Annotated in this window: 43 protein-coding genes; 20 read left to right on the top strand and 23 right to left on the bottom strand. The window is 71.9% G+C overall.

Features of this window, described 5'->3' with window-relative positions:
• Positions 1-181: 181 nt before the first annotated feature.
• The 3 genes from ACIBTU_RS38825 to ACIBTU_RS38815 all read right to left on the bottom strand — a co-directional run bounded on the left by ACIBTU_RS38825 (position 182) and on the right by ACIBTU_RS38815 (position 4,119).
• Positions 182-2,056 carry a glycosyl hydrolase family 18 protein gene (locus tag ACIBTU_RS38825; RefSeq protein WP_399131496.1) on the bottom strand — a complete coding sequence of 625 codons (1,875 nt, stop codon included), beginning with the start codon at positions 2,054-2,056 and terminating at the stop codon, positions 182-184.
• 204 nt (positions 2,057-2,260) lie between these two features.
• Positions 2,261-2,905, bottom strand: a complete 645-nt coding sequence (locus ACIBTU_RS38820) for a response regulator (protein ID WP_399131499.1) — start codon at positions 2,903-2,905, stop codon at positions 2,261-2,263.
• 23 nt (positions 2,906-2,928) lie between these two features.
• On the bottom strand, positions 2,929-4,119 hold the full coding sequence (locus ACIBTU_RS38815) for a sensor histidine kinase (RefSeq protein WP_399131495.1): 1,191 nt from the start codon (positions 4,117-4,119) through the stop codon (positions 2,929-2,931).
• 170 nt (positions 4,120-4,289) lie between these two features.
• Between ACIBTU_RS38815 and ACIBTU_RS38810 the strand changes: the two genes are divergently transcribed.
• A complete protein-coding gene (locus ACIBTU_RS38810) occupies positions 4,290-4,847 on the top strand; it encodes a hypothetical protein (protein WP_399131493.1) in 558 nt (185 codons plus the stop codon).
• Here the strand turns inward: ACIBTU_RS38810 and ACIBTU_RS38805 are convergent.
• From ACIBTU_RS38805 to ACIBTU_RS38795, 3 genes are read right to left on the bottom strand one after another with little or no spacing between them, the layout of a single operon-like run.
• Positions 4,844-5,416 (bottom strand): cob(I)yrinic acid a,c-diamide adenosyltransferase, encoded by a 573-nt coding sequence (locus tag ACIBTU_RS38805; RefSeq protein ID WP_399131492.1) that lies wholly within the window; start codon positions 5,414-5,416, stop codon positions 4,844-4,846. The genes ACIBTU_RS38810 and ACIBTU_RS38805 overlap by 4 nt on opposite strands.
• Positions 5,417-5,429: 13 nt before the next feature.
• Positions 5,430-6,185, bottom strand: a complete 756-nt coding sequence (locus tag ACIBTU_RS38800; RefSeq protein WP_399131498.1) for an ABC transporter permease — start codon at positions 6,183-6,185, stop codon at positions 5,430-5,432.
• Between the two features lie 5 nt (positions 6,186-6,190).
• Positions 6,191-6,973, bottom strand: a complete 783-nt coding sequence (locus tag ACIBTU_RS38795; RefSeq protein WP_399131491.1) for an ABC transporter ATP-binding protein — start codon at positions 6,971-6,973, stop codon at positions 6,191-6,193.
• An 82-nt stretch (positions 6,974-7,055) separates the two neighbouring features.
• On the opposite strand from ACIBTU_RS38795, the gene ACIBTU_RS38790 reads away from it, so the two are divergent.
• From ACIBTU_RS38790 to ACIBTU_RS38775, 4 genes are all read left to right on the top strand, one after another.
• Complete coding sequence (locus ACIBTU_RS38790) at positions 7,056-7,694, top strand: TetR/AcrR family transcriptional regulator (RefSeq protein ID WP_399131490.1); 639 nt, start codon at positions 7,056-7,058, stop codon at positions 7,692-7,694.
• A gap of 191 nt (positions 7,695-7,885) precedes the next feature.
• Complete coding sequence (locus ACIBTU_RS38785; RefSeq protein ID WP_399131489.1) at positions 7,886-8,737, top strand: 3-hydroxyacyl-CoA dehydrogenase family protein; 852 nt, start codon at positions 7,886-7,888, stop codon at positions 8,735-8,737.
• A gap of 165 nt (positions 8,738-8,902) precedes the next feature.
• Positions 8,903-9,226: an STAS domain-containing protein gene (locus ACIBTU_RS38780; RefSeq protein WP_188336839.1), complete on the top strand. Its 324-nt coding sequence runs from the start codon at positions 8,903-8,905 to the stop codon at positions 9,224-9,226.
• A gap of 264 nt (positions 9,227-9,490) precedes the next feature.
• Complete coding sequence (locus ACIBTU_RS38775) at positions 9,491-11,980, top strand: ATP-binding protein (RefSeq protein WP_399131488.1); 2,490 nt, start codon at positions 9,491-9,493, stop codon at positions 11,978-11,980.
• 127 nt (positions 11,981-12,107) lie between these two features.
• On the opposite strand, the gene nucS is transcribed toward ACIBTU_RS38775, so the two are convergent.
• Positions 12,108-12,779, bottom strand: a complete 672-nt coding sequence (gene nucS, locus ACIBTU_RS38770) for an endonuclease NucS (protein WP_399131487.1) — start codon at positions 12,777-12,779, stop codon at positions 12,108-12,110.
• Positions 12,780-13,067: 288 nt separating this feature from the next.
• Between nucS and ACIBTU_RS38765 the strand changes: the two genes are divergently transcribed.
• Positions 13,068-13,460, top strand: coding sequence for an SCO5389 family protein (locus ACIBTU_RS38765; protein WP_399131486.1), 393 nt, complete (start codon positions 13,068-13,070; stop codon positions 13,458-13,460).
• A gap of 128 nt (positions 13,461-13,588) precedes the next feature.
• On the opposite strand, the gene ACIBTU_RS38760 is transcribed toward ACIBTU_RS38765, so the two are convergent.
• Positions 13,589-14,623: an LLM class flavin-dependent oxidoreductase gene (locus ACIBTU_RS38760; RefSeq protein ID WP_399131485.1), complete on the bottom strand. Its 1,035-nt coding sequence runs from the start codon at positions 14,621-14,623 to the stop codon at positions 13,589-13,591.
• Between the two features lie 237 nt (positions 14,624-14,860).
• On the opposite strand from ACIBTU_RS38760, the gene ACIBTU_RS38755 reads away from it, so the two are divergent.
• Positions 14,861-15,187 (top strand): ATP/GTP-binding protein, encoded by a 327-nt coding sequence (locus ACIBTU_RS38755; RefSeq protein ID WP_399131484.1) that lies wholly within the window; start codon positions 14,861-14,863, stop codon positions 15,185-15,187.
• 17 nt (positions 15,188-15,204) lie between these two features.
• Here the strand turns inward: ACIBTU_RS38755 and ACIBTU_RS38750 are convergent, their stop codons facing one another.
• From ACIBTU_RS38750 to ACIBTU_RS38740, 3 genes are all read right to left on the bottom strand, one after another.
• Positions 15,205-16,074: an ABC transporter permease gene (locus ACIBTU_RS38750; protein WP_399131483.1), complete on the bottom strand. Its 870-nt coding sequence runs from the start codon at positions 16,072-16,074 to the stop codon at positions 15,205-15,207.
• The gene (locus ACIBTU_RS38745; protein WP_399131482.1) at positions 16,071-17,240 is read right to left on the bottom strand and encodes an ABC transporter ATP-binding protein; all 1,170 of its coding nucleotides are present in this window, start codon (positions 17,238-17,240) and stop codon (positions 16,071-16,073) included. The genes ACIBTU_RS38750 and ACIBTU_RS38745 overlap by 4 nt, the downstream gene beginning before the upstream one ends.
• Positions 17,241-17,366: 126 nt before the next feature.
• Positions 17,367-18,269 carry a hypothetical protein gene (locus tag ACIBTU_RS38740; RefSeq protein ID WP_399131480.1) on the bottom strand — a complete coding sequence of 301 codons (903 nt, stop codon included), beginning with the start codon at positions 18,267-18,269 and terminating at the stop codon, positions 17,367-17,369.
• A gap of 274 nt (positions 18,270-18,543) precedes the next feature.
• On the opposite strand from ACIBTU_RS38740, the gene ACIBTU_RS38735 reads away from it, so the two are divergent.
• The gene (locus tag ACIBTU_RS38735; protein ID WP_399131479.1) at positions 18,544-19,440 is read left to right on the top strand and encodes a hypothetical protein; all 897 of its coding nucleotides are present in this window, start codon (positions 18,544-18,546) and stop codon (positions 19,438-19,440) included.
• Here ACIBTU_RS38735 and ACIBTU_RS38730 read toward each other — a convergent pair.
• The 5 genes from ACIBTU_RS38730 to mce form a co-directional block, all read right to left on the bottom strand.
• A complete protein-coding gene (locus ACIBTU_RS38730) occupies positions 19,421-20,185 on the bottom strand; it encodes an ABC transporter permease subunit (RefSeq protein ID WP_399131477.1) in 765 nt (254 codons plus the stop codon). The genes ACIBTU_RS38735 and ACIBTU_RS38730 overlap by 20 nt on opposite strands.
• Before the next feature lies 1 nt (position 20,186).
• On the bottom strand, positions 20,187-21,230 hold the full coding sequence (locus tag ACIBTU_RS38725; RefSeq protein ID WP_399131476.1) for an ABC transporter ATP-binding protein: 1,044 nt from the start codon (positions 21,228-21,230) through the stop codon (positions 20,187-20,189).
• Between the two features lie 73 nt (positions 21,231-21,303).
• A complete protein-coding gene (locus ACIBTU_RS38720; protein WP_399131475.1) occupies positions 21,304-22,239 on the bottom strand; it encodes a cellulose-binding protein in 936 nt (311 codons plus the stop codon).
• Positions 22,240-22,424: 185 nt separating this feature from the next.
• Positions 22,425-26,408, bottom strand: coding sequence for a polarized growth protein Scy (scy, locus tag ACIBTU_RS38715; protein ID WP_399131474.1), 3,984 nt, complete (start codon positions 26,406-26,408; stop codon positions 22,425-22,427).
• Positions 26,409-26,640: 232 nt separating this feature from the next.
• On the bottom strand, positions 26,641-27,081 hold the full coding sequence (gene mce / locus ACIBTU_RS38710) for a methylmalonyl-CoA epimerase (protein ID WP_188336826.1): 441 nt from the start codon (positions 27,079-27,081) through the stop codon (positions 26,641-26,643).
• Positions 27,082-27,218: 137 nt separating this feature from the next.
• On the opposite strand from mce, the gene ACIBTU_RS38705 reads away from it, so the two are divergent.
• Together ACIBTU_RS38705 and meaB are read left to right on the top strand one after the other, a co-directional pair.
• Complete coding sequence (locus ACIBTU_RS38705; RefSeq protein ID WP_399131473.1) at positions 27,219-28,421, top strand: acetyl-CoA C-acetyltransferase; 1,203 nt, start codon at positions 27,219-27,221, stop codon at positions 28,419-28,421.
• A gap of 88 nt (positions 28,422-28,509) precedes the next feature.
• A complete protein-coding gene (meaB, locus tag ACIBTU_RS38700; RefSeq protein WP_399131472.1) occupies positions 28,510-29,466 on the top strand; it encodes a methylmalonyl Co-A mutase-associated GTPase MeaB in 957 nt (318 codons plus the stop codon).
• Positions 29,467-29,487: 21 nt separating this feature from the next.
• Here the strand turns inward: meaB and ACIBTU_RS38695 are convergent, their stop codons facing one another.
• Positions 29,488-30,066, bottom strand: a complete 579-nt coding sequence (locus ACIBTU_RS38695) for a PepSY domain-containing protein (protein ID WP_399131471.1) — start codon at positions 30,064-30,066, stop codon at positions 29,488-29,490.
• A gap of 129 nt (positions 30,067-30,195) precedes the next feature.
• On the opposite strand from ACIBTU_RS38695, the gene ACIBTU_RS38690 reads away from it, so the two are divergent.
• Together ACIBTU_RS38690 and ACIBTU_RS38685 are read left to right on the top strand one after the other, a co-directional pair.
• Entirely contained in the window at positions 30,196-30,927 is a 732-nt protein-coding gene (locus ACIBTU_RS38690; RefSeq protein WP_399131469.1) for a response regulator transcription factor, read from the top strand.
• Positions 30,924-32,390 (top strand): ATP-binding protein, encoded by a 1,467-nt coding sequence (locus tag ACIBTU_RS38685; protein ID WP_399131468.1) that lies wholly within the window; start codon positions 30,924-30,926, stop codon positions 32,388-32,390. Before ACIBTU_RS38690 ends, ACIBTU_RS38685 begins: the two co-directional genes overlap by 4 nt.
• Before the next feature lie 69 nt (positions 32,391-32,459).
• Here the strand turns inward: ACIBTU_RS38685 and ACIBTU_RS38680 are convergent, their stop codons facing one another.
• From ACIBTU_RS38680 to ACIBTU_RS38665, 4 genes are all read right to left on the bottom strand, one after another.
• Positions 32,460-32,936: a MarR family winged helix-turn-helix transcriptional regulator gene (locus ACIBTU_RS38680; RefSeq protein WP_399131467.1), complete on the bottom strand. Its 477-nt coding sequence runs from the start codon at positions 32,934-32,936 to the stop codon at positions 32,460-32,462.
• A 129-nt stretch (positions 32,937-33,065) separates the two neighbouring features.
• Entirely contained in the window at positions 33,066-33,872 is an 807-nt protein-coding gene (locus ACIBTU_RS38675; protein ID WP_399131466.1) for an AIM24 family protein, read from the bottom strand.
• Positions 33,869-34,519 (bottom strand): AIM24 family protein, encoded by a 651-nt coding sequence (locus tag ACIBTU_RS38670; RefSeq protein ID WP_399131465.1) that lies wholly within the window; start codon positions 34,517-34,519, stop codon positions 33,869-33,871. The genes ACIBTU_RS38675 and ACIBTU_RS38670 overlap by 4 nt, the downstream gene beginning before the upstream one ends.
• A 1-nt stretch (position 34,520) precedes the next feature.
• The gene (locus tag ACIBTU_RS38665) at positions 34,521-35,159 is read right to left on the bottom strand and encodes an AIM24 family protein (protein ID WP_399131464.1); all 639 of its coding nucleotides are present in this window, start codon (positions 35,157-35,159) and stop codon (positions 34,521-34,523) included.
• A 131-nt stretch (positions 35,160-35,290) separates the two neighbouring features.
• On the opposite strand from ACIBTU_RS38665, the gene ACIBTU_RS38660 reads away from it, so the two are divergent.
• The 4 genes from ACIBTU_RS38660 to ACIBTU_RS38645 all read left to right on the top strand — a co-directional run bounded on the left by ACIBTU_RS38660 (position 35,291) and on the right by ACIBTU_RS38645 (position 39,831).
• Positions 35,291-35,635 (top strand): DUF3817 domain-containing protein, encoded by a 345-nt coding sequence (locus ACIBTU_RS38660; protein WP_399131463.1) that lies wholly within the window; start codon positions 35,291-35,293, stop codon positions 35,633-35,635.
• On the top strand, positions 35,632-35,937 hold the full coding sequence (locus ACIBTU_RS38655) for an MTH1187 family thiamine-binding protein (RefSeq protein WP_399131462.1): 306 nt from the start codon (positions 35,632-35,634) through the stop codon (positions 35,935-35,937). The genes ACIBTU_RS38660 and ACIBTU_RS38655 overlap by 4 nt, the downstream gene beginning before the upstream one ends.
• A gap of 162 nt (positions 35,938-36,099) precedes the next feature.
• Positions 36,100-37,863: a glycosyltransferase family 2 protein gene (locus tag ACIBTU_RS38650; RefSeq protein ID WP_399131461.1), complete on the top strand. Its 1,764-nt coding sequence runs from the start codon at positions 36,100-36,102 to the stop codon at positions 37,861-37,863.
• Positions 37,864-37,866: 3 nt separating this feature from the next.
• The gene (locus tag ACIBTU_RS38645; RefSeq protein WP_399131460.1) at positions 37,867-39,831 is read left to right on the top strand and encodes a galactose oxidase-like domain-containing protein; all 1,965 of its coding nucleotides are present in this window, start codon (positions 37,867-37,869) and stop codon (positions 39,829-39,831) included.
• A gap of 33 nt (positions 39,832-39,864) precedes the next feature.
• On the opposite strand, the gene ACIBTU_RS38640 is transcribed toward ACIBTU_RS38645, so the two are convergent.
• Both ACIBTU_RS38640 and ACIBTU_RS38635 read right to left on the bottom strand, forming a co-directional pair.
• A complete protein-coding gene (locus ACIBTU_RS38640; protein ID WP_399131459.1) occupies positions 39,865-40,899 on the bottom strand; it encodes a glycoside hydrolase family 6 protein in 1,035 nt (344 codons plus the stop codon).
• A 205-nt stretch (positions 40,900-41,104) separates the two neighbouring features.
• Positions 41,105-42,100 carry a DUF5937 family protein gene (locus ACIBTU_RS38635; protein ID WP_399131458.1) on the bottom strand — a complete coding sequence of 332 codons (996 nt, stop codon included), beginning with the start codon at positions 42,098-42,100 and terminating at the stop codon, positions 41,105-41,107.
• 82 nt (positions 42,101-42,182) lie between these two features.
• Between ACIBTU_RS38635 and ACIBTU_RS38630 the strand changes: the two genes are divergently transcribed.
• From ACIBTU_RS38630 to ACIBTU_RS38615, 4 genes are all read left to right on the top strand, one after another.
• Positions 42,183-43,565 carry an MFS transporter gene (locus ACIBTU_RS38630; protein ID WP_399131457.1) on the top strand — a complete coding sequence of 461 codons (1,383 nt, stop codon included), beginning with the start codon at positions 42,183-42,185 and terminating at the stop codon, positions 43,563-43,565.
• A gap of 21 nt (positions 43,566-43,586) precedes the next feature.
• Entirely contained in the window at positions 43,587-44,096 is a 510-nt protein-coding gene (locus ACIBTU_RS38625; RefSeq protein WP_399131456.1) for a MarR family winged helix-turn-helix transcriptional regulator, read from the top strand.
• A 56-nt stretch (positions 44,097-44,152) separates the two neighbouring features.
• On the top strand, positions 44,153-44,491 hold the full coding sequence (locus ACIBTU_RS38620; protein WP_399131454.1) for a DUF3817 domain-containing protein: 339 nt from the start codon (positions 44,153-44,155) through the stop codon (positions 44,489-44,491).
• A gap of 90 nt (positions 44,492-44,581) precedes the next feature.
• Positions 44,582-46,282: a methylmalonyl-CoA mutase gene (locus ACIBTU_RS38615; RefSeq protein WP_399131497.1), complete on the top strand. Its 1,701-nt coding sequence runs from the start codon at positions 44,582-44,584 to the stop codon at positions 46,280-46,282.
• The last annotated feature ends 113 nt before the right edge of the window (positions 46,283-46,395 follow it).

The raw sequence follows: 46,395 nt of genomic DNA, 5'->3' as shown, positions 1-46,395 counted from the left end.
CCCCCCCCCCCCCCCCCCCCCCCCCCCCCCCCCCCCCCCCCCCCCCCCCCCCCCCCCCCCCCCCCCCCCCCCCCCCCCCCCCCCCCACCGGCCGGTGGTCCCGCATCGGCATGAAGAAGCCGAGCTGGTGGGGGGCGTTCCCACCGGCTCGGCTTCGGCTTTTTTGCGCGGTGCCCGAGGGCTAGTTCAGGCCGGAGGCGACCGCCGAGACCAGTTCACCGTTGGACGTGTCTCCCGAGAACTCCCAGAAGAACGCTCCGCGCAGGCCCTGCGACTTGGCCCAGCTCATCTTCGAGCCGATCGTCGCGGGCGTGTCGTAGGACCACCAGTCGGAACCGCAGAAGGCGTACGCCGTCCCGGCCACCGTGCCGTTCGAGGGGCACTTGGTCTTGAGGACCTTGTAGTCCTCGATGCCCTGCTCGTACGTGCCGGCCGCGGGACCCGTCGCCGTGCCGCCCGGCTCCTTCTGCGTGACGCCGGTCCAGCCGCGCCCGTAGAAGCCGATGCCGAGCAGGAGCTTGGACGCCGGGACGCCCTGGGCCTTGAGCTTGGCGATGGCGTCCGCGGAGGTGAAGCCCTGCTGCGGGATGCCGGAGTACGAGGTGAGCGGGGAGTGCGGGGCGGTCGGGCCCTTGGCCTCCCAGGCGCCGAAGAAGTCGTAGGTCATGACGTTGTACCAGTCGAGGGACTGGCCGGCGCCCGCGTAGTCGGCCTTGTCGATCTTGCCGCCGGAGGAGCCGTCGGCGGTGATCGCGGCGGTGACGAGGTTGCTCGCGCCGAACTTGGAGCGCAGCGCCGAGGTCAGCTTCTTCAGCGCGTCCGGGCCCGAGGTGTCACAGGTCAGACCGCAGGCGTTCGGGTACTCCCAGTCGATGTCGATGCCGTCGAAGACATCGGCCCAGCGCGGGTCCTCGACCAGGTTGTAGCAGGACTCGGCGAACGCGGCCGGGTTCTTCGCGGCCTCGCCGAAGCCGCCGGACCAGGTCCAGCCGCCGAAGGACCAGAGGATCTTCAGGTTCGGGTGCTTGGCCTTGAGCTGGCGCAGCTGGTTGAAGGCGCCGCGCAGCGGCTGGTCCCAGGTGTCGGCCGCGCCGGAGACGGAGTTGGCGGCGGTGTACGCCATGTCCGTGTCGGCGTAGGCGTCGCCCATGGTGCACTTGCCGCCCTGGACGTTGCCGAAGGCGTAGTTGATGTGCGTGACCTTGGCGGCCGAGCCGGAGGTCTCCAGGTTCTTCGGGTAGTACTGGCGGCCGTAGACACCCCAGTCGGTGAAGTAGCCCATCTTGACGGCGTCACCGGTGCCGGGGCCCGGGTCGGTGCCGCCTCCGCCGGTGGTGTGCACCTTGACGGCGCCGGAGACCGGGCCGGTCTGGTCGGCGGTGTCGCGGGCCTGGACCGTGTACGAGTAGTCGGTGCCGGCGGTGAGGCCGGAGTCCGTGTACGTGGTCCCGGTGACGGTCGCGACCTTGGCGCCGCCGCGCAGGACGTCGTAGTTCTTGACGCCCTTGTCGTCGGTGGCGGCGGACCAGGAGAGCTTCACCGAGGTGTCGGTGACGCCGGAGGCGGTCGGGGTGCCGGGGGCGGTGGGGGCCGTGTCGCCGGGGACGTCGCCGCCGTCGCAGGAGCCGCCGTTGAGCTTGCAGCCGGTGGGGGCGCCGGAGCCGCTGCCGTTGAACCCGAAGGAGACCGAGGCGCCGGGGGCGAGCGTCCCGTTCCAGGAGAGGTTCTTCGCGGTCCAGTGGTCGGCGGAGTTGGTGACGGTGGCGTCCCAGGCCGAGGTGACCTTGGTGCCGGAGGGGTAGTCCCATTCGACGGTCCAGGAACTCACCGTCGTGGAGCCGGAGTTCCGAATCGTCCACTTGCCTTCGAAGCCGCTGCCCCAGTCCTGGGTCTTGGCGAAGGTGGCGGTGACGGCGGAGGCCTCGGCGGCGGCGTGGGAGGGGGTGGCGAGGCCGACGAGGGCCGCGGCGGGGAGGACGAGGGTGGCCAGCGCGGCGGTGGTTCTGTGCCGCAGTCGCTGCCGGGGGACGTGTCTGGGTACGTCGGTCGAGCGCATCGCATGCTCCTCGGGTGTTCCGGGGTTCGTGATGGGGGTGGAACCCTGCGACGCCCATGAGCACCGGGGGTGGGGGAACGCGCCCTGCCGTGCTCACCGCAGTGCCGCGAGAATAGAAAGGTCTGGACCAGCGGTCAAGGTCTAAACCAATTACGGATTCCGGCCAACCTGCCCGGATGGGCCGTCCGTTGACCCCGAACCGGCCTACAGCCCCAACTCCTGCGCCAGCACCGCCGCCTGGACCCGGCTGCGCAGGCCGAGTTTGCCGAGGAGTCGGCTGACGTGGGTCTTCACCGTCGCCTCCGCCATGTCGAGCCGCGCCGCGAGCTCCGCGTTCGACAGGCCCTCGCCCAGACAGGACAGGACCTCCCGCTCGCGCCGGGTGAGGTCGGCCAACTCCGGGGGAGCGGCGGGCCGTTCGGCCGCTGTTCCGGCCGCCGCGAACTCGGCGATCAGCCGGCGCGTCACCGCCGGCGCGATCAGTCCCTCCCCGCGGGCCACCGTCCGCACCGCCTCGATCAGGTCCTTCGCCTCGGTGTTCTTCAGCAGGAACCCGGCCGCGCCCGCGCGCAGCGCCCCGAACACGTAGGCGTCGAGGTCGAAGGTGGTCAGCACCAGTACGTCCGCGAGGCCCTCGGCGACGACCGCGCGGGTGGCCGAAACCCCGTCCAGGCGCGGCATCTGCACGTCCATCAGGACCAGATCCGGCCGCAGTTCCCGCGCCAGCGCCACCGCCCGCTCCCCGTCCTCGGCCTCGCCGACGACCTCGATGTCGGGTGCGCTGTTCAGGATGAGGACGAGTCCGGCCCGTACGGCGGACTGGTCCTCGGCGACGAGTACGCGGGTCACGCGGGTCACGCGGGTCACGCGGGTCACGCGGGGTCTCCTTCGAGGGGTGCGGGGCGGGTCAGGGGCAGCTCCGCGCGGACCCGCCAGATCTTTCCGGCGGGGGAGTCCTCGGGGCCCGCCGCGAAGCTGCCGTCGAGCAGCGCGGCACGCTCGCGCATGCCGACGAGTCCCGCCCCGGAACCGGGTGCGCGCGGCCCGTCCCGGTCTCCGAACGGGCTGGTGACCCGTACCTCGACGCGCTCGCCGGTGCGGTCGACCTCGACCGTGACGGGGCCGGGGGAGGCGTGCTTGAGGGCGTTGGTGAGGGACTCCTGGACGATGCGGTACGCGGCGAGTTCGACCGGGGCCGGCAGGCCGTCCACGGAGCCGGTCACCGTGGACTCGGCGTCCAGGCCGTTGGCGCGGGCCTGTTCGACGAGCGCGGCCAGGCCGTCCAGGGTGGGCGCGGCGACCGGCTCGCTGTCGCCGCCCGCGTCCCGCAGGATGCCGATGAGGCGGCGCATCTCGGCCAGTCCGTCCACGCTGTTCTCCCGGATCGTCTCCAGGGCGCCGCGCGTGGTCGCCGCGTCGTCGATGGACAGCGCGGCCGTCGAGTGGATCGCGATGGCCGACAGATGGTTCGCCACCATGTCGTGCAGCTCGCGGGCCATCCGGGCGCGTTCGGCCGTGACCGCCTGCGTCCGGTCCAGCTCGGCGAGCAGCGCGGTCTGCTCCGCGCGCAGCCGCTCGTCGGCGGCCCGGTCCCGGTGGCCGCGCACCAGCAGACCGGTGGCCGCGGGCCCGAACGCGACCAGCCCGGTCGCGACCCCGACCAGGACCGCCTCCGGCTGCCGCCACCAGGCCAGAAAGCCCAGTGTCGCCCCGACCGTCAGCAGACCCGTCACCACCGGGAGACGGCGCGCCATGGCCGGAGGCCCGTACAGGGCGCCCGCGTACATCAGGTCCGTGAACATCAGCACCGTCGCCAGGCTGCCCCGCGTGAACTGGTCGGCGATCAGCGCGACCGTCCCCAGGAGCACGGCGGTCCGCGGCCGCGTCCGGCGCAGCAGCTCCAGAGCCGACACCGCGATGAGCGGCACCAGCAGCCACGCGCCGTCGAGCACCCGCCCGGGGTTCATGGCGAGCCCGAGCCCCCACAGCACGAGCCCGCCGAGCAGCCCGCCGACCGCGATCCGTACGTCGTCGCGGTGCGGGCGGGGGAGCGCGAGAGACATGTCCCCATCCAACACGCACCGGGCGGCCCGGGCATGGTGCCGCGGGACGAAGCCGGGCGCGCCCCGGCTACATCGAAGGATGCAGTCGCGATTCGTCACCGGCGACGACGAAAGCGCCGCACCCGGCACGGAACCTGGAAGGGAGCCTGCACCGGAAAGGGGCATCCACCGTGGTCGCCGTACTGATCGTCATCTGCGAGGTCGCCTTCTGGGTGCTGCTCGCCGCCGGTCTCGCCCTGCGCTACTGGGCCAAGATGCCGCGCGCGAGCGTCGCCGTCCTGCTGTGCGAACCGCTGCTCGAAGTGGCGCTCTTCGTCGTCACCGTGATCGACCTGAAGAACGGCGCCCAGCCCGACTGGAAGCACGGCCTGGCCGCCGCGTACATCGGCTACTCGATCGCGCTCGGCCACCACACGATCCAGTGGGTGGACGTCCGCGTCGCCCACCGCTTCGCCGGCGGCCCGCCGCCGAGCACCCCGAAGTACGGGAGGGCGCGGGCCGTCCACGAGTGGAAGATCGCCGGGCTGTGGACGCTGGCCTCGCTCATCGCGATGGGCCTGCTCCAGGGCGCCGTCTGGTACGTCGGCGGCGACGGCGACGTGAGCTCGCTGCGGGCCTGGCAGCAGAAGATGCTCGTCGTCATCGCCCTCAACGTGATCATCGCGGGCAGTTACACCCTGTTCCCGAAGAGGGCTCCGGAGCGTTCCACGTCGGTGACCAAGGGCTAGCGCTCGCCGCCCGGCACCCACAGCACGTCCCCGACCTCCTGGTTCGCCGTGCGGGCGAGGATGAACAGGAGGTCGGAGAGGCGGTTGAGGTAGGTGGCGGTCAGCGGGTTCATCGTCTCGCCGTGCACCTCCATCGCCGCCCAGGTGGACCGCTCGGCCCGGCGCACGACGGTGCAGGCCTGGTGGAGCAGGGCCGCGCCCGCGGTGCCGCCGGGCAGGATGAACGAGCGGAGCTTCTCCAGCCGCTCGTTGAAGCGGTCGCAGTCCGCCTCCAGCTTGTCCACGTAGAACTGCTCGACCCGCAGCGGCGGGTACTCCGGGTTCTCCACGACCGGCGTCGACAGGTCGGCGCCCACGTCGAACAGGTCGTTCTGCACGCGCGTCAGCACCGTGACGACCTCCTCGTCGAGCCCGCCGAGGGCGATCGCGGTGCCGATCACGGCATTGGCCTCGTTGGCGTCCGCGTACGCCGAGATCCGCAGATCGGTCTTCGCGGTGCGGCTCATGTCGCCGAGGGCGGTCGTGCCCTGGTCGCCGGTCCGGGTGTAGATGCGCGTCAGATTGACCATGCCGCCAGGGTAGTTATGCTCCGGCCCGCCGGAAGACACGTGTGCCCACCGTCACGGCGAGTCCGGCGCATCCGAGCGCGACCAGCGTCCCGTACAGCATGTGCGCCGTCGCGTACGAGCCCACGTACGCGTCCCGCATCGCGTCCACGAGATAGCGCAGCGGCATCACGTGCGACAGGACGTCCAGCCAGCCCGGCGCGAGCGCCATCGGCAGCATCAGCCCGGACAGCAGCATCGACGGCATGCTCACCGCGTTGACGACCGGCCCGAACTCCTGCGGCGTACGGACCCGCAGCGCGAGCGCGTACGACAGCGAGGCCAGCGACACCACCACGAGCGCCACGAAGCCGAAGCCGATCAGGATGCCGGCGAGCGGGGCGCGCAGGCCGAGCGCCAGCGCGGTCAGGACGAGCAGCACGCCCTGGAAGACGAACAGGGCCGTGTCCCGCAGCACCCGGCCGAGCAGCAGCGCGAGCCGGCTGACCGGGGTGACGCGCAGCCGCTCCACGACGCCGTGGTTGTTCTCCAGGATGATCGCGAATCCGCAGAACGAGGCGCCGAACAGGCCGAGCTGGAGCAGCAGCCCGGGGACCAGGACCTGCCAGGAGCTGCCGCTGGAGCCGAGCGGCAGGCCGGTGAGCAGGGGGCCGAAGAACAGCAGGTAGAGCAGCGGCATGAGGATGCCGAAGAGCATCTGGAAGCGGGAGGAGAGGGTCTGCCGGGCGTACCGGCCGAAGATCAGCGCCGTGTCGGAGATCAGGGTCCGCATCGTGCTCACACCGCCACCGGGGTCGGGTCGACGGGCGCGGGTCCGCGTCCCGTGATGGCCAGGAACGTGTCCTGGAGCGAGGCGCCGGCCGAGCCGCCGTACGCGCGCTTGAGCTCGTCCGGCGTGCCCTCCGCCGCCACGACACCCCGGTCCACGACCACGATCCGGTCCGCGAGGACGTCCGCCTCGTCGAGGTAGTGGGTGGTCAGGAACACCGTCGTGCCGTGCGTGTCGCGCAGCCGGCGCACCAGGTCCCACAGGTCGGCGCGGCTGCCCGGGTCGAGGCCGGTCGTCGGCTCGTCGAGGAAGAGGACCGCGGGGCGGTGCGTGAGCCCCATCGCGAGGTCGAGGCGCCTGCGCTGCCCGCCGGAGAGCGCGCCGGTCCGGCGGTCCATCAGAGCGTCGAGTCCGAGGTCGGCGGCCAGCTCCTCCGCCCGGGCCGCCGCCTGAGCCTTCGTCAGCCGGTACAGGCGGCCCTGGGTGACCAGCTCCTCGCGCACCGAGATCGTCGGGTCGACGCCGCCGGACTGGGCCACGTATCCCACCGCGCGGCGCACGCCCGCCGGGTCGGTCACGAGGTCGCGGCCCGCGACGGTGGCGGCGCCCCCGGTCGGCGCGAGCAGCGTGGTGAGCATGCGCAGGGTGGTCGTCTTGCCCGCCCCGTTCGGCCCGAGGAAGCCGAGGATCTCGCCGGCCGGGACCCGTAGGTCGATGCCCCGGACCGCTTCCACGGGGCCCTGTCTGGTCATGAAGGTCCGGGCGAGCCCGGACGTGCTGATGACTGCCATGGCCGCAAGAAAAACAGAGTCACTTAAATTTTGCAATGTCCCCAAAATTTCAGGGACGCCAGGAACGGGCTAGGCTCGGGACATGGCAGAAGGGCTCAGGGAGCGGAAGAAGCGCCAGACCAGGCAGTACATCTCGGACGTCGCGACCGGGCTGTTCCTGGAGCGCGGCTTCGACGCGGTGACCATCGCGGAGATCGCGGACGCCGCGGACGTCTCCGTGAACACGGTCTACAACTACTTCCCGGCCAAGGAGGACCTGTTCCTCGACCGCAGCGCCGGCGTCGTGGACCGGATGTCGCGCTGGGTGCGCGGCCGCGACGTCGGGGAGTCCGCGGCCCGGGCCGTCCTGCGCGAACTGCGCGACGAGGTCGAGGCGGTGTCGCCGCGCGTGGGCCTGATGGACGGTTACTCCCGTTTCATGCGCGTCCTGCACGACGCACCGACCCTGCGCTCCCGCATGTGGCGGCTCTCCCAGGAGGTCCTGGAGAACATCGAGGAGACCCTGCGCGAGGAGATCGGCGCCGACCCGCTCGACCCGCGCCCGACCCTCGTCGCCGGCCAGATCAACTGGGTGCACCAGACGGTCATGGGCGAGATCGGCCGCCGCATGATGGCGGGCGGCCGGCCCGAGGAGGTCTCCCGCGAGATGCTCGACGTCCTCGACGACATCGAGGCCCTGTTGAGCGACAAGGTGCTCAACTACGCCGTGCGCGGCGCGTGATGGGCGCCGGGTCCCGCCGATGCGCCGTACCGGTGTGATGTCCGTCATTCGAGACGTGACGCGCATCTCTTAGCGGTCACACGGCCCCTCACGGGCGCTAAGGTCCGCAAAAGAGCAATGTGAACAGTGGTTAAGCGGTATGCGCCGACGCGGTCGGCGGTACGGCGCTTTCGCGGTTAGGGGAGTCGCACGTGGCAGGGAAGCTCGCCGTCATCGGAGCCGGTCTCATGGGATCCGGCATCGCCCAGGTATCGGCCCAGGCGGGCTGGGACGTCGTCCTGCGCGACGTCACCGACGAAGCCCTCGCGCGGGGCACCGGCGGCATCAAGGCGTCGTACGACAAGTTCGTGAGCAAGGGCAAACTCAGCGCCGAGGACGCCGAGGCGGCGCTCGGGCGCATCACCACGACGACGGATCTGGACGCCGTCGCCGACGCGGACATCGTCGTCGAGGCCGTCTTCGAGAAGCTCGCGGTCAAGCACGACATCTTCCGCGCCCTCGACAAGATCGTGCGCGACGACGCCGTGCTCGCGTCCAACACCTCCGCCATCCCGATCACCAAGATCGCGGCGGTCACCGAGCACCCGGAGCGCGTCGTCGGCGCGCACTTCTTCTCGCCCGTCCCGATGATGCAGCTGTGCGAGCTGGTGCGCGGCTACAAGACGAGTGACGAAACGCTCGCGAAGACCCGGGAGTTCGCCGAGTCCGTCGGCAAGACCTGCATCGTCGTCAACCGCGACGTGGCCGGTTTCGTGACGACCCGTCTCATCTCCGCCCTCGTCGTCGAGGCCGCGAAGCTGTACGAATCGGGCGTCGCCACCGCCGAGGACATCGACATCGCCTGCAAGCTCGGCTTCGGGCACGCGATGGGCCCGCTCGCCACCGCCGACCTCACGGGCGTCGACATCCTGCTGCACGCCACCGAGAACATCTACACGGAGTCCCAGGACGAGAAGTTCGCGCCGCCGGAGCTGATGCGCCGGATGGTGGACGCGGGTGACATCGGCCGCAAGAGCGGGCAGGGCTTCTACAAGCACGGCTGAACGCACGATCGAACGCGGGCCTGACGCGAAGTCACCCCTCGGGGTGATTTCGGTATCGGTTCGCTTACGGACGGCAACTTCTGGTGCCTCGCGCCAGTCAGTTGCAGTGACATACCCAGATCACCTGGATCACACGGACACCTCTCGTACTCAGGGGGAGCGCATATGCACATCAGGGGCGACCACGCCGAGCTGGTCGTCGGGGGGCGCCTCGACGTCCGCAGCGCGGCGGACGCCCGTACGGTCCTGCACACCGCCGTCGACGACGGCATCGGTGATCTGGTGCTCGACCTGTCCGGACTGGACTCGTGGGACGCGACCGGTCTGGGCGTCATCATGGGCGCCCACCGGCGCGCCGGCCGCTGCGGCCGACGCCTCGTGCTGAGGGGCGTACCGGCGCAGATGCAGCGCCTGCTGGTCGCGACGCGACTGCACCGGATCCTGGCCATCGAGGGCGGGATCGGCGTGGAGTCGCTGCCGCGCGTCTGAACTCCGGACGGCGAAAAAGCGCCCAGGGCCCCGGGGCCCACGGATGAATCGTTCATTCCAGTGGGAAGCGCGCACAATCCTCACGAGACCGTGATGTCTCGGGCGGCACGGCACCCCGCGTGTTCGTAGATACTGTGCCAAGGTCTAGGGTTCGGTCGCCCGCGGTACGAAACCCGCCGCGCGGGCACCGGACCAGAAGCGACAGCGCAGTGTGCACAGGCCGGGAGGGGCAGCGGCACACCACGCTTTTGGGGGGCTTTGACCATGGACCCGATGAACCGGGGACCGGAAGATTTCGGCCAGGACCGGCACGACGGCGACACACCCGGCCGCGGGGGTCGATCACGGCCACCGCGCGACCCGGTCACGGCCGACTTCGGCCAGCCCGCACCCGCGCTCGCCCGCACGGTGCAACTGGTCTCCGGGGACTTCCTGCTGACCGTCAACCCCGTCGACGGCAGCGAGATCGAACCCTGCCCGCCCGGCGAACGCCCGGGCCGGCCCGTCAAGCGAGACGCCGCCGCGCGTGCCGAGCTGACCCGTGCCGCCCGCCCGCCGCTGCCGCCGGGCCCCGCGCTGCCCCGGCTCCCGCTCCTGGAGCGCCAGGAGGTCCGCGAGCGCCTCGTCCAGCTGCTCGCCCGCGGCCGCTCCGTGCGCCTGACCGGACCCTCCGGCTCGGGCCGCACCGCGCTGCTCGACCAGCTCGCCGACGACTGCCTCGACCTGGCGCCCGACGGCGTCATCCGGCTCTCCGGCCACCGCCGCTCCGCCACCGACCTCCTGTACGACCTCTTCGGCGCCGTCCACGACGCGCCGCTGCACCGCCCCGACCGCACGCTCCTGCTCGAACTCGTCCACGACATAGGCGCCGTCGTCCTCCTGGACGACCTCGAGTTCGGCGGCGCCGCGCTCGACGAGCTCCTCGAAGCCACGCCCGAGTGCGCCTTCCTGCTCGCCGCCACGCCCGACGTCGCCGCCCCGACCGCCGACTCCCACGTCGAGGAGGTCGCCCTCGAAGGCCTCGGCCGCGGCGGCAGCCTGGAGCTCCTGGAGCGCGCCGTCGGCCGCGTGCTCACCGACGAGGAGACCCAGTGGGCCGGCGACCTGTGGTTCGAGTCCGAGGGACTCCCGCTGCGTTTCGCCCAGGCCGGAGCCCTGCTCCGCCAGCGTGACCGGCTGCGCACCGCATCGAGCGCCTTCGACGACCTCAGCGTCTTCGACGGCCCCGCCGCGCCCGCCACTCCCGCCGACGCCCCCTCGGACGCGCCGTTCGACAGCGCGGGCGGGTCCGACGTGCCGCTGCCCTCGCTCGCCGAGGGCGCCGCGCCCGCCGCGCTGCTCGCCTCCCGGCTGAGCGCCTCGGCCCGCGACACCCTGCGCTTCGCCGTCCTGCTCGGCGGCGAGATCCCGCACCAGGCGCACCTGCCCGCGCTCGTCGGCGACACGCACGCCGACGCCGCCCTCGCCGAGCTCGTCTCCAGCGCCCTCGTCACCTCCGTCGGCGGCCACTACCGGCTCGCGTCCGGCGTCGCCACCCAGCTGGAGGGCGTGGGCTACGGCGACGACAGCGCCGAGCGCGCCCGCACCGCCGCCCTGCACTACGCCTGGTGGGCCGGACACCCCTCCGTCGGGCCCGAGCGGGTCGCCGCCGAGAGCGACGCCGTACTGGCCGCGCTCGGCGCCCTGCTGCCCCACACGACCCCGCCTGCCGAGGGGGAGACCAGCCCGGCCGTGGAGCTGGCCCGCGCCGCCGCGCCCGCGTTCGCCGCCGGGCTCGCCTGGAGCGCCTGGGAGCGCGCCCTGCGGTCCGGCCAGGAGGCGACCCGGCTGGCCGGGGACGTCGCCGAAGAGGCCTACTTCCACCACGAGTTGGGCATCCTCGCGCTGCTCGGCGGACAGCTCGACCGGGCCCGCGCCGAGCTGGAGGCCTCCATCGGGCTGCGCGGCGCCCTCGCCGACAAGCGCGGCACGATAGCGGGCCGGCGCGCGCTCGCCCTGGTCGCGGACCGCTCCGGCGGCGTGCTGCCCGGCGGCCGCACCGCCGCGGGCGAGGAGGTCCCCGCCGCGCTGCACGAGGAGTCCGCCTCGCCGCCCGGCGGGGTCCCCTCGGCCTCCGCCCTCTACGCCGCCACGCCGCCGCGCGAGCCGGAGACGCTGGTGAGCCGTCAGGCCGCCGTGCCGCCCGCTCCCTTCGCCGCCGGCGACCGGGCGCCCACCCGCAAGTCCATCGTCAGCGGAACGCGGCGCAACCTCGTCGCGGCCGGGGCGGGGGCGCTGCTCGTCGCCGTGCTCGGCACCGTCGTCACGCTCGGCGCCACGTCCAGCAACGAACCGCCCTCCGACAGCGTCGGCACCCGTCCGACGGCCTCCGTGGACGACGGGGGAGACGGGCTCGTCACGGACCCGGTGGATCCCGCCGCCACCGGGGACGGGTCCTCGGTGCGGCCCGGCGACACCGGCGCCTCCGGCTCTCCCACGCCCTCGGACACGGCCAGTGGTTCGCCCTCCGGGGAGCCGAGCGAGTCCGCGTCGTCGGACGCCCCCTCCCAGTCGCCCACGAAGTCCCCGACGAAGAAGCCCACCACCAAGCCGCCGACGACCACGAGGCCGCCGACGACCAAGCCGCCGACGTCCTCGGCTCCGCCGACCACTCCGCCGCCCTCGACCACGCCTCCGGCGACGGAGACCGGTACTCCACCGGAGTCGGAGTCGGCTTCCGTCGCCTCCGGCTCCGGCTCCGCGGAAGCCCCGTAGGCGCGCGGCCGGCCGGCCGGCTGCAGAAAAGCCGCAGACGCTTCCGCTCGGTACATGAGCGGAAGCGTCTGCGGCTTTTGTCGTGCGGTGCTCAGAACAACCGGAACGCTCAGAACAACCGGAACGCTCAGAACAGTCGGAGCTTGTCGTCCTCGATGCCGCGCAGGGCGTTGTAGTCGAGGACGGCGCAGCCGATGCCGCGGTCGGTCGCGAGGACACGGGCCTGCGGCTTGATCTCCTGGGCGGCGAAGATGCCGCGGACCGGCGCCAGGTGCGGGTCCCGGTTCAAGAGCTCGAGGTAGCGGGTGAGTTGCTCGACCCCGTCGATCTCACCACGCCGCTTGATCTCGACCGCCACGGTCTGCCCGTCGGCGTCCCGGCACAGGATGTCGACCGGACCGATCGCCGTCATGTACTCGCGCCGGATCAGCGAGTAGCCCTCGCCGAGCGTGTCGATGCGGTCGGCGAGCAGCTCCTGGAGGTGCGCTTCCACGCCGTCCTTGATGAGACCCGGGTCCACACCCAGCTCGTGCGAGGAGTCGTGGAGGATCTCCTCCATCGTGATGATCAGTTTCTCGCCCGCTTTGTTGATGACGGTCCACGTGCCCTCGTCGTCGCCGCTGCCCTCCTTCAGGGTGCACGGCGGGGACATCCAGTTGAGGGGCTTGTAGGCCCGGTCGTCCGCGTGGATGGAGACACTGCCGTCCGCCTTCACGAGGATCAGGCGGGGTGCCGACGGGAGATGGGCGGTGAGCCGGCCCGCGTAGTCCACGGAGCAACGGGCGATGACGAGACGCATGGTCGGCAACGCTACTCGACCCGGACCGGTCCGCGCACTTCGCCCGGGGACGCCCCCTGCGCCCCTTCACGGTCCACCCCATTTATTCCGGTAGCCGCCTGTTCGGCAATGGCCGGTTGTGTACGAACCGTACGCGCTACGCCCTGTTGTCGTCCGGTTGCGTTGCTTACCGTAGAAGCAGGAGGTCGCGACGCGTGCACGCTGCGTGTTCGCGATGCTGTGCGTGCCGCGGTCTCCAGGCCTGTCCGTCAACCCCCGCCATCCCGTGGGGGTGCGAGAGGAGAACCCATGTCGCTCGACGTCTCACCGGCCCTGTTGGAACAGGCCGAGCGAGGCGAGGTCGACGAAGCCGACTTCGTCGACTGCGTCCGGACCTCCCTGCCTTACGCCTGGGAGATGATCAGCTCCCTGGTGGCCCAGCTGAAGGTCGACGGCGGCCCCTTCGCCGACAACCAGACGCCGCCGCCGGACGAGCAGGCACGTGGCCAGCTGCTGCGTGCGCTCGCGAGCGACGCGATACGCGGCGCCCTGCAGCGGCACTTCGGTGTGCGCCTCGCGTTCCAGAACTGCCACCGGGTCGCGGTCTTCCCGCAGGACCCCGCGGTGGATCAGACGCTGGCCCGCTTCACCTCGGCCCGCAACCAGCTGCTCAACCAGTCGCCCGAGCTGCGCGACTGCTGACAGCCGGGGCCGATCTCCGTTTGCCGCCCCGTACCCGGGAGGTGCATCTGTACCGGGCGGCAAGCACCACCGCCGTATCAGCCTGCCCCGAGCCGCTTCCTGCCCGACCCGAGGGACCACCCGGCCGGTCAGTCGAGCTGCACCAGCACCTCGGCTCCCAGGCGTCGTACGTTCTCCTCCGTCGCCGCGAGATCGCCGGATCCCTCGACCAGCAGCGCGAAGCGCGAGATGCCCGTCCGCTCGGACGTGGCGGCCAGCCGGTCCGCGCACAGCTGCGGCGTGCCCACGGGGTGCAGCCCGCACAGCAACTCCGTGTATGCGTGCGGGTCACGCATCGCGCGCGCCCGTCCGTCCACCGTCACATGCGCGTCCAGGCCTTGTTTCAGCCAACCCGGCATCGCCTTCAGGAGCGTCTCCACGGCCTCCCGGCGGGTGTCACCGACCTGGGCGACACCGGCCGCCACATGAGGCGCCGTGAGGATCTCCTCGGCGTCGCGGCCGGCCTCCCGGGCGCAGCGCCGCCACAGGGCGACCATCTCCGCCTTGTCCTCGTCCCCGATGTGCATGCCGAGCAGCATCGGCAGGCCCCGCTCGGCCGCGAGCCGCACCGTCTTCGGCGAGGTGCAGGCCACCACGACCTCGGGCCCGGCGGGCGCCGTCCCCTCGATCGCCTCCGCGGGGCGCGGCACGACGGCGACCTCACGGAAGCCGAACCGCTCGCCCCCGCCCGCCACATGGGACTCGCTCAGCCAGCGCAGCAGCAGATCGAGGGACTCCGGGAAGCCCGACTCGTACGCCTCGAGACCACTGCCGAACACCTCCAGGTCCACCCACGGCCCGCCGCGCCCGACGCCCAGCGAGAAGCGCCCGCCGGAGGTCAGGTGCAGCAGCGCAGCCTGCTCGCCCAGGGCCACCGGATGGACCGTCGGCAGCACGCTCACGGCGGTGCCGACGCGCAGCGTCCGGGTGCGGCCGAGCAGCAGCGCGGCCAGCGTGATCGCCGACGGGCACGTCCCGTACGGCACGAAATGGTGCTCCGCGAGCCACACGGAGTCCAGGCCGGCCTCCTCGGCGACCTCGGCCGACCGCACCGCCCGGTGCAGCGCCTCCCCCTGCCCCTGGCCCGGGAACTGGGCGGCCAGTACAAACGTTCCTACGCGCATCGCACTCCTGCCTTCCTTCGTGCCGACGCGGGCACTCCCCCTAAGGGCAATAACGGGTGGCAAGTGCCAAGGACACGGCTGGGCATGAAGATTGGCGGATTTTCCCAAGATCCCCCCGAACGGGCCCCGGCCGTGACGAGGGTGACGACCGTCGGGTACCCGCGCCGCGCCGGGCTACGCTGGACGGGACCCCTGCCCCTTGGGTCCTGCCCGGACCCCGCACCCGTGAGGTGAGCCGTGTCCCCGCGTCGCAACCGCCCCAAGATCGGCGGCCCGTCCGGCAGCAGCGAGGACGAGGGGAGGCGGTACGGCGGGTTCCAGTCCACCGAGAGCTGGCAGGGCGAGGAGTGGAACGTGCGGCACGTCGCGGGCGCCAGCGCCGCCGGCAAGACGTACCGCTGCCCCGGCTGCGACCAGGAGATCGCCTCGGGCGTCGCGCACGTCGTGGCCTGGCCCGAGTACGGGGGAGTGGACGACCGGCGGCACTGGCACAAGGCGTGCTGGAACGCGAAGGACCGCCGCACCACGAAGGTGCAGCGGTCCCGTAACGCGCCCCGCCACTGAGGGCGGGCGGAAGCCCGTTACACGTCCCGGCTGTTGAGCGAGAGGAACGCGCCGCCGAGCGCGATGCCCGTCACCACGAGCATGAACCACAGCGGGTCCCAGCCGGTCGGGCCGCTGCCGCCGGCCACCGAGTCGCCGTAGAGCACCACGAGCTGGCTGGGCACCGAGTACTCGAGCAGCGCCTGCTGCACGTCCTTCAGCGACTGGGCGAACATGAACATCGCGAGGACCAGCGGCAGCAGCACCAGGCCGATCATGATCGTGATCGCGCCCGCCGAGTGCCGCACCAGCGTGCCGACCGCGAGGCCGAGCAGACCGAGCAGCGCCACGAACAGGCCGACGCCGACGGTCGCCTTGAACCATGCGGAGCCGCTCGGCGAGTCCGCGCCGACGATGCCCACCTGGAGCGCGCCGACCAGCGCCGCGACCACCGTCGTCAGCGTGAAGACCAGCGCGAAGAACACGATCGCCTTCGCGGCCAGCACCCGGCTGCGGCTGGAGCAGGCTGTCATCGTCGTACGGATCATGCCCGTGCCGTACTCCGACGCGATGGTCAGGACGCCGAGCGTGATGACGCAGATCGTGCCGAGCAGCGCGCCGAAGAAGCCGAGGCCCAGCACGTCGTCCGCGCTGGTCTCCACCGTGTCGGCGGCCGCGACGACGGCCGCGGAGGCGAGACCGAGGCCGACCATCAGCAGGATCATCACGCCGAGCGTCCACATCGTGGAGCGCACCGAGCGGATCTTCGTCCACTCCGAGAGCAGCGCGTCGCCCAGATGCGCGCGGCGCACCGGGATCGGCGAGGCGTACGAGGCACCGGCCAGCTGCCAGTCGGGCGTCGCCTGGGGCTGCTGCGGGGCGGCGTAGGGCTGGGGCGGCGTGCTCATCGGGCGTCCTTGTCCATGGTCGGGGCGGCGGCGGGCGGCGCCGCGGGCGGCTGGGGCAGCGGCTGAGCCTGCGGCTGGGCCTGCGCCGGGGCCGCGTACGGGTTCTGCTGCGCGGGCTGCTGCTGCGGAGCCTGCTCCTGGGGCGGCGGCGGGGCGTACCAGCCGGGCTGGCCCTGGCCCGCGACCGGCATCTGCTGCGGCGCCATCACGCCCGGCGCCGGCGGCTGCTGCAGCCCGGCCCGCTGGTCCACCGTGGAGCGGTAGTCGACGGCGCCCTGCGTCATCCGCATGTACGCCTCCTCCAGCGAGGCCTGGTGCGGCGACAGCTCCCACAGCCGGACGTCCGACGCGTGCGCCAGGTCGCTGATCCGCGGCAGCGGCAGCCCGGTCACCCGCAGCGCCCCGTCCTGCTCGGGCAGCACCTGCCCGCCGGCCTCGGTCAGCGCGGTGGACAGCTTCTCGCGCTGCTGCGGCTCGGTGTCGGGGGTGCGGACCCGGGCGAAGCCCGCCGAGTTGTGCGCGATGAAGTCCCGCACGCTCATGTCGGCGAGCAGCTGCCCGCGCCCGATGACGATCAGGTGCTCGGCGGTCAGTGCCATCTCGCTCATCAGGTGCGAGGAGACGAAGACCGTACGGCCCTCGGCGGCGAGCGACTTCATCAGGTTCCTGACCCAGAGGATGCCCTCGGGGTCCAGGCCGTTGACCGGCTCGTCGAAGAGGAGCACCTGCGGGTCGCCGAGCAGCGCGGCCGCGATGCCGAGCCGCTGGCCCATGCCGAGCGAGAAGCCCTTGGAGCGGCGCTTGGCGACGTCCTGCAGACCGACGACCCCGAGCACCTCGTCGACCCGGCGGGCGGGGATACCGGCGAGCTGCGCCAGGCACAGCAGGTGGTTCCGTGCGGCCCGGCCGCCGTGCATGGCCTTCGCGTCGAGCAGCGCACCGACCTGGCGCGGCGCGTTCGGCAGCCTGTTGTACGGGTAGCCGCCGATCGTCACCTGACCCGAGGTGGGCTGGTCGAGACCCAGGATCATGCGCATCGTCGTCGACTTGCCCGACCCGTTGGGTCCGAGGAAGCCCGTGACGGTTCCCGGCCGCACCTGGAAGGAAAGGTTGTACACGGCCGTCTTCGCGCCGTAGCGCTTCGTCAGGCCGACTGCCTCGATCATTCTCCGCACCCATCGGAAGTTCTGAACGGTTCGACAAGGTTCAGGACGTCGGGGCACACGCCCCCGTAAGGGTTAGGAGGGTAGTCGAGAGCTGACGGTTCCAGCCAAGAGAAAGTAAAGGCCTCCTCAGCCCTGCGGCGGCAGCGATCCGCCCACCGGCGGCAGCTCGTCGTACAGGCGCGGACGCGGAGCGTCGTCGAGGTACGGCAGGAACTCGGTCTGGGGCAGCACCCAGCCCTCCTCGCCGAAGATCCGCGTCCCGTGCTCGCGCACCGCCGCGTCGGCCCCGGCGGTCGCCACCCAGCTCTCCGCGTCGGGCCCGAGCAGCTCCGCGAGCCGGGGCGAGTCCTTCAGGAGCGCCGCGAGCAGCTCGGCCTGGTCGCCGCCGCCCGGCCGCGGCCGCCCGGTCAGCGGGTCGGCGAGCACCCCGTGGGCGCTGAAGTAGATGTACGCGCCGCCGAGCCGCTCCCCGGACGGCATCGTCATCTCGAACGCGTCGCCCGGCAGTATCGCCCGCCGGTAGTCGGGGAACTCGGTGTCGTCGACCGCCTTGAGCTGCGTCGCGTCCAGCCAGGTCACCACCAGCTGCGTCGTCGCCTCCCGGTCCACGTACGGGGTGCCCGCGACATAGCCGGCCGGGCTGATGTGCCCCGAGCAGCCGACCGCGACCCCCCGCACCCGCACCGGCACCATCGGCACCTGCGCCGGGATGCCGAGCCGGGTCAGCTTGTACGTGACCTGGCCGGGGGACGCGTTCGAGCCGACGGCGATCACCGGGTGGCGGCGGCCCGTGACGGCCTGCCCGCGGTCGACCAGGGCCTCGTCGAGCCGGCGCTGCGCCGCGGCCTCCTGGGCGCGCTCCTCCACGTACCACTCGCCGAGCCGCAGGGGTCGCACGTCGAGCTCGAGCAGCTCGTCGCCGGTGAGCAGGGAGGGGGCGGTGATCGGCCGCCCGGGGTAGAGCAGGGGCTCCTGGGCGGGTACCCCGTCCAGTCCGAGCGCCGCCAGGCTTCGGTCCTCAGTCCTCACGATGACGCCCTTCGGGATGGTCAGGGGGTGCGGGGACAGCTTTCCACGGGAACAGGTACCCGCGCGGGGCCTTCCGTGTGCCTTCCGCGTCCCACGGATCGCCCGGCACCAGGCGGAAGATTCCGTTCCGGCCCTAGAATTTCCGTCAAGTGGCTGTGTGGCAGGGGGAGTTGGGGCGATGAGGGGTTGGCGGCGAGGCCGGCGGAGTCATCCCCGGTACCGGACGTCCGTTCGCGGGTGGATCGCCGGGCGGTCGGTCGTCTCCCTGATCCTGATGACTCTGGCCGGGCTGAGCGGCCTGGCCGCCGTCATCGCGGTGCTGTGGACGCTCACCGAGCACTCGCCGCGGTCGATGGCCGAACGGTTCGGGGACCAGGAGGCGCTGCTCGACCTCGGTCTGTCCGCGCTGCGGGCCTGCGTCGGCACGGACTCCCTGAGCCCCGAGCCGCGCTCCACCGCCCATCAGATCCTGGCCACCGTCGCCTCCGTGACCGGGGCGCTCGCCCCGGCCGTGCTCCTCGGCTTCGTCCTGATCAAGATCTTCGCCCTGCGGCCCTTCGTCTGGCGGCGCCGGGCCTCCGTCTCGCACGCCTGGACCGCCGACTTCCCCGGCTACTCCCGCGACCACGCGCGCAGCGAGGACGCGGTCATCGCGGTCCGCTTCTACAACCGCTTCGACAACCTCTCCGTCGTCGACCTGCACGCCCGCGCCCATCTGCGCTACCTGGAGCGCTCGCCCCACGACGGCAGCCTCGTCATCTACAAGAAGTGGCTGAAGGTCCTCGACGAGAAGGGCGAGCCGGCCGACGAGCGCTCCTGGCTGGCCGTGGAGCGCGGGGCGCCGTTCACCGTGTGGATACCGGTCGACGCGCCGGTGACCGCGCTGCCGTTCACCCGCATCCAGGGCAAGGACCTGTCGAGCTCCACCGGCGTGGAGCTGATGGTGCGGCTCACCGCGCGCACGGTCGGGCTGGGGACGGAGGTGGCCGACGAGCGCTGGTTCAAGGTCGGGCCCGAGGACTTCGAGCTGGGCCGCTTCGTGCCGCTGGAGCCCGAGACCGGCCGGGACGTGTGGCAGTGGTCGGGCTGGCGGGGCTTCGACGCGCTGCTGCCGCCGGAGCCCGGACCGGCCCCCGACCCGGATCCCGCGGTCAGGCGTCCCGCTTCTTGAGCAGGAGGTAGCCCGCGAGGAGGGCCGCCGCCACCCAGCCCAGCAGGATCGCGAGCCCGCCCCACGGGCCGTAGGGGGCGTCGTCCCGCGCGACCACCTGCATGATCTTCTGGCCCGCCTGGTCGGGGAAGTACTGGCCGACCTTCTTCGTCGCGGAGACGCCGCCGAGGATCGGGGAGACGAGGAACAGGAACGGCATCAGGATGCCGAGCGACAGCATGGGGGAGCGGAGCATCGTGGCGACGCCCATCGAGAACATGCCCATCAGCGTCATGTAGAGGGCCGCGCCGAGCACCGCGCGCAGCACGTTCGGCTCGCCCAGGTCCGTGCTGTGGTCGCCGAGCATCGCCTGGCCGAGGAAGAACGCGGCGAAGCTCGTGATCAGCGAGACGACGAGCGCGAGCAGCGTCGCGACCGCCACCTTGGCGAACAGGAAGGTGCCGCGCTGCGGGACGGCGGCCAGCGAGGTGCGGATCATGCCGCTGCTGTACTCGCTCGCCACGACGAGGACTCCGAAGACCACCATCGCCAGCTGGCCGAGCGTCAGGCCCGCGAACGAGACGAAGGTGGGGTCGAAGGTGAGCCGGTCCTTGGCGGACATGTTGGAGAACTCGTTGTTCGACAGGGCGCTGATCAGCATGCCGAGGCCGACCGACACGATCACCGCGAGGCTGAGCGTGAGGGCCGTCGAGTTCACCGACTTGATCTTGGTCCACTCCGACCGGAGGACCTGGGACGCGGCCATCTCAGGCCCCCTTCCTGTCGGTGCCCTGCTGCCAGGAGGCGCCCCAGCCGCCGGGCTGCGGCCCGGACTGCGCGGACTGCGCGGACTGCGCCTCGGCAGGCTCCAGGCCGGCGTCCTCCGGCGGCAGGTGCCCGGTGGCGTCCGAGTGCGCGTGGTACTCGACGGACTCGGCCGTGAGCCGCATGAACGCCTCCTCCAGGGACGCCTGCTGCGGGCTCAGCTCGTGCAGCGTCAGATGATGGCTCGCGGCCAGCTCGCCGAGCTCCTCGGGCGCGTGCCCGTCCACCTCCAGCGTGCCGCCGCCGGCTTCGACGACGGTGACCCCGGCCTCGTGCAGCACGTCGAGCAGCCGCTTGTGCTGCGGGGAGCGCAGACGGACGTACGAGCGTGAGTTCTGCCGGATGAACTCGGCCATGGAGGTGTCGGCGAGCAGCCGGCCCTGGCCGATGACCACGAGGTGGTCGGCGGTCAGCGCCATCTCGCTCATCAGGTGCGAGGAGACGAAGACGGTGCGGCCGGCCGCCGCGAGGGACTTCATCAGGTTCCGGATCCAGTGGATGCCCTCGGGGTCCAGCCCGTTGACCGGCTCGTCGAACATCAGGATCTTCGGGTCGCCGAGCAGCGCCGCCGCGATGCCGAGCCGCTGGCCCATGCCGAGCGAGAACCCCTTGGCCTTCTTCCTCGCCACCGAGGTGAGGCCGACCGTCTCCAGGACCTCGCCGACGCGGCCGCGCGGGATGCCGTTGGACTGCGCCAGGCACAGCAGGTGGTTGTAGGCGCTGCGGCCGCCGTGCATCGCCTTGGCGTCCAGGAGCGCGCCGATGGCGGTGAGCGGGTCCTTCAGCTGGGCGTAGCGCCTGCCGTCGATGCGGACGGTGCCGGCCGTCGGGTTGTCCAGGCCCAGCATCATGCGCATGGTGGTGGACTTGCCCGCGCCGTTCGGCCCGAGGAAGCCGGTCACGATGCCGGGCCTGACGGTGAAGGTCAGACGGTCGACGGCGGTCTTGTCGCCGTACCGCTTGGTCAGCCCCTCGAGCTCGATCATGCGACCACGCTAAAACGCCCAAAAGCCCCCCGCCACCTCTATGGGGGCGGGGGGCTTCACGGGGTGGTACGAACTACCGGGACTGCTGCGCCGGAACCCCACGCGAGATGGGCTCGTCCTCGACGGGCGCACCCGCGGCGGCGACGGCCGCACCGGTGAGCGTCGCCAGCATCTCGCGCACGTTCGTCAGCTGCGCGTTGATCGAGTCGCGGCGGTTGGTCAGCGCGGCCAGCTCCCGCTCCGATTCCGAACGGATCCGGTCGGCCTTGGCGTTCGCGTCGGCCACGATGTCCTCGGCCTGGCGCTGGGCCGTCTCCACCGTCTGGCGGGCGCGGCGCTCGGCGTCCGTACGCAGCTTCTCCGCCTCCAGGCGGAGCTGCTCGGCGCGGTGCTCGATCTCGGCGAGACGCTTCTCGGCCTTGGCCTGACGGGAGGCCAGGTCGCGCTCGGACTGCTCGCGGCGCTTGGCCAGGTTCGTCTCGAAGTCCGCGGCGGCCTGGGCGGCCTTGGCGCGGGTCTCCTCGAAGAGGGCGTCCGCCTCCTCGCGCTTGGACTGAGCGTCCTTCTGCGCCTCGGTGCGCAGCGAGGACGCCTCGCCCTTCGCCTTCTCGACGATCCGAACGCCCTCGTCCTCCGCCTTGGACTTGCGCTCGGCGGCGAACGACTCCGCATCGTTGCGCACCTGCTGGGCCGCCGACTCGGCGAGCTCACGGTGCTGCTCGGCGGCCCGGCGGGCCTCCTCGCGCAGGTCCTTGGCCTCCTCCTCGGCAAGGCGGAGGATCTTCTCGACGCGGGCGCCGAGGCCGGCGTACGACGGCTCCGCGTCGTTCACCTGCGCCTGGGCGTTCTGCGTCTCGAGGTGGAGCTCCTCGATGCGCTTTTCCAGAGCAGTGATGCGGGCAAGAGCGCTGTCACGGTCGGAGACGAGCTTGGAAATACGTTCGTCCACCTGCGCGCGGTCGTACCCACGCCGCACAAGCTCGAAGCCGTAGGGGGAAGTGTCGCTCATGGGGTTCCTGTCAAATGAGACCGGTGTGAGGTGATAGAGGGAATCCTAGGGGTCCAAGCGGCGTGTCATCGAGCAGATGCCCGTTTGATCTGGAGAATGACACCCCTTTTGGGTGGCGTACCGGCGGACGGCTTGCGAGAACGAGGGCCAAAGGTCCTTGTCATGCATGACAGTTGGCCCTCTGGCTAGCCCTCGGAGCCCTTGCCACTCGAACGTGTGGCCCCGGCCGCCGCGCCCGCCTTGACGCCACCGTCCTTGCCCGAGCCGGACGGCGCCTCAAAACTCTCCAACGCTTCGAGCACGTCCTGGACACGCGAAATCTCGGCATTGATGTCCTCGCGACGCCGCACCAGCACGTCCAGCTCGCGCTGACCCTTTTCGATCATGGAAGCGGCCTCGGCCTCCGCATCGCTCCTGATCTTTTCCGCCTCGCGCGTGAGCTCGGCCTTTTTCGTCTCGGCTTCCTTGAGCAGGCCTTCGGCCTTCTTCACCGCCGCGATACGGACCTTGCCGGCCTCCGAATTCGCGTCGTTCAGCAGGTCCTTGGCCTTGGTCTGTGCCTCCGACAACTGCTCCTCGGCGGCCTTGACCAGGGCGTCGCACCGCTCGCCCGCGTTCTTCATCGCCTCCGCCGACTCGCGGCGGGCCCGGTCGTGCAGATCCTCGATCTCCGCGGTGATGCGGTCGCGCAGCTCCTCGGCCCGCTCCCGGATCTGCGTCGCGTCCCGGCGCGCGCCGACGAGCAGCTCGTCCGCGTCCGTACGGGACTTCTCCACCAGCGAGTTGCCCTCGACGGTGGCCTCGGAGACCAGCCGCTCCGCCTCGTTGCGCGCCGCGCCCACCATCGTGTCCGCCTGCGCCTCGGCGTCGGCCGTCGTCTTCTGCGCCGACTCCCGCGCCTCACGGGTCAGCTTGTCGGCCTCGGCCGCGGACTCCGTGATGAGCTTGTCGACCTGCTCCGCCGCCTCCGTACGCCGCTTGCCCGCGTCCTTGCGCGCCTCGTCTAGGGTGCGCTCGGCCTCCTCGCGGGCCGCCGTCGTGATGCGCTCGGCCTCGGCCGCCGCGTCCGCCTTGACCCGCTCGGACTCGGTGCGGATCCGCTCGGCGTGCTGCTGCGCGGAGCCGACCGTCTCGGCGGCCTCGGCCCGCAGCCGCTCCGCGTCCCCGGTCGCGTCCGCGATCAGCTTCTCCGCCTTGGCCACGGCCTCGGTACGGACCCGCTCGGCCTCGTCCCGCGTCTCACGCGTCAACTGCTCGGCGGCCGACGTCGATTCGGTGCGCAGCCGCTCGGCCTCCGCCGTGGCGTCGCCGACCAGCGTCTCGGCGAGCGCCGTGGACTCGGCGCGGACCCGCTCCGCCTCCGCGTTCGTCTCCGTCGTCAGGCGCTCCGCCTCGGCGCGCGCCTCCGTGATGAGGGAGTCCGCCTGCGTGGCCGCGTCGGACCGGATCCGGTTGGCGTCCTCGCGGGCCTCGGCGCGGGTGCGCGAGGCGTCCTGGTCGGCGGCCGTCCGCAGGTCCGAGACCTCGGTACGGACCCGCTGGGCGTGCTCCGCAGCGTCCGTACGGAGCCGCTCGGACTCCTCCAGCGCCTCCGAGACGGTGTGCTCCGCGAGGGACTTGGCGGCGTCCGACTCCGCGGTGGCCTCGGCCCGCGTCCGGTTCGCGTCCTCGGTGGCGCGCTCGCGCTCCGCGTACGCGTCCGCCCGGACCCGGTCGGCCTCCTCCTGCGCCTCGTGCCGCGTCCGCTCCGCGGCGTGCTCCGCCGCCGAACGCAGCCCGGCGATCTCCTCCTGCGCCTGCTCCTGGAGGCCCGCCACCGAGTCCCGTACCTGCTGGGCGGTCTGCTCGGCGGCCGAGACCAGCTCGGTCGCGCGGCTGTCCGCCTCCTCGACGAGCCGGGTCGCCTCGGTCTGCGCCTCCTCGACGCGGGCCCGCGCCACCGCGAGCAGTTCCTCGCTCTGCTCGCGGGCGCGCTCACGCTCCTGGTCGGCCTCCTCGCGGGCGCTGCCGAGCGTCTCCTCGGCCTCGCGCCGGCGCCGGGCCGCCTCCTCCTGGGCGGCGGCCAGCGTCTCGGCGGCCTCCGTGGCGAGCCGCTCGGCGGCCGTGCGCGCCTCCGAGCGCACCCGGTCCGCGGTGTCCTGCGCCTCCGTCTTGAGCCGCTCCGCCTCCGCGCCCGCCTCGGACCGCAGCCGGATCGCGACCGTCTCCGCCTCGGCACGGCTCGCGGCGGCGTCCGCCGCGGCCTCCGTGCGCAGCCGCTCGGCCTCCGTCTCGGCCTGGGCCTGCAGCGCCCGGACCCGCTCGGCGGCCTCGGCGCGCAGCCGGTCCGCCTCGTCGGACGCCTCGCGCCGCAGCCGCTCGGACTCGGCGCGCGCGTCCGTCAGCGTCGTCTCCGACGCCGTCAGCCGCTCCTCGGCCTCCGTGTGCAGGCGGGTCAGCTCGCGGGCCGCCTCCTCCTGCCGCGCCGCCAGGGCGCGCTCGGTCTCGTCCTTGAGGGACTGCGCGGCGCGCTCGGCCTCCGCGCGGGTCTCCTCGGCCCGCTCCTCGGCCTCCGCGCGGTGCCGCTCGGCCTCGGCGCGGGTGCGCTCGAGCGTCTCCTCGGCCTGCTTGCGCAGGGAGGTGGCCCGCTCGATCGCCTCGGTGCGGACCCGCTCGCTCTCGGTCGTCGCCGCCGACCGCAGCTCGTCCGCGTCGGCCTTCGCCTTGGCGAGCAGCTCCTCGGCGGTCCTGGCCGCCTCCTCGATCTGCTGGACGGCCTCGCGGCGGGCCTCGGCCCGGATCCGCTCGCCCTCCTCGACGGCCTCGGCCCGCAGCTGCTCGGCCTCGCCGCGCAGCCGGCGCGCCTCCTCCTGCAGCTCGACCGTCTTGGCCCGGTACTCCTCGGTGTCGTCCTTGGCGGCGCCCTTGAGCTGCTCGGCCAGGTCGTGCGCCTCGGCGCGCAGCCGGTCGGCCTCCGCCTCGGCCTCCGAGCGGATCCGCTCGGCCTCCTCGGCGGCGCCCCGGGTCGTCGACTGGGCTTCCTCGGACGCCTTGTTCAGCACGTCCTCGGCGGTACGGGCGGCCTTCGCGAGCTCGCCCGCGGTCTCCTCCGCGGTGACCGTACGGGCCTTCTCCTTGGCCTCCGCGATCACCTTCTCGGCCTCGGCGCGGGCGTCGGCGACGGCCTGCTCGGCCTCCGCCTTGGTGGCCTCGGCGTCCTTGGTGGCCTCCTGGACCAGGCGGGCGACCTGCTCCTTGGCGGTCCGGGTGCGCTGCTCGTTGGTCGACTCGGCGCTCGCGAGCTGCTTGGCGGCGGCCTCCTTGGCCTCGCCGACCACCTTCTCGGCCTCGGTACGGGCCTCCCGCAGAGCCGTTTCCGCTTCCGACATGCGCTGCTCGGCGGCCCGGCTCAGCTCGCCGGCCTGGCGCCGCGCGGCGTCCGACTCGGCGGTCGTCGACGAACGCAGCTGCTCCGCGTGGTCGGTGGCCTCCTGGGCCTGCGTCGACGCCGCGTTCAGCAGGCGCTCGGCGTCCTGGCGGGCGCGGGCCAGCAGGGCCTGCGCCTCGGTGCGGGCCGACTCGGCCTCGGCGGTCAGCCGCTCGCGGGCCTCGGCGGCGACCCGCTCGGCCTCCGCGCGGGCGGCGGCCAGCGCCTGGTCGGCCTCGGCGCGCGACTCGTCGAGCAGCCGGCGGGCCTGCGCCTCGGTGCGGGCGCGCAACTGCTCGGCCCACTGCACGTTCTCGTTGACATGGTTCTCGACCGTGCGGCGGCGCTCGGCCAGCTCCTGGTCCAGCTGCTGGCGCCGGTTGACCGCCTCGGTGTGCAGCTCGGACTGGAGCCGGGACTGCTGCTCGGCGTGCTCCTGCAGGATCCGCTGCGTCTGCGCGCGGGCCTCCCGCAGCTCGCGCTCGGCGTCGGAGCGCAGCTGGTCGGCCTGGATCTGGGCGTTACGAAGGAGCTGCTCGGCCTGATAGCCGATGTCCGCCCCGTCGTAGGCAGGCCGGGTCGCGAGGCTGCGGCGCGCCTCGTGCAGCTTGGCGCGCAGCACCTCCACCTGATAGCCGAGGTCCTCGGCGTGCTGGACGGCCTTCTCCCGCTCGGTCTCCAGCCGCTTCATCTCGGCCTCGAACCGCGAGAGATGGTCGGTCTCAGCCGGCCGCCGGCCGTCCTGGCTCTCGTAGCCCCGCACTGCGCGGTCCCATCCGTCCCCTGGTCGCAAGTCTTGCCTTACGAGCCCCGGCCGTACGCCGAACGGGGCCCCCGGGGAATGGTGTCAGATCGAACAGGGCGGCGCTGTCGGACCTCGGCTCTGGCTGCCCGACCACTCCGACCACGTCCCCCGATACCCGGACCCCGGCCCACGACTGTCCTGTTGCGTGCGACAGCCGCCCCCCAACCCTACCGGCCCGAGTATGTGGAGGTCAGTGCTCCGCCGACTCCTGCGGTGCGGCGGTGACGAGTTCGGTCAGAACGCCGTGGCAGTCCTTGGGGTGCAGGAACGTGATCCGCGACCCCATGGAGCCGATCCGGGGCTCGTCGTAGAGCACCCGCACGCCCTTGCCGCGGATGGCCTCGGAGTCCCCGTCGACGTCCGCGGTGCCGAACGCGATGTGGTGCACGCCCTCACCGTTCTTGGCCAGCCACTTGCCCACCGCGGAGTCCTCGCGGGTCGGCTCCAGGAGCTGCAGGTAGGAGGCGCCGCCGTCGTCGGTGGCGTTGATCTTGAGCATGGCCTCACGCACGCCCTGCTCCTCGTTGACCTCGGAGTGGAACACCTCGAAGCCGTACGTGGCACGGTAGAACTCAACAGTCTTGTCGAGGTCGAAACAGGCGATCCCGATGTGGTCGATTCGCGTCAGCATGCTTCCAGTGCAGCGCGCCCCACGGTGGTCACGCAACGTGCGCGCGATCACACCGTCGCTCCGATGACGTGCGGGGTACCGCTCAGTACATTCGAGTAAACCCTCGTTCACTCCTCATATCCAAGGGGCCGTGCCTCATGTCTGGAACGACCGGTACCACCTCAGTGATCGTCGCGGGCGCGCGGACGCCCATGGGCCGTCTGCTCGGCTCGCTCAAGTCCTTCTCGGGAGCCGACCTCGGCGGCTTCGCGATCAAGGCCGCCCTCGACCGTGCGGGGATCGGTGGCGACCAGGTGCAGTACGTGATCATGGGCCAGGTGCTCCAGGCGGGCGCCGGCCAGATCCCGGCCCGCCAGGCCGCCGTCAAGGGCGGCATCCCCATGAACGTGCCGGCGCTGACCATCAACAAGGTCTGCCTCTCCGGCCTCGACGCCATCGCGCTCGCCGACCAGCTCATTCGCGCCGGCGAATTCGACATCGTGGTCGCGGGCGGCCAGGAGTCGATGACCAACGCCCCGCACGTGCTGCCCAAGTCCCGCGAGGGCTACAAGTACGGCGCCGTGCAGATGCTCGACGCCATGGCCCACGACGGCCTGACGGACTCCTTCGAGAACATCCCGATGGGCGAGTCCACCGAGAAGCACAACACCCGCCTCGGCATCGGCCGCCCCGAGCAGGACGAGATCGCGGCGCTGTCCCACCAGCGCGCCGCGGCCGCCCAGAAGAACGGCCTGTTCGAGGCCGAGATCACCCCCGTCGAGATCCCGCAGCGCAAGGGCGACGCGGTGGTCTTCAGCAAGGACGAGGGCATCCGCGCCGAGACGACCGTCGAGTCGCTGGGCAAGCTGCGCCCCGCGTTCGCCAAGGACGGCACGATCACGGCCGGCACCTCCTCGCAGATCTCGGACGGCGCCGCCGCCGTGGTCGTGATGAGCAAGGCCAAGGCCGAGGAGCTGGGCCTCGACTGGATCGCGGAGATCGGCGCGCACGGCAACGTGGCGGGCCCGGACAACTCCCTCCAGTCCCAGCCGTCGAACGCGATCCGGCACGCCCTCAAGAAGGAGGGCCTGGCCGCCGAGGACCTCGACCTCATCGAGATCAACGAGGCGTTCGCGGCCGTCGCGGTCCAGTCGATGAAGGACCTCGGCGTGTCCACGGAAAAGGTGAACGTCAACGGCGGCGCGATCGCCCTCGGTCACCCGATCGGGATGTCCGGCGCCCGTGTCGTGCTGCACCTCGCCCTCGAGCTCAAGCGCCGCGGCGGCGGTGTCGGCGCGGCCGCGCTGTGCGGTGGCGGCGGTCAGGGTGACGCGCTCATCGTGCGGGTACCCAAGGCCTGACCGACGGGTGAGGGAGGGGTGACCGAGGAGTGATCCCCTCCGGCCCTTTTCGCAGTTTGCTGTACGGGACCGAGTGAACGGAGCTGTGATGCAGGACGTCCCCACGCTGGTCGCCCAGGCGAGGGAGGGCAGGCCGCGGGCCGTGGCCCGGCTGATCTCCCTGGTGGAGGGGGCGTCCCCACAGCTCCGCGAGGTCATGGCCGCGCTGGCCCCGTTGACGGGGAACGCGTACGTGGTCGGCCTCACGGGCTCGCCCGGAGTCGGCAAGTCGACCTCCACGTCGGCGCTCGTGAGCGCGTACCGGCGGGCCGGGAAGCGGGTCGGCGTCCTTGCCGTCGACCCGTCCTCCCCGTTCAGCGGGGGCGCGCTGCTCGGCGACCGGGTCCGGATGTCGGAGCACGCCTCCGACCCCGGGGTCTACATCCGCTCGATGGCCACGCGCGGCCATCTGGGTGGTCTCTCCTGGTCGGCGCCGCAGGCCATCCGGGTGCTCGACGCGGCCGGCTGCGACGTGGTTCTCGTCGAGACGGTCGGCGTCGGCCAGTCCGAGGTCGAGATCGCCTCGCAGGCGGACACGAGCGTGGTGCTGCTGGCGCCGGGGATGGGCGACGGCATCCAGGCGGCCAAGGCCGGGATCCTGGAGATCGGCGACGTCTACGTCGTCAACAAGGCGGACCGCGACGGGGCCGACGCCACGGCCCGGGAGCTGAACCACATGCTCGGGCTCGGGGAGTCCCGGGGACCGGGGGACTGGCGTCCGCCCATCGTCAAGACCGTCGCCGCGCGCGGCGAGGGCATCGACGAGGTCGTCGAGGCGCTCGAGAAGCACCGGGCGTGGATGGAGGAGCGCGGGGTCCTTCAGGAGCGGAGGGTGGCCCGCGCGGCCCACGAGGTCGAGTCCATCGCCGTCACCGCCCTGCGCGAACGCATCGGGGACCTCTCCGGCGACCAGCACATCGGCGCCCTCGCGGAACGCATCGTCGCCGGCACCCTGGATCCCTACCGAGCCGCGGACGAACTCATCGCGGGCCTGACCCAGACCTGACCCGCCCCGGCGCGGGGGGCATCAGTCGTCGTGGGACGGGGTGACCGTGGTCGTGGTCAGGGGGACGGTCCAGTCGTGGTCCGTGCCGTCGGAGGACGTCGTCTCGACCTCCCACGCCTTGTCGTCCAGGTCCACCGACGTGACCCGGCCCTTGGCCGACGCCGCGTGCGCGGCGTCCGACGCCGAGGTCGACGCGTCCCGGATCACCGATGTCACCCGCTCCGCCGAGTCGTCGTCACCGTCGTCGTCCCGCTCCACGTGCGAGCCGAGCACCTTGCCCGTGGCGGGGTCGACCTCGACGTGGTGCCACTTGTTCCCCGAGCCGATGACATCGACGTCCCAGACGAGGCGGCCGTCGTCGGAGTCCAGGTCCGCCTCCGTGGCGACCCCGGGCGTGTGGCGCAGCGCCGCCGCGATCGCGTCCTCGGCGCTCAGCTTCGATTTCGCAGGCGCGGCCTCGTCGTCGCGGTCGGAGTGCGCGGCCGAGGCCGACGTACGGTCGTCGTCGTCCTCCCCGGCGAAGGCGACCGTCGTGGCGGTGCCCGCGCCGATCACCACGGCGGCGGCGACGGCGGACAGGGCGAGGATGCGGCGCTTCATGAGAACTCCCGTTCCAAGGGTGCAGTGGGCCCGTTCGGTTCGACGGGGACCACGCTGCCCGACCGATGCTGAAGCCCCGCTGAAGGACCCTGAAGACTCCTTCAGGTTCGACCTGCGACCCTGAACCGCATGCTCCCGCCCGTCTCCCACCACCGCCCTACCCGAGGCGCTTCGCGCCGCCCCTTTCGATTCTTGATCGTGGAGGACGAGAAACGCCTCGCCCTGTCGCTGGCGGCGGGACTCACCGCCGAGGGCTACGCCGTGGACGTCGTGCACGACGGCGCCGAGGGCCTGCACCGCGCGAGCGAGGGCGCGTACGACCTGGTCGTCCTCGACATCATGCTGCCCGGCATGAACGGCTACCGGGTCTGCGCGACCCTGCGCGCCGCCGGCCACGACGTCCCGATCCTGATGCTCACGGCGAAGGACGGCGAGTACGACGAGGCGGAGGGCCTGGACACGGGCGCGGACGACTACCTGACCAAGCCGTTCTCGTACGTCGTGCTCGTCGCCCGCGTGAAGGCCCTGCTCCGGCGCCGCGGCCGCACCGGCAGCGCGAACCCCGTGCACACGGTCGGCCCGTACGCCGTGGACACGGGCGCCCGCAGGGTCACGTACACCGAGGACGGCGGCGCCGAAGTCCCGCTCACCGCCAAGGAGTTCGCCGTCCTTGAGCAGCTCGTGCTGCGCCGCGGCGAGGTCGTGTCGAAGAGCGAGATCCTGGAGCACGTCTGGGACTTCGCCTACGAGGGCGATCCGAACATCGTCGAGGTGTACGTCAGCGCCCTGCGCCGCAAGCTCGGCGCGGAACTCATCCGCACGGTGCGCGGCGCCGGCTACCGCCTGGAGGCCCCCCGATGAGCCGCACCCTCGGGTCCGTACGGGCGCGCGCCACCCTCGCCGCGACCCTCGTCGTCGCGGTGGCCCTGGTCGCGGCCGGTACGGCCCTGCTCCTCGCCCTGCGCAGCAGCCTCACCGGCGAGGCGGACCGGGCGGCGGACTCCTCGGCCCGCCGGGTCGCGACCACCCTCGTCACCCAGCGGGCGACGGACGCGATCGACCTGGACGACGGCGACGAGCCGGTCCAAGTGGTCGACGACGACGGCCGGCTGCTCGCCGCGACCGAGGACCTGGAGCGCGTCACCGGCACGGCCACGGAGCAGGTCAGACCGGCCGGCGGCGCCCCGTCGGACGGCGGCGGGGACGACGACGAGGCGGACGGCGACGAGGACGACCGCGGGTCCACCCACCCCGAGGTCTCCGACGACACCCGCTACACGGACGGCGAGGCGACGATCGACGGCGACACGGCCGACTACCGCTTCGCCGCCGTGGAGGTCGACGACACCCCGCGCGGCGACCTCACGGTGTACGCGGGCGCGCCCCTCTCCGCGGAGCGCAGCGCGGTGACGACGGCGTCGACGGCGATGCTGATCGGCTTCCCCGTGCTGCTCGTGGTGGTCGCCGGCGTGACCTGGCTGGTGACGCGGCGGGCGCTGCGCCCGGTGGAGGGCATCCGCGCCGAGATGGCCGCGATCACCGCCTCCCGCGACCTGGGCCGTCGCGTCCCGGTCCCGGACACGCACGACGAGGTGGCCAGGCTGGCCCGGACGACGAACGAGACGCTGGCCGCGCTGGCCGACTCGGTGGAGCGCCAGCGCCGGTTCGTGGCGGACGCCTCGCACGAACTGCGCAGCCCGATCGCCTCGCTGCGCACCCAGCTCGAAGTGGGCGCGGCGCACCCGGAGCTGCTCGATGTGCCGGGCGCGGTCGAGGACACCGTACGACTGCAGGAACTGGCCGCGGATCTGCTGCTGCTGGCCCGGCTCGACGCGGGGGAGCGGCCGGGCGGCACGGCCGTGGACCTGGCCGCGCTGGTGCGCGAGGAGCTGTCCCAGCGGGTCGGGGACCGGGTGCCGGTGACGGCGGCGACGCGGGGGGAGGCCCGGGTGACGGGTTCGCGGGGCCAGCTGGCCCGGGTCGTGGCGAACCTGGTCGACAACGCGCAGCGGCACGCCCGCGCGACGGTGCGGGTCACGGTGCAGGGCGGCGGCGCGGGCCGGGAGGCGCGCCTGATCGTCGCGGACGACGGCGACGGGGTGCCCGAGGCGGAGCGGGAGCGGGTCTTCGAGCGGTTCGTACGGCTCGACGACGCGCGGTCCCGGGACGGTGGCGGGGCGGGTCTGGGCCTCGCCATCGCCCGGGACGTGGCCGAGCGGCACGGCGGCACCCTGACGGTGCGCACCGCGCCCGAGGGCGGCGCACTGTTCGAACTCACGCTGCCCGGAAGGGAATCCGGAACGGAAACCGGACGGGAAAGCTGACGGGCCGGGCGCTTGACGGAGAAGGTCGGCGGTCCTCCGTGCGGTGCCCGGCCGCGCTGTCCGGCTCGCTCAGGGTTTGCCGCGCTGCGAACGCAAGTGTTCGGCGATCGGGCCGAGCGCCTTGCGCAGCCCCGCCAGATCCTCCCCCGGCACGAGGTCGATGAAGTGCCGGCGCACGGACGCCACGTGGTGCGGGGCGACCTGGCGCATGGTCTCCAGACCGTGGTCGGTCAGCACGGTGTAGAGCCCGCGCCGGTCGGAGGCGCAGTTCTCCCGGCGGACCAGGCCCGCGTTCTCCATCCGGGTGATCTGGTGCGAGAGGCGGCTCTTGGACTGCAGGGTGGCGGCCGCGAGGTCGCTCATCCGCATCCGCTGGTCTTCCGCCTCGGAGAGGTTGACCAGGATCTCGTAGTCGTTCATCGTCAGGCCGAAGGGCTGGAGGTCTCGCTCCAGCTGGTAGTTCAGCAGCCTGTTGACCTCCAGGTGGGTGCGCCAGGCGCACTGTTCCTCGTCGGTCAGCCACGGCGTGGCCGTCTGGGTCTCCATGTGATCGAGTCTACCTAAAAAGTTGAAAGGCGAACGAATCTGGGACTTGTGACGCCGCCCACGCCGGTGTGCACCAGTCGTCCCCCCGATGGGTTCACGCGTTCGACGTCACACTCCGCAGATTACCGCTCACAGCCCGAAGCGACGCTGGAGGTCGCCGAGCTGTCCGGGAAGGCGCGGTGCGGATGGCTGACCTGTGGAGCCTGTGTGTCCGCCCGGCGCGCCGCCTGGAACTCCGGGCAGGTGAGGTACGTCACCCGTCGCCCGTTCGGGCATCAACGACTCGCTGGACTGCAACAACACCGTGCCGGCTCCCACGAACTCGAACTGGTGCTCCTCGCCGGAGACCCCGCCGATCCCCGTCATCGCACGTAGACCGCCGATCACGCCCGTCAGATAGCCGTGGTCGTAGTGGTGGCACGGCGACGGGCAGTCGGCCCAGCCGACGAGCGCCTGCGGATCCACCCGGAGCGGCGGCTCCATGAAGACGACGGGACCGTTGGAGGCCGCCACGAATTTGCCGGTGCCAATGAGCGTCAGGAAACCCGGCACGATCGATTGCTTCAGTGCCAGAGTTGGCTGAAAAGCGAGCAGGTTGCCCGCCCGGACGGTCAGATTCCCGTCATCCAGGTCGTAGGAGTTCACGTCGAAGGCCCGGTCGGCGAGCAGCATCTTGCCGCTGCCCTCCGCCACCACCCAGTCGCTCGCGTGCAGCGGGGAGTGGAACGAGGTGCGCACGAGCCGGTCCAGGCGGCCGTGCCCGATCCCGTTGAACTCGATGCTCCCGTAGTAGGCGATCATCTTCCCCTTCTGCAGGAACCACTGACCGCCGCCGCCCTGGCCGCCGCCCTTCAGTTCCACGCAGAAGGTGTACGCGTTCACGTTGTCGTCCGCCGGCAGGGTCGCCGGATCGAACACCGCGGGTCCACTCGTCACAGCTTCTCCTCCGAGGCCTGCACGTACACCGCGCCGCTGCCGCTCAGCTTCAGCTGGAACGCCTCGCCGCTGCCGCGCCCCACCATGTCCCGCCAGCCGAGCGCCGTCGACAGCCTGTTGCGCACGTCCCCGTGGTGGGCGACGTACGCCTGCGGGTCGACATGCACCTCGCGCCCCGGGGCGATCGGCACCTCGACGACCCCGCCGTGTGCCATGACGGCCACCGCGCCGTGCCCCTGGAGCGTCGTCGTGAACAGGCCCTGGCCGCTGACCTGCCCGCGCACCATGCCCATCACCCCGCCCTGCGAGCCGAGGAACATCGTGCCCTGGCGCAGCGCCCCGTCGAACGCGAGCAGCCGGTCCGCCTCCACGTAGAGGGTGTCGCCGGACAGCTCGATGATCTGGATGTGGTGCCCGCCGTGCCCGAACAGGACCGTGCCGCTGCCCTCGACCGTCATCAGCGGCGCCGCCTCACCGGCCACCCGCCGCCCGATCATCGACATCAGCCCGCCCTGCCCGCTCTGCGCGTTGGGCGTGAAGGACACGTCCCCCTTGTACGCGAGCATCGCGCCGCGCTGGCTGTAGAGGCGCTGCCCCGGCAGGACCGTCGCCTCGATCATCTTCGAGTTGACCTCACGGAAGGCCATGTCACACATCCCCCGCGATCGTGTTCCGCTCGCTCGGCTGGACGTAGACGAGCCCGTCGCCCTCGAACCGGATCTGGAACGCCTCGCCGCCGCCCTCTCCCAGCAGCGTGCGGAAGGTGACGCCGGACTGGAACGACTGGCTCAGGTTCCCCTGGTGGGCGACGTACGCGCCCGGGTCCACGGTCAGCGGGTACTGGCGGCTGACGCGCAGCACCACGGCCGGGCCGTCGCTCATGATCGCCGCCTGGCCGTGGCCCTCGACGGTCGTCGTGAACAGCCCGTTGCCCTGCGAGGCGCCGCGCAGGCCCGTGAAACTCGTGCCCGTGCGCAGCCCCGCGTCCGTGCACAGCAGATTGCTCGACTCGACGTAGAGCTTGTCGCCCCGCAGGTCCACCAGGTTGATCTCGCTCGCCCGGTCCGCGAACCAGCAGGTGCCCTGCCCCTTCACCTCCATCACGGTCAGCTGCTCGCCCGTGATGCGCCGGGTCACCATCCCCCGGATCCCCTCGCCACCCCCGCTCAGCTTCTTGAAGGCCATCCGGCCGTCGTACGCGACCATCGACCCGTTCTTCGCTCTGACGCTGTCGCCCGTCATGTCGACGGCCAGCATCTTGCTGCCCTGGAGCCGGAACGTTGCCACGGGGACGACGGTAGCCGGACCGGGGAGCCCGCCGACAGGGCACGGGGGAGGCGGTGCCACAATGGAAACGCTTGTGCGCACGTTCACAAGATCGTCATGTCCTGACAAAGAACTCCTGCCGAAGGTGCCCCGTGGACATCAAGACCGCCTCCGCCCTCCGACGCCTCCGCCTGGTCTCCGGACCGGAGGCCGTCTCCTTCCTCCTGCTCCTCGTGTGCTCCGTGCTCAAGCGGACGACGGACTTCAACGCGGTCCCGGTCATGGGCGCGGTGCACGGCATCCTCTTCGTCCTCTACGTCCTCTTCTGGCTCGACGCCTGGAACCGCACGAAGTGGAGCTTCGGCACCGCCGCGCTCTACTTCGTCCTCTCCGTCCTGCCCACCGGCGGCTTCTTCGCCGAGCGCAAGCTCAGGCGCGAGGCCGAGAGCGCGGTCATCGCCTCCCGCGCCCGCCAGGAAGGCGTGGTCAACGCATGATCGTCGCCTTCTCCGTGACCCCGCTCGGGGTCGGCGAGGACGTGGGGGAGTACGTCGCCGACGCCGTCCGCGTCGTCCGCGAGTCCGGTCTGCCCAACCGCACCGACGCCATGTTCACCTCGATCGAGGGCGAGACCTGGGACGAGGTCATGGACGTCGTCAAGCGCGCCGTCGCCGCCGTCGAGGAGCGCGCCCCGCGCGTCTCGCTCGTCCTCAAGGCCGACATCCGACCCGGCGTCACCGACGGTCTGACGTCGAAGGTCGCCACCGTCGAGCGGCACCTGACCGCCGAACAGCCGTAGCCGACACGCCGTCAGGCGGCGCGGGCCAACCCCCCGCGCCGCTCAACTCCCCTGCTTGGCCCTACCCCTCACTCGTCCGCCCCCTTCTGGTTCGACACGCCCACAGATGTCCCTTTTGGTGAGGGTATCGATACGGCCGATCACCAGATCCTGGAGGGCGCTGTGCGGCCTGAGGGCTACGACTACGACACCTACAGCCGGCTCGCCGGACCGCTGACCCAGCCGTCCGGCCGGGGCCGCTACCGGGTCCAGTACGCATCTCTCCTCTCGCGCGAGCCCCGCCGAATACGCGCCGTCCTGCTGATGACCCTGGCGCCGGTGCTCACCGGAGTGCTCCTCGTCTACCTCGTCTGGCCCAGCCACTGGGTCGAGCGCGAGGGCGGCGACAGTTGGCTCGTCGCGCTCGACGTGGTGATGCTCGTGTCCATCGGGCTCATCGAGCTGTTCATGCTCGTCAACGTCATATCCATCGCCCACGCGACGATGGTCGCCCGGGACCCCGTGCCGGTGGTCGCCGAACCCGGCACCCGCGTCGCGTTCCTCACCACGTACGTCCCCGGCAAGGAACCCCTCGCGATGGTGCGCACCACCCTCGAAGGGGCCGTCCGGATCCGGCACGACGGACCCTTCGACGTCTGGCTCCTCGACGAGGGCGACGACCCCGCCGCCAGGGCCCTGTGCGCCGAGCTCGGTGTCCACCACTTCACCCGCCACGGCGTACCGGAGTGGAACCGGAAGAAGGGCCCGCACAAGACCCGCACCAAGCACGGCAACTACAACGCCTGGCTCGCGATGCACGGCGGCGACTACGAGTTCTTCGCCTCCGTCGACACCGACCACGTGCCGCACCCCGAGTTCCTCGAGCGCACGATGGGCTACTTCCGCGACCCGGACATCGCCTTCGTCGTCGGCCCCCAGGTGTACGGCAACTACACCTCCCCGGTCACCAAGGCCGCCGAGTCCCAGCAGTTCCTCTTCCACGCGCTGATCCAGCGGGCCGGCAACCGCTACCGCGCCCCCATGTTCGTCGGCACGAACAACATCGTGCGGATCAGCGCCCTGCGCCAGATCGGCGGCCTCGTCGACTCGATCACCGAGGACATGGCGACCGGCTTCGAGATCCACCGCCACCGGAACCCGCTCACCCGGGCCCACTGGCGCTCCGTCTACACCCCGGACGTGCTCGCCGTCGGCGAGGGCCCCGCCTCCTGGACGGACTTCTTCACCCAGCAGATGCGCTGGTCGCGCGGCACGTACGAGACGCTGTTCAAGCAGTTCTGGAAGGCACCGTTCTCGATGCCCCCGGGCCGCCTCTTCTCGTACACGATGATGCTCGTCTACTACCCCATGACGGCCGTCAACTGGCTGCTCGGCGTGCTCAGTTGCGTACTGTTCCTGTGGTTCGGGGCCTCCGGCACCGAGGTGTCCGCGTCCGTGTGGCTCATGCTCTACAGCGACGCCGCCGCGCTCCAGATCGGCCTCTACCTGTGGAACCGGCGGCACAACGTCTCGCCGCACGAACCCACGGGCTCCGGCGGACTGGCCGGCATGGCGATGTCGGCCATCTCCGCGCCCATCTACCTGAAGTCGCTCGGCGCGGCCCTGCTGCGCCGCCCCAGCCGCTTCGTGGTCACCCCCAAGGGCGGCGACGCCAGCCCGGACCGGCCGCTGACCTTCCGGATCCATCTGACCTGGGCCGCCGTCCTCGCCGTGTCCCTCGCGGCCTCCGTCGTCCTCGACCACACCCATGTGGCCATGCGCACCTGGGCGGTCCTCGCCCTGTGCATCGCGCTCGCCCCGGCCGTCGTCTGGGCCGTCACCGAACGCCGGCGCCGCCCGGCGGCCGCGCCCGTCGCCGAGCCCGAACCGGAGCCGGCCCTGGCCGTCGCCTCCGGCATGTCCAGCCCGAGCACAGGAGGGAACTGATCCATGGCCTACCGGCCTTCCCCGCGCATGAAGAAGAGCGTCCTGACCGCGAGCGCGGTCGCCCTCCTCGTCGGACTCAACGCACCGGCCGCCTGGACCTTCGCCTCCGAGCAGTACTACGACTGGAAGATCGCGCAGCCGGACTACCAGGCGCAGTACGGCTCCTGGACCCAGGTGTCGATCCCGAAGGAGTACCGCACCAACGCCATCCACGCGGCGCTCCTGCACACCGGCAAGGTCCTGATCGTCGCCGGCTCGGGCAACGAGCAGAAGAAGTTCGACGCGGGGTCCTTCGACACCGTGCTGTGGGACCCGAAGGCGAACACCTTCAAGAAGATCCCCACCCCCGTCGACTTCTTCTGCGGCGGCCACGCCCAGCTGCCCTCCGGCAAGCTCCTGGTGGCCGGCGGCACCGCCCGCTACGAGCAGCTCGACGGCGAGGTCACCAAGGCCGGCGGCGGCATGCGGGTCAAGAACGAGAGCCCCGACAAGGCGATGGTCCTCAAGAAGGGCACGAGGTTCCGCTCGCCGTCGGGCGTCGAGTACGTCTCGCAGTTCGACGTCACCGTCCCCAAGGCCCAGCGCAAGCAGCAGATCACGTACAACCGCCGGGGCGTCATGCAGCCCTGGAAGACCACGGTGAAGGCCAGCGAGGCCCGCGTCTTCGTCCAGTCCGTCCACAAGGGCAAGCAGTACGAGACGAAGAAGCAGGCCCAGTACGAGATCGAGGGCCTCGACGGCAAGGATGCCGACAACGTCTACGGGATCTCCGAGAAGATCACCATGGACAAGGAGGACTTCCAGGGGATCAGGGAGGCCTACGAGTTCGACCCCGTCGCCGAGAAGTACGTACCGGTCGACCCGATGGAGAAGGCCCGCTGGTACCCGACGCTGGTCGGCCTGGAGGACGGCCGGGTGCTCGCGGTGTCCGGGCTCGACGACGTCGGCGTCATCGACCCCGGCGACAACGAGATCTACGACCCCGAGACCAAGAAGTGGTCGATGGGTCCCAAGCGGTACTTCCCGACGTACCCGGCGCTCTTCCTCACCAAGGGCGGCAAGCTCTTCTACCCGGCGTCCAACGCCGGGTACGGGCCGGCGACCAAGGGCCGGCAGCCGGGTCTGTGGGACCTGGACACCAACACGTTCGAGAAGGTGCCGGGCCTCGTCGACCAGGACGAGACGGAGACCTCGGCGTCGCTGCTGCTGCCGCCGGCGCAGGACCAGAAGGTGATGGTGCTCGGCGGCGGAGGCGTCGGCGAGTCCAAGCGGGCGACGGCACGCACCTCGGTCGTGGACCTCAAGGAGAAGAACCCGTCCTTCAAGACGGGCCCCGACCTCCCGCAGGGCACCCGCTACCTGAACAGCGTGATCATGCCGGACGACACCGTGTTCACCACGAACGGCTCCTCCGACTACCGCGGGCGCAGCGCCAGCAACATCCTCGCGGCGCAGTTCTACGACCCGAAGGACAACGCCTTCCACGAGGCCGCGTCGCCCAAGGTCGGCCGCAACTACCACTCGGAGGCGCTGCTGCTGCCCGACGGCCGGGTCGCCACGTTCGGCTCCGACCCGCTCTTCGACGACCAGCAGAACACCAAGCTGGGCCACTTCGAACAGCGCATGGAGATCTTCACGCCGCCCGCCCTGCACCGGGCCGCCGGAAAGCGGCCGGTCCTCGGCAAGGGGCCCGAGGAGCTGCCGGCCGGTCACAAGGCGACGTTCGCCACCGACCAGGCCGACCGGATCGTGAAGGCGCGGCTCATGCGCCCGTCCGCCGTGACCCACACGACGGACGTGGAGCAGCGCTCGATCGAGCTCGGCGTGAAGAAGGGGAAGGGCGCGGTCACCGTCGACGTCCCGAAGGACCCGACGCTGGTGCCGCCGGGCTGGTACATGCTCTTCGTGTCGGACGCCGACGGTGTGTCGTCCGAGGCGAAGTGGATCAAGGTCGGCTCGGACGACTAGAACACGTCGGCAGCGGTACGGAAGTGGTGGGTGTCAGGAGTGCGCGCCGCGGGCCAGGCCCAGCGCGTAGTCGGCCCACCACTTTCCCGCGGGCGGGCCGCCCCGGCAGCTCCCGTCCGACTCGCCGGGCCGCTTGACCCACAGGAACGCGTCGACCAGCGGGTCGCCCGTGTCCGTGGTCGGCGCGGTGCCGAGCGCCCGTCCCGGCGGATTGCACCAGGCGTCCGCCTGGCCGTTGCCGTAGGGCCCCGCGCCGTTGCGGCTCGTGTCCACGACGAAGTGCGCGCCGCCCAACCGCTGCGACAGCTGCCGCCCGTACGCCGTACTGGCCCGGTCCGTCTGGAAGTTGGAGACGTTCAGGGCGAAGCCGTCGGCCTTGTCGACGCCGGCCCGGCGCAGCGGCTCCACCAGCTTCGACGCGTCAGGGATCCACGCCGGGTTCCCCGCGTCGAGGTACACCTTCGTGTTCGGCTGCTTCTTCAGGCGGTCGATCGCGCCCGAGATCAGCTGGTAGCGCTCCTCCTGGTACTCGGCGGGGGTGCAGCCGTCGACGATGTGGCCGAGCGCGTCCGGTTCGAGGACGACGAGGGCCTTCGCGTCACCGATGCCCGTCGCGAACGCGTCGATCCACTGGTAGTAGAAGTCCGCGCTGTGCGCGCCGCCGGCCGAGTGCTGGCCGCAGTCCCGGTGCGGGATGTTGTAGGCGACCAGGACCAGGGTCTTGTCCGCCTTCTCCGCCTGTGCGCCCGCCTGCGCGATCGCCGGGCGCGGATAGTCGCCGGGCACCCACATGCCCTGCGGGTGCGCGGAGATCCGCCGGATCGCGGCGGCGTCGGCGGCGCGGCCCTGCTTCTGCCAGCTGTCGGCCTGGAGGGCGGCGGAGGACTCGGGGTCGACCCAGAAGGGGGAGTTGTCGGTGGCGCGGCCGGGGGCGGTGCGCCCGGCGGAGGTGGCGGCGCGGCCCTCGCGGCCGGCGTCGGCGCAGCCGGCGGCGAGGGTGGTCAGGAGGAGTGCGGCGGCGGCGAGCGCGAGGCCGCGGACCGGTGGACGGACGGACGGGACGGGCATCCTGCCCCCAGGTTCGGAGCGAGTGGTTCGGAGCGGGGTCGTTCGAAAGGCGGGGTCGTTCGAAAGGCGGAGTCGTTCGGAGCGGAGTGGTTCGGAGCGGGGTGGTTCGGAGCGGGGTGGTTCGTGGCGCATGCTACGGAGGGAACCAAGCCAAACCTGGGCAATCAGGACGACAGTGCCCGGAGTTCCGCCGATCAGGCCCGGCTCACGCCTCCTCCTGACCGCCCGTCACCAGCGCGCCGCCCAGCGGCGTCCGCTCGTACAGCACCTGGTGGCCCTGCCGGTGCGTGGTGAGCAGCCCGGCCGCGCGCAGCGCCGCCAGATGTGCCGACACCGAGGACGGGGCCAGGCCCAGGCTGTGGGCCAGCGCGCTCGTCGAGGTCGGGGCGCCGAGCGCGCTCAGTACGTCGGCGCGGTTGCGGCCCAGGATCCCGGCGAGCGCCTCCGGGGCGGCACCGGACGGCTGCGTCCACAGACCGCCGATCCCGCGCACCGGGTACACCACGGTGGGCTGCCACGGGGGCTCGAACCCGCTGATGACCTCGGGCCACGCGAACACGCTCGGCATCAGGACCAGGCCCTGCCCGTCCAGGCTGCGCCGGTGGCTGCTCGCGCGGGCCGTGAGGGTCAGCGTCGCCGGGTCCCAGTCGATCCGCGGATGCAGCTCCGACAGCAGCCCCTCCAGACCCACCCGCGCCAGCCGCCCCGAGTGGTACGCGACATCCGCCTCGAGGAGTGCGCGCAGCCGGGGCCAGTCCGGCTCCACCAGCACCTGCCAGGCCCGCTCCAGCGTGTCCGCGAGCTCCTGCACCGCGCGCCCCGGATCGGCCAGCATCGCCCGCCCCTGCGAGGTCTCGGCGGCTCCCTTCGTGCAGGCGAGCGACTGCGCGAGGTCCTTCCGGGCCACGTCCGCCGGGGTCGCCCGCACCGCCGCGAGCTCCTCGTCGAACGTCGCCGCCGGCCCGATCGGCGGCGGCCCGAGAAAGTCCGGGGTGTGCCCGCTCCGCGGCATCAGCAGCCGCACCGCCGTCAGATCGAGGTCCCGCGCGGCCTCCCGGATCCGCCGCAGCCAGGGCAGGTGGTACCCGTGCCGGTCCGGCCGCCCCAGCGTCCGGATCGCGTCCTGCGTCTCCCACAACGGCGACACCGCGAACCGGCACCGCAGCAGATCGCTCTCCCCGAAATGCAGATACAACGGCATGCCCGGCCCCCTGCTCCCTCACCAACATTCGGCCTCAGCCGAAACACTACGTCCACCCACGGCGCCGCGACAGGCTCGGACCATGCCCCCAGAAGGAACGAGCCCCGAGCTCCACAGCCCGCCCCACACCCCGGACCGCTCGTCCCTCGAACAGGCGCCCGTCGCCGCGGACTCGGGCGGGACCACCGGTGCGGCCGATCCGGCCGGTGAGGACGGAAGCCCGGGCGCAGGCTCACGCACACCCGGCTACGGCGCCCTCTTCGGCGTCGCCGAGTTCCGGGCCGTGTTCGTCGCGCACGCCGCCTCCCTCTTCGGGGTCGTCGTCGCCGAGATCTCGCTCAGCGTGCTCGTGTACCGGCTCTCCGGGTCGCCGCTGCTCAGCGCGCTCACCTTCGCGCTCGGGTTCCTGCCGTACGCGATCGGCGGGACCCTGCTCTCCGGGATCGCCGACCGGTACCCGCCCCGACGGGTCCTCGTCGTCTGCGACCTGCTCTGTGCCGGCTGCGCGCTCCTGATGGCGCTGCCTGTCACCCCGGTCGCCGCGCTGCTCGCCCTGCGCTTCCTCATCGCGCTCGTCTCACCGGTCTTCAACGGCACCCGCATGGCCACCCTCACCGACGTGCTCGGCGACGGCGACCTGTTCGTGCTCGGCCGCTCCCTGCTGCGGATCGTCTCGCAGAGCGCCGTCCTCGGCGGCCTCGCCCTCGGCGGCGTCCTGCTCACCGTCGTGCCCCCGCGCGGCGCCCTCGCCATCACCGTCGTCACGTTCCTGTGCTCGGCGACGCTGCTGCGCCTCGGCACCCGCCGCAGGCCGGCCCGCACCCCCGAACCCCGCGCCCTGATCAGCCACTCCCTCGCCGGCGCCCGCCAACTGTTCGCCCACCGCAGGCTGCGCGCCCTTGTCCTCCTGCTCTGGGTGCCGCCCCTCTTCTCCGTCGTACCGGAGGTCCTCGCGGCGGCGTACGCGGACGACATCGGCGCCGGCACCTCCGCCGTCGGCCTTCTCATGTGCGCGATGGCCGTCGGCACGATCGGCGGCGAGCTGATCGCCGGATCCGTCCTCTCGCCCGCCGCCCGCGCCCGGATCGCCCTCCCGCTCGCCTGCCTGACCCTGGTGCCGCTCGTCGGCTACGCGCTCACCCCCGGCCTCGCCGCGACGCTGCCCCTGCTGCTGCTCTCCGGGCTCGGCTTCGCGTACACGCTCGGTGTCGACCGCTGGTTCGTCGACGAACTCCCCGAGGAGCTGCGCGGCCGCGCCATGACCGTGCACAACGCGGGCCTGATGACCGTCCAGGGCATCGGCGCGGCCCTCGCCGGAGCGGCCGCCGAGGCCTTCGGGGTCGCCGCGGCGGTCACCGCCGCCGGCCTGCTCGGCACCGTCGTCTGCACGGCGCTGGCCCTCGAAGTACGGGCGAGCGCACGGACCGGGAGGTCAAAGGGCGAGACGGGGCTGACCACCATATGACCGGCCGGTATGGTCTGGGGCGTGCCGAAGCCGCTCAGTCTTGCCTTCGATCCGATCGCCCGCGCCGACGAACTCTGGGAACAGCGCTGGGGCGCCGTGCCGTCCATGGCCGCGATCACCTCGATCATGCGCGCGCACCAGATCCTGCTCGGTGAGGTCGACTCCGTCGTCAAGCCGTACGGACTCACCTTCGCGCGCTACGAGGCACTGGTCCTGCTCACCTTCTCCAAGGCGGGCGAACTGCCGATGTCGAAGATCGGCGAGCGCCTCATGGTCCACCCCACCTCGGTGACGAACACCGTCGACCGTCTCGTGCGCTCCGGCCTCGTCGCCAAGCGCCCCAACCCCAACGACGGCCGCGGCACACTGGCCACCATCACGGAGAAGGGCCGCGAGGTCGTCGAGGCGGCCACCCGCGACCTGATGGCGATGGACTTCGGCCTCGGCGTCTACGACGCGGAGGAGTGCGCCGAGATCTTCGCGATGCTCCGCCCGCTGCGGGTGGCGGCGAAGGATTTCGACGAGGCGTGACGGAGCCCACCGGGCCCGCCTCAAGATCTCGCAAAACGGACGGTTACGCTCGACGCATGAAGAAGAGCGTGCTGACCCGCTACCGCGTCATGGCCTTCGTGACCGGTGTCCTCCTCGTCCTGCTCTGCCTCGGCATGATCGCGAAGTACGCGTTCAAGATGGACGGGGCCGACGACATCACCAAGGTCATCGCCATCGCGCACGGCTGGCTCTACGTGCTGTACCTGGTCTTCGCCTTCGACCTGGGCTCCAAGGCGAAGTGGCCGGTCGGCAAGCAGCTGTGGGTGCTGATCGCGGGCACCATCCCGACGGCCGCCTTCTTCGTGGAGCGCAAGATCTCCGCCGAGCTGGAGGCCAAGGTCGCGGACGGCGGCCGGAAGCTCGCCGAGGCGTAAACGGCACACACCCCCCGCCCGCACGAGCTGCGGGCGGTTTGCCATCGACATTTACTAGGACGTCCTAGTAAATTTGAAGGCATGGGAAGCATGGACGCTGAAGCCATCGAGGAGGGCCGCCGTCGCTGGCAGGCCCGTTACGACGCCGCCCGGAAGCGGGACGCCGACTTCACCACGCTGTCCGGTGATCCGGTCGACCCGGTCTACGGGCCACGGCCCGGGGACACGTACGAGGGCTTCGAGCGGATCGGCTGGCCCGGCGAGTACCCCTTCACCCGCGGCCTGTACCCGACCGGCTACCGGGGCCGCACGTGGACGATCCGCCAGTTCGCCGGGTTCGGCAACGCGGAGCAGACCAACGAGCGCTACAAGATGATCCTCAAGGCCGGCGGCGGCGGCCTCTCCGTCGCCTTCGACATGCCCACGCTCATGGGCCGCGACTCCGACGACCCGCGCTCGCTCGGCGAGGTCGGCCACTGCGGTGTCGCCATCGACTCCGCCGCCGACATGGAGGTCCTCTTCAAGGACATCCCGCTCGGCGACGTCACCACCTCCATGACGATCAGCGGCCCCGCCGTCCCGGTCTTCTGCATGTACCTGGTCGCCGCCGAGCGCCAGGGCGTCGACCCGGCCGTGCTGAACGGCACGCTCCAGACCGACATCTTCAAGGAGTACATCGCGCAGAAGGAGTGGCTCTTCGAGCCCGAGCCCCATCTGCGCCTCATCGGCGACCTGATGGAGCACTGCGCCGCCTCCATCCCCGCGTACAAGCCGCTCTCGGTCTCCGGCTACCACATCCGCGAGGCCGGAGCCACGGCCGCGCAGGAGCTCGCGTACACCCTCGCGGACGGCTTCGGCTACGTGGAACTGGGACTCTCCCGGGGCCTCGACGTCGATGTCTTCGCCCCCGGCCTCTCCTTCTTCTTCGACGCGCACCTCGACTTCTTCGAGGAGATCGCCAAGTTCCGCGCCGCCCGCCGCATCTGGGCCCGCTGGATGAAGGAGGTCTACGGCGCCAAGACCGACAAGGCGCAGTGGCTGCGCTTCCACACCCAGACCGCCGGTGTCTCCCTCACCGCCCAGCAGCCGTACAACAACGTCGTACGCACCGCGGTCGAGGCCCTCTCCGCCGTCCTCGGCGGCACCAACTCCCTGCACACCAACGCCCTCGACGAGACCCTCGCGCTCCCCAGCGAGCAGGCCGCCGAGATCGCGCTGCGCACGCAGCAGGTGCTGATGGAGGAGACCGGGGTCGCCAACGTCGCGGACCCGCTGGGCGGTTCCTGGTACGTCGAGCAGCTCACCGACCGCATCGAGGCCGACGCCGAGAAGATCTTCGACCAGATCAAGGAGCGGGGCCTGCGGGCGCACCCCGACGGGCAGCACCCCATCGGCCCGATCACCTCGGGCATCCTGCGCGGCATCGAGGACGGCTGGTTCACCGGCGAGATCGCCGAGTCCGCCTTCCAGTACCAGCAGTCCCTGGAGAAGGGCGACAAGCGAGTCGTGGGCGTCAACGTCCACCACGGGTCCGTCACCGGGGACCTGGAGATCCTGCGGGTCTCGCACGAGGTGGAGCGGGATCAGGTCCGCGAGCTCGCCGGCCGCAAGGAGGGCCGGGACGAGGCGAAGGTGCGGGGCTCTCTCGACGCGATGGTCGCTGCCGCGCGGGACGGGTCGAACATGATCGCCCCGATGCTCGACGCGGTCCGTGCGGAAGCGACGCTGGGCGAGATCTGTGGCGTCCTGCGCGACGAGTGGGGCGTGTACGTGGAGCCTGCCGGCTTCTAGCGGGATTCGGCTCTCCGTCCGGTGGGGGGGGGGGGGGGGGGGGGGGGGGGGGGGGGGGGGGGGGGGGGGGGGGGGGGGGGGGGGGGGGGGGGGGGGGGGGGGGGGGGGGGGGG

This window comes from Streptomyces sp. NPDC050145, from assembly GCF_044460245.1.
Classification (GTDB): domain Bacteria; phylum Actinomycetota; class Actinomycetes; order Streptomycetales; family Streptomycetaceae; genus Streptomyces.
Note: the sequence above shows the minus strand (reverse complement) of the source record. Positions and strands in the feature narration are given on the sequence as shown.

Coding starts and splice junctions, on each gene's coding strand:
- ACIBTU_RS38620 (WP_399131454.1), top strand. CDS start 44,153: ATGAAGAAGAGCGTGCTGACCCGCTACCGCGTCATGGCCTTCGTGACC.
- ACIBTU_RS38615 (WP_399131497.1), top strand. CDS start 44,582: ATGGACGCTGAAGCCATCGAGGAGGGCCGCCGTCGCTGGCAGGCCCGT.
- ACIBTU_RS38630 (WP_399131457.1), top strand. CDS start 42,183: ATGCCCCCAGAAGGAACGAGCCCCGAGCTCCACAGCCCGCCCCACACC.
- nucS (WP_399131487.1), bottom strand. CDS start 12,779: ATGCGTCTCGTCATCGCCCGTTGCTCCGTGGACTACGCGGGCCGGCTC.
- ACIBTU_RS38800 (WP_399131498.1), bottom strand. CDS start 6,185: ATGCGGACCCTGATCTCCGACACGGCGCTGATCTTCGGCCGGTACGCC.
- ACIBTU_RS38645 (WP_399131460.1), top strand. CDS start 37,867: ATGGCCTACCGGCCTTCCCCGCGCATGAAGAAGAGCGTCCTGACCGCG.
- ACIBTU_RS38745 (WP_399131482.1), bottom strand. CDS start 17,240: ATGATCGAGGCAGTCGGCCTGACGAAGCGCTACGGCGCGAAGACGGCC.
- ACIBTU_RS38775 (WP_399131488.1), top strand. CDS start 9,491: ATGGACCCGATGAACCGGGGACCGGAAGATTTCGGCCAGGACCGGCAC.
- ACIBTU_RS38760 (WP_399131485.1), bottom strand. CDS start 14,623: ATGCGCGTAGGAACGTTTGTACTGGCCGCCCAGTTCCCGGGCCAGGGG.
- ACIBTU_RS38720 (WP_399131475.1), bottom strand. CDS start 22,239: ATGAGCGACACTTCCCCCTACGGCTTCGAGCTTGTGCGGCGTGGGTAC.
- ACIBTU_RS38825 (WP_399131496.1), bottom strand. CDS start 2,056: ATGCGCTCGACCGACGTACCCAGACACGTCCCCCGGCAGCGACTGCGG.
- meaB (WP_399131472.1), top strand. CDS start 28,510: ATGCAGGACGTCCCCACGCTGGTCGCCCAGGCGAGGGAGGGCAGGCCG.
- ACIBTU_RS38795 (WP_399131491.1), bottom strand. CDS start 6,973: ATGGCAGTCATCAGCACGTCCGGGCTCGCCCGGACCTTCATGACCAGA.
- ACIBTU_RS38695 (WP_399131471.1), bottom strand. CDS start 30,066: ATGAAGCGCCGCATCCTCGCCCTGTCCGCCGTCGCCGCCGCCGTGGTG.
- ACIBTU_RS38680 (WP_399131467.1), bottom strand. CDS start 32,936: ATGGAGACCCAGACGGCCACGCCGTGGCTGACCGACGAGGAACAGTGC.
- ACIBTU_RS38750 (WP_399131483.1), bottom strand. CDS start 16,074: ATGAGCACGCCGCCCCAGCCCTACGCCGCCCCGCAGCAGCCCCAGGCG.
- ACIBTU_RS38640 (WP_399131459.1), bottom strand. CDS start 40,899: ATGCCCGTCCCGTCCGTCCGTCCACCGGTCCGCGGCCTCGCGCTCGCC.
- ACIBTU_RS38730 (WP_399131477.1), bottom strand. CDS start 20,185: ATGGCCGCGTCCCAGGTCCTCCGGTCGGAGTGGACCAAGATCAAGTCG.
- ACIBTU_RS38790 (WP_399131490.1), top strand. CDS start 7,056: ATGGCAGAAGGGCTCAGGGAGCGGAAGAAGCGCCAGACCAGGCAGTAC.
- ACIBTU_RS38705 (WP_399131473.1), top strand. CDS start 27,219: ATGTCTGGAACGACCGGTACCACCTCAGTGATCGTCGCGGGCGCGCGG.
- mce (WP_188336826.1), bottom strand. CDS start 27,081: ATGCTGACGCGAATCGACCACATCGGGATCGCCTGTTTCGACCTCGAC.
- ACIBTU_RS38765 (WP_399131486.1), top strand. CDS start 13,068: ATGTCGCTCGACGTCTCACCGGCCCTGTTGGAACAGGCCGAGCGAGGC.
- ACIBTU_RS38805 (WP_399131492.1), bottom strand. CDS start 5,416: ATGGTCAATCTGACGCGCATCTACACCCGGACCGGCGACCAGGGCACG.
- ACIBTU_RS38815 (WP_399131495.1), bottom strand. CDS start 4,119: ATGTCTCTCGCGCTCCCCCGCCCGCACCGCGACGACGTACGGATCGCG.
- ACIBTU_RS38735 (WP_399131479.1), top strand. CDS start 18,544: ATGACTCTGGCCGGGCTGAGCGGCCTGGCCGCCGTCATCGCGGTGCTG.
- ACIBTU_RS38690 (WP_399131469.1), top strand. CDS start 30,196: ATGCTCCCGCCCGTCTCCCACCACCGCCCTACCCGAGGCGCTTCGCGC.
- ACIBTU_RS38685 (WP_399131468.1), top strand. CDS start 30,924: ATGAGCCGCACCCTCGGGTCCGTACGGGCGCGCGCCACCCTCGCCGCG.
- ACIBTU_RS38635 (WP_399131458.1), bottom strand. CDS start 42,100: ATGCCGTTGTATCTGCATTTCGGGGAGAGCGATCTGCTGCGGTGCCGG.
- ACIBTU_RS38780 (WP_188336839.1), top strand. CDS start 8,903: ATGCACATCAGGGGCGACCACGCCGAGCTGGTCGTCGGGGGGCGCCTC.
- ACIBTU_RS38670 (WP_399131465.1), bottom strand. CDS start 34,519: ATGGCCTTCCGTGAGGTCAACTCGAAGATGATCGAGGCGACGGTCCTG.
- ACIBTU_RS38725 (WP_399131476.1), bottom strand. CDS start 21,230: ATGATCGAGCTCGAGGGGCTGACCAAGCGGTACGGCGACAAGACCGCC.
- ACIBTU_RS38655 (WP_399131462.1), top strand. CDS start 35,632: ATGATCGTCGCCTTCTCCGTGACCCCGCTCGGGGTCGGCGAGGACGTG.